Source organism: Kribbella sp. VKM Ac-2568 (assembly GCF_004345365.1).
GTDB classification, from domain to species: Bacteria; Actinomycetota; Actinomycetes; order Propionibacteriales; family Kribbellaceae; genus Kribbella; species Kribbella orskensis.
The window spans coordinates 1-57671 of sequence record NZ_SLVF01000005.1; the positions used below are offsets into that span (position 1 = coordinate 1).

The window sequence follows — 57671 nt, forward strand, 5'->3', positions numbered from 1 at the left end:
CCCGGTGCGGTGAGAATCGCACGCCGGGTTCGGCGGGCGGCCCGGCGAAACGGACCCGGAGCAATCCGGGCACCGCGCCCCGGGCCGACCCAACTGGCGCCACACCCGCCGCGGCGACAAGTTCGTCACCGTGATCGTCGATCTCACCGCCGTCCGTGATGGCACCGGTCCCGCCCGGCTGCTCGACATGGTCGAGGGCCGCTCCAAGCAAGCGTTCAAGTACTGGCTCGCCGACCGCGACGAGGCCTGGCGCGACGCCGTGGACGTGGTCGCGATGGACGGCTTCACCGGCTTCAAGACCGCCACCGCCGAAGAGCTCCCCGACGCGACAGCGGTCATGGCTCCCTTCCACGTCGTGCGCCTGGCCGGCGATGCGCTGGACCGGTGCCGCCGCCGGGTCCAGTTGGCGATCCACGGCCACCGCGGCATGAAGAACGACCGCCTCTACTCCGCGCGCAGGACCCTGCACACAGGTGCCGGGCTGCTCACCGACAAGCAGGCCGCTCGCTCACCGCGCTGTTCGCCGACGACGCGCATGTCGAAGTCGAGGCGACCTGGGGCATCTACCAGCGAATGATCACCGCCTACCGACACGAGGACCGGCGCCGTGGCCGCGAGCTGATGGTCAAGCTGATCGACACGATCAGCACCGGTGTCCCGAACGCACTGGTCGAGGTCACCACGCTCGGCCGCACGTTGAAGAAACGCGCAGCCGACGTGCTGGCCTACTTCGACCGTCCCGGCACCAGCAACGGCCCCACCGAGGCGATCAACGGCCGGCTCGAGCACCTGCGCGGTTCCGCACTCGGGTTCCGCAACCTCACGAACTACATCGCCAGATCGCTGCTCGAGACCGGAGGCTTCAGGCCGCAATTACACCCTCGACCGTGAAGAGCCGGCAAGACGCGCCCTCCTGACCTGGCAGCATCCGGGCCCGGGATCATTCTTCGATGAGCGACGAGGGGTTCTGAATGGAGAACATACTGTGGGATTCAATGGTTCTGAACGACCGGTGCTCTACGCTTTTTGTGGCTTACCTGGCGCCGGAAAAACTACTGTTGCAAAAGAATTAGAAGAGTCGACGGGTGCGGTCCGGCTCAATGTAGACGAGTGGGTTGCCGCACTCGGAGTCGACTTCTTTGACTTTGAGTTCCGCCGTAAACTTGAGGTTCGGCTCTATGAGCACGGCCTAACATTGCTGAAACTCGGGCACAGCATCATTTTGGAAGACGGTTTTTGGAGTCGAGATGAACGTGATAGACATCGAGAGGTTGCGCACAAGCTAGGTGCTGCTATACAAATGCATTACTTTGATGTGCCATTTGCTGAATTATGGCGGCGTCTTGAGATTCGTAATGCAGGTGGAACACCTGGCGCGGTACCTATAACAAAAGAGCTACTTACAAAATCCTGGTCCATATTTCAACGACCAGATGAGGCGGAACTGGCGCTCTTTGATAGTTTCATCGTACATACCTAGTGTCGCGTACCCCGCCCGCGAAGCCGAACCCGATCCCTTTCGGTCCGCGTAATCCGTACCATACGCTGCGCCTCCTCCGGTTCCAGCGAGCGCACGAAAACCTCAGGCTGCCGAGCCATCACCACCTCCGCCAGCAAGCCTCCACACCCACCGCCGAACCGGTCAACCCAGCACAGTTACGACCCCAACCTTCTGGACGAGGCACTAGCTCACGCTGGCCGGCGAGGCCTTGTAGGTATTGCAGCTGGCCGGGTTGCCGGTCACGAACGAGCGGCCCATGAAGCGCTTCTGGCTGGCCGGGCTGCCGTGAGTGCCCTTGCCCGGCGCGTCTCCGGCCGTGACGACCCACTTGTTCCATGCCCTGAGCAACGCCCCGTTGATCGGGTAGCTGCGCTTGTTCGCGGCCAGGAAGACCCCGGCGAAACAGTTCGCCTGCAGTTCGGTACGCCGTGACAGCAGCAGCTCGGCGGCGTAGCCGTTCGACTCGTACGACAGCCGCGTCTCCGCCTGCAGGATGCCGGTCAGGTTCTGCACGTGATGCCCGTACTCGTGGGCGATCGAGCGGGTGTACCACATCCGCGCGTAGGCCTTGGAGTCCGCGTCGGGGTACTGGTTGTACGACTTCACGAACACGTCGACCTTCATGTACATCATCTGGTTCGTCGGGCAGTAGAACGGCACGGAGACCGCTCCACCGCCGCAGGGCGTGCTCACGCTGGTGCCCGCCCAGTACGACATCGCCGGCGCCTTGAACCGGTACCCCGCCTTGGCCACAGGCGCTGCCCAGGCCCGGTCGAGGCAGGGCTTGATCCGCGCCCAGTAGGCCGCCGCGTTCCTGGCGTTGTTCGGCCGGACGCCGGCCTCCTTGCAGTTGACCGTGCGCTGGACCCCGGTCCTGTACAGCTTGTTGTTCGCGACGATCGACAAGGGCGACGGAGGCGGCGTGGCCGGCTTCGTCGTGGTCGTCGTCGGCTGCGGCTCGCTGGGCTCGTCGGTGGGCTGCGACGTCGGCTCCGAAGACGTCGGTCCGTTCGTCGGCACGTTGTAGGTGGGGTGGGTGTAGGGGGTGTCGTTCGCGTTCTTCCGGATCACGCCGAACATCCACAGGCCGACGACGGCCAGTACGCAGCAGCTCAGGATCGCGATCAGCGGCCCCTTGGAGCGCTTCTTCCGAGGCAGCTGCGGCTGCCAGCCCGGCTGGAACCCTCCCGGCCCTCCAGGCCCGGACGGCGGCGCGAACTGCGGCCCCCAACCGAACCCCTGCCCCTGCTGCGGCGCCTCCGACGGCAGCCCGTAGTGGTACTGCGGCCGCTGGTACGACGACGGCTGGTACTGCGGCTGCGGCGGCTGCTGCGCCTGGTACGGCGGCGCCGGCTGCTGCGGGGACGGCTGCTGCGGGGACTGGTACTGGGGGGACTGGTACTGGGGGGACTGGTACTGCGACGGACCCGGGTAGGGCGGCTGATTCGGCGGATACGGTCCGCTCGGCTGCTGACCGTATGGCGGCTGCGACAACCCGGTGACCTTTCACTGACCCTGGCGAACGACCTCCAGGGACGAACTGACCTACTGGCAAGAGCGACACAGTACCGGCCGCGTGGATCAGCCGCGCGGTAGTGTCGGCCAGGTGACGGACGCGACCACACCGAACAGCCCGATCGACCAGGTCTCCGACCGGTTCCTCGAGGACTACATCGAACTCGTGCCGACCTCGGCCACCTTCATGGGCATCCAGGGCCACGACCACCAGCTGCCGGACTACTCGCCCGCCGGCTTCGAGGCGCGGATCGAGCTGAACCGCCGGACCATCGCCGAGGCGACCGCGATCCAGCCGGGCAGCCCGCGCGAGGAGGTCGCCAAGGACGCCCTGCTGGAGCGGCTCGGGCTGGAGCTCGAGAGCTACGAGGCGGGCGTCCCGCAGCACCAGCTGAACGCGCTCACCTCAGTCCCGGCCGAGGTCCGTCAGGTGTTCGACCTGATGCCGACCGCGAGCGACGACGACTGGGAGACCATCGCGATCCGCCTGAACCAGGTCGGTACGACGCTGGACGGCTTCCGCGAATCCCTCCTCCAGCAGGCCGCGGCGGGACGCGTCTCCGCCGTACGGCAGGTGAACGATCTGGCGTCGCGCATCGCGAGCTGGACCGGCGCCGAAGGCGACGACTTCTTCGCCGGGCTCGCTGCCCAGGCTCCGGACAGCGCGGTGAAGTCCGAGGTCGAGGCCGCGGCGGCCGCCGCGCGCAAGGCGTACGACCAGTTCGGCCAGTGGCTGACCACCGACCTCGCCCTGCAGGCGCCGAGCCGGGACGCCTGCGGCCGCGAGGTGTACGAGCTGGCATCGCGGGACTTCCTCGGCGCGGCCGTCGACCTCGACGAGACCTACGCCTGGGGCTGGGAGGAGCTCGCCCGGATCGAGGGCGAGATGGAGAACATCGCCGCGTCCCTGAACGGCGGTGACCGCAGCATCGCGGCGGTCGCCGAACTGCTGGACAACGATCCGGCCCGCAAGATCCACGGCAAGGAGGCGTTCCGCGACTGGATGCAGCGGCTCGCCGACGCCGCGGTCGAGGAGCTGGCCGGCACCCATTTCGACATCCCGGACGAGATCAAGCGGATCGAGTGCATGATCGCGCCGACCTCCGACGGCTCGATCTACTACACCGGCCCGAGCGAGGACCTGACCACCCGGCCGGGCCGGATGTGGTGGGCCGTGCCGACCGGCGTCGAGGACTTCGCCACCTGGCGCGAGGTCACCACCGTGTACCACGAGGGCGTACCCGGGCATCACCTCCAGGTCGCCCAGACGATGCTCCGCACGGACCTGCTGAACCGCTGGCAGCGGATGGGCTGCTGGGTCTCCGGCCACGGCGAGGGCTGGGCCCTGTACGCCGAGCGGCTGATGGAGGACCTCGGGTACCTCGAGGAGCCCGGCGCCCGCCTCGGCATGCTCGACGCGCAGGCGTTCCGCTCGGCCCGGGTGATCGTCGACATCGGCATGCACCTGGAGCTGGAGATCCCCCGCGACAACCCGTTCGGCTTTCACCCGGGCGAGACGTGGAACGCGGAGCTGGGCTTCGAGTTCCTCCGCGCGCACTGCCGGATGGAGACGGAGTTCCTCAAGGCGGAGCTGAACCGGTACCTCGGCTGGCCCGGGCAGGCGCCGTCGTACAAGGTGGGCGAGCGGATCTGGCTGCAGGCGCGCGAGGAGGCCAAGCAGCGCAAGGGTTCCGCGTTCGACCTGCGGGCCTTCCACCGGGACGCGCTCAACCTGGGCTCGATCGGTCTGGACCCGCTCCGCCGCGCCCTCGCCAAGCTGTGAGCGGGCCTAGGTTCGTCCTCGCCTCCGCCTCCCCGGCGCGGCTGAAGACGCTGCGCGACGCCGGGGTCGAGCCCGAGGTGATCGTCTCCGGCGTCGACGAGGACAACGTCACCGCCGAGAGCCCGGGTGAGCTCGCTCGCGCGCTGGCGACGCTCAAGGCCCGCGCGGTCGTCTCGACGCTGACCGACCACGCGACCGTGCTCGGCTGCGACTCCGTGCTGGAGATCGACGGTGTCGCCTACGGCAAGCCCGGTACGCCGGAGGTCGCGCGCGAGCGGCTGCGGACCATGCGTGGCCGCTCGGGGATCCTGCACACCGGGCACTGCCTGTTCGACACCACGAGCCGGCAGGAGATCCGCGAGCTCGCCTCCACCACGGTCTACTTCGCCGACCTCACCGACGACGAGATCGACGCGTACGTGGAGACCGGCGAACCCCTCGTGGTGGCCGGCTCGTTCACCGTCGACGGCCTCGGCGGCCCTTTCGTGACAGGGATCGAGGGCGACTACCACAACGTCGTCGGCATCTCCCTGCCACTGGTCCGCCGGATGCTCGCCGAGGTCGGTATCCCCTGGCCCGCGTTGTGGAAGACCCCCTCGAAGTTCGAGTACGACGAAGCCGAAGCCTCGCGGTACGACGAGTCGCGGGGTGGCCCGGAGCGAGCCCGCGCCGCGGCTGAGGCGGTCGACGAACTGCTCCCCAAGGGCGGCCGGGTGCTCGAGCTCGCGGTCGGCACCGGCATCGTCGGCGCCGAACTAGTTGCCCTCGGCAATCTGGTGCACGGCGTCGACCTGTCCCCGGCGATGCTCCGGCACGCCCGGATCCGGCTTCCCGGCCATGTCGCCGTGGGTGATGCCAACCAGCTGCCGCTCGCCGATCGCCGCTGCGACGCGGTGGTCGCCATCTGGCTCCTGCACCTGCTCGAGGACAGCGACCCGGTGCTCGCCGAGGTCGCCCGCATCCTGCGCCCCGACGGCGTCTTCATCACCACCACGGACAAGTCCGAAGCCACCCGCTACGCCGCCGGCCGCGGCCCGAACGACCAACGCGCCCAGGACGCCCTGACCCTGCTGGTCGCCCGCGCCGCCACTCACGGTCTCGTCCTCGACGGCGCCACCACCTTCACCGGCCACAACCAAGCCCGCGGCGGCGGCACCACGCCCCTCTACCCCTTGATCAGATTCCGCCGCTCGGGCCGCTGACCTGGATCGACTCCGGGGCGGCCTGGTGCCAGGAGTCGAGGAGGATGTCGCGGAGTTCGTCGGCGTCCTCCAGGGCGGACAGGCGGGCGCGGACCCAGCTGGAGCCGGCCTCGTGGGGTGGGACCCAGAACTTCTGGGGTTCGGCGGCGATCAGTTCGTCGCGTTCGAGGCGCGGGCAGCGGACGGCGAACGAGGTCTGGTCGTCGGGCACGGTGACGAACATCCGCCCGGCGACGTCGAAGGTCGGGTGGTTCCAGCGCTGCTTCTCCTCGGTCTGCGGGAAGGACAACGCGATGCGGCGGACATCGTCGGCGTCGAGCACGGTCACTGCCTTTCGGAGAGCGGGTACTCCATGCTCCTATACCGGACGGCCATCCCATCACAACGGCGAGCGGCCCCCGCCAAGCACGCTCGGCGGGGGCCGCTCTTCGGTGCATTGATGGCCTGGGGGTCCGCCCCCCGATCAGCGACGCCGGCCCGGCAGTAGTAGCGCGAGGACCGCGCCGACGGCGACGGCAGCCGCTCCGACCCAGACCGCCGGGACCAGGCCGTCGACGTACTGGTCGGGGCTGGCGTACGAGCCGGCGGAGGCGAAGACCGAGGCCAGTACGGCGACGCCCATCGCGACCCCGACCTCGCGGATCGTGTTGTTCGTGCCCGAGGCGACCCCACGGTCCGCGTCGGAGAAGCTCGCCATCACGACGCTGGCGGACGGCGCGAAGGTGAGCCCCATTCCGACCCCCGCGAGCACGAACGGACCGACAAACGAGCTGTAGCCGACGTCGACCGTGGTGACGGCCGCGATCCAGGCGAGCGCGCCGGCGAGGAACACCTGACCGGTACCGATCAGCGTCCGCGCGCCGACCCGGTCCACGACCAGCCCGGCCAGCGGCGCGACCACCATCGGCGCCATCGTCCACGGCAGCGTCCGGATCCCCGACTGCAGCGGCGTGTAGCCCTGCACCACCTGGAAGAACTGCGCCAGCAGGAACACCGAGCCGAAGACGCCGAGCGAGAAGGTGAAGGCGATCGCGTTGGCGACGCTGAAGGCGCGCACCGAGAACAGCCGCAGCGGCAGCATCGGGGAGGGCGTGCGGTGCTCCCAGACCAGGAACGCGATCAGCAGCAGCCCGCCGCCGATCAGCGCGGTCAGGATCCGCCCCGAGGACCAGCCGTCATCGGCGCCGTGCACGACACCCCACACGATGGACAGCACACTCGCCGCGGACAGCACCAGGCCGACCGGGTCGAGCCGCTTGCTGCCACCGCGGGACTCCTTCAGCACCCGAGCGGCCAGCGGTACGGCGATCAGCCCGACCGGCACGTTCAGCCAGAAGATCCACTGCCAGTTGATGCCGTCGACCACCGCTCCACCGACCACCGGGCCGACCGCGACACCGAGCCCGGAGATCCCGCCCCAGATGCCGATCGCCGCGCTCCGCTGATGAGCCGGTACGGCGGCCGCCAGCAGGGTCAGCGACAAGGGCATCACGGCGGCGGCGCCGACGCCCTGGATCGCGCGGGCCCCGATCAGCATCCACGGCTCGGTGGCCAGCGCGCAGGCAGCCGAGGCGAGCGTGAACAGCGTGATCCCGAGCAGGAAGATCCGCCGCCGGCCCAGCCTGTCGCCGATCGCGGAGGCGGTCAGCAGCAGGGCCGCGAAGGACAGCGTGTACGCGTTGATGAACCACTGCAGGTCCGTCAGCGAGGCGCCGATCTCGGTCTTGATCACCGGCAGCGCGTTGGTCACCACCAGGTTGTCCAGCGTGACCATGAACGTCGGGATGCCCACGACGGCCAGCACGGTCCCCAGTGAGCGGCGGACGGCGGGCTCGCCGGCGGCCGGGTCCACCGGCACCAGGTCGTCGGGCTCGAGGGCGGTCGATGTCATCGGAATCTCCTTGTTGTTATCGACTGATAACTACGTCTCCTCACAAAGTATGCATCGACTGATAACATGTCAAGGGACTTCACGAGAGGACAACCATGACGAGGACCCGTCTGACCGCCGCCGAGCGCAGCGAGGAGGTCCTGCAGGCGGCCGTGCAGGCCTTCGGCGCCTCCGGCTACGCCGGTACCAAGACCGACGAGATCGCCCGCCTGGCCGGCGTCTCCCAGCCGTACGTGATCAGGCTGTTCGGCACCAAGCAGCAACTGTTCCTGGCCACCACCAACCGGGTCTGCGACCGGATCGAGGAGGCCTTCCGCAAGGCTGCCGAGCAGCAGGCGGACCTGGCCAGCCTCGGCGAGGCCTACCAGGAACTCCTCGACGAGCGGGACCTGCTGGTTGTCCTCCTGCACGGGTTCGCCGCCAGTGCCGACCCGGCGATCGGCGAGACCGTCCGGAAGAGGTTCGGCAACATCTTGCGACTGGTCCGCGACGTGACCGGCGCCTCACCCGAGGAGGTCCGCGAGTTCATGGCCACCGGCATGCTGCTCACCGTGATGGCCGCGATGCAGGTCACCGGCCCCGACCCGGTCCGCTGCGCCTGGGCGACCGACCTGCTCGCCACCCTGGGCGACGAATCCGGGCCTGCTGCCGACGCCGGCTGACCAGCCGGCCGCGTAGTAGGCCGGGCCTGCTCAGCGCTCGCTGAGCGACTGCCCCGACGCGAACCAGACCGCCGCCGTCGCACCGATCAGCGCGCCGACCGTCACCAGCAACGACCCCGGTACGTCGGCCCCACGCACCAGCGCGGCGGCGATCGCGACCACCGGCGCGAGCAGCGCCGCGATAGTTGCCGGCAGCACCCAACGCCGGAGCGCCCGCCGGCCGGCCCGACCGTACGACGGCAGCTGCCCGGCGAAGGCGGACGCCAGATGCACCACCAGCAAGGCGATCGCGGTCACTACCAGCGCCCAGGTGAGGTCAGCGGGTGCCCTGACCACCCAGCCGCCGGCGACCACGGCCAGGAACACCAACGCCGCCGCCGAGTCCGGCAACACCACGGCCACCAGCAGCATCGCGGTACCGACGATCGGGACCAGCGGCATCTGGTCCCACGACTGCAGGGCCGGCACGACCAGCGCGACCGCTCCGGCCACCGCGATCGCCGCCCGGGCGATCCACGACGCCTGACTGGCGCCCCGGAGCTCGGCCAGCCACCGGGTGATCCTCTCCGCGACCGTCATGAGCGGATCCTCGGGGCCGCGGATAACCTGGACGCGTCCCGCAGTACTTCGTCGAGGGTGCCCGCGCCACGCCAGCGGACGGTCGGTACGCCGAGGTCGCCGAGCCGGTCGAGTTCGCCGCGGCGCTCCAGCAGGCGGATCTGCCAGGCCAGCGGCCAGGCCTTCGCGTCGTGGTGTTCCAGGTCGATCAGGTCTCCCACGTCGGGCGGCAGGGTGTCGACCGCGATCACCGTGCAGCCCGAGTGCACCAGCGTGACGATGTAGCCGAGCATCGTCCGGCGCAGCAGCGGGCTGAGCACGATCACCAGGCTGTCGGCCCGGATCCGGTGTCGCCGGGCGAGCTGGGACTCGTCCTGCTGACGACCCTTGCGGTCGGCGTGCACCAGGACATCGAGGATCCTCCGCAGGTGCGCTCGCCCGCTGCCCGCCCGGACTCCGCGGACCGCTGTCCCGGTGTCGATCAGCCGGACCCGGTCACCGTGCCGCAGGTAGTGCTCGGCGACCGACGCGGCCGCCCGGACGGCGGTGTCGAGACTGCTCGACCGGCCGTCGATGCCTTCACTGATACCGACCTCGCCACCCGTGTCCAGCAGGATGACAACCTCGGTGTCCCGGTCGGACCAGGTCGAGGTGACGTGCAGTTCGCGGGTCCGCGCGGATACGGCCCAGTTGATCCGGCGCAACCGGTCGCCGGTGCGGAACGGCCTGACTCCGGCGAGCTCGGTCCCCTCACCCGGCCGCCTCGACCGGTGGAGCCCCACCAGCCCGGCCGGACGCGGTACGGAATCGACGGCCTCGAAGCCCTCACGCAGCGGCAAGGTGCTCACGGCAAGGGCGCCTCCGGACGTCACCGGCACGCGGTACGCGCCGAGGACCGAGGTCGCGATGACGTGCGGCTGAGCCAGTTGCCGCAGGCCCCAGCGTTCGGAGCGCAGGCCGACCTCGAGCGTGACGTGGCCGTCGGCGACGGGTTCAGCGATCGCGGCCTGCGGCGGGTCGTATCGGAACCACTGCGTGCGAGCGAGCGCCATCACGATCAGGTCGATGTCCGGGTCGAGCGTCCCGGACACAGCCACCCGGTACGTCGTGGCCTGTCCTTCGAAGAGGACGTCGGTGTCGAGCTCGGTGTGGACCTCGGGCTGCTCGGTCGGGCGGAAGTACCGTCCCCAGGCGGCGAGAAACGCCAGCGGGAGCCCGAACACGGCGGCATCGGGGCGACGCGCGAGTACGGCGATCAACAGCAGCACAGCGGCCAGGCTGACCGCCCGGACCTGCGCATGCGTCGGCCGCCAGCTCACCGCCGCCTCCTTCCTGCCTGTCTATGGACCGGTTTTCGGCTCACTGCCGGGCACCGACGACGGTCGGCGGAGCCGGGACCACTCCGAGCACCGCGCGTACGACGGTCGCCCCGGTCACCTCGTGCAGCCACAACTCGGGCCGCACGGTGATCCGGTGTGCGAGCGCGGGGATCGCGACCGCCTTGACGTCCTCCGGTACGACGTAGTCCCGGCCCTGGATCACGGCGTACGAACGAGCCGTCAGGAGCAACGCCAGCGAACCGCGAGGGGACGCGCCGACGAGCACCTGGGAGTCCCGACGCGTCGCGGCGGCGAGCTCCACGCAGTACCGGCCGACCGTGTCGTCGACGGTCACGGTCTCGATCGCCTTCTGCGCGGCGAGCAGCCCGGCCGCATCGGTGACAGGCTCGACGAACTGGTCCTCCGAGCGGCGGATCATCCGGCGCTGGAGCACCTCCCACTCTTCGGCGGCGGTCGGGTAGCCGAAGCCGATCCGCAGCATGAACCGGTCGAGCTGGGCCTCGGGCAACGGGTAGGTGCCCTCGTACTCCACCGGGTTCGCCGTCGCCAGCACGTGGAACGGCACCGGCAGCGGGAAGGTCTGGCCCTCGACCGTGACCTGGTGCTCCTGCATCGACTCCAGCAGCGCGGCCTGGGTCTTCGGCGGCGTCCGGTTGATCTCGTCCGCGAGCAGCAGCCCGGTGAAGATCGGGCCCGGCCGGAAGACGAACTCCGAGTCGCGCTGGTCGTAGACGAAGGCGCCGGTGACGTCCGACGGCAGCAGGTCCGGGGTGAACTGCACCCGGCGGAACTCCAGCCCGAGCGCCTGCGCGAACGACCGCGCGGCCAGCGTCTTCGCCAGCCCCGGGTAGTCCTCCAGCAGCACGTGGCCGCCGGCCAGGATGCCCGCGAGCACCAGCTCGAGTGCCTCGCCCTTGCCGACCACGGCCTGGCCGACGCGCTCGAGCACCTGCTTGCTCAGCGCCGACACCTCGGCGAGCCCCAGTTCCCGATCAGTCACGGTTCCTCACAGCTTCTCGATGGTCTGGACTGCCAACTCGATCTCCGCGAACGACGCAGTGCCTTCTTCCGTGCCGGTGATCAGGTTCCACAGCTGGTCGCCGGTCACCTCCCGGGCCCGCTCCGGCTCGAGCTCCGGGTCGATGCCGTGCCGGTGCACCAGCCGGTCCCGGGTGAGCTCCAGCAGCAACGGACGGACCCGGCGGACGAACGTCTGCGACCCCTCGCCGGCCCGGCGCTCCCGGGACGACTCCTGCACCCAGGTGGCCAGGAACTGGGTCCGGTTGTCGTTGCTCCGGCTGCGCAGCGCGGCCCACTTCTCGTCGTGTCGCGAGGGCCAGGACGTCTCCAGGAGCTGCGGGAAGATCAGCCGCAGCGCGACGGAGCCGAAGCCGAGCGCCAGGGCCATCGCGACGAACCACACCGGCCGCGGTTGGGTACCGGCCAGGCTGAACGCGGCGACCAGCAGCAGACCGCCGACCACGGAGATCAGCAGGTGCTGGAGCAGGACCTTGTTCATTCTTCCCACCTGTTCGGCTTCGGCCGGGTCGTGGTTCCCGCGGCGGCCTTGTCGACATCCTCCGCCTCCAGCTGTTCTGCTGCGCGGGCCCTCTGCGCAGCAGAACTCCTCGCGGCGGCCGCGACGGCGAGATCGTCCCGGAGCCGGAGGAGGGCGGCGCGTGCCTCGGCACGAGCTTCCTCGCTCGAGCCGTGAGTGGAGTACCGCGCCTCTCGGTACAGCTGGGCAAGTCGGAGCAGCTCGGGCTCGGAGATCCCGCCGACGCCGAGCACCCGGACGGTGAACTCGGCCGGCGTCTCGGACGGCTCCCGGGCCACTCCCGCGGAGGCCGCCGCGTCCTCGAGAGCCACCCAGCACGCGATCACCGCGTCGGTCGCAGTACCGGAGTCGACTGCGACCAGGCCCGACTCGACTGCTTCGGCCAGCCGCTCGGCCTTGATCCGCTCCCAGTCGGCGTCGTCGGGCTCGACCTCCGGCAACTGAACCTTCCGGACCACTCGATACAGCGCCCGCAGGATGAACAGCACGATGAGGGCGCCGAGCGCATAGACGAGCGTCTGCCAAAGGGCCTTGAGCCACTCCGGCATCTCGACCGGCTTGACCTCCCGCATGCTCGGCGGGGCGACAGGTGTCGGCGCACTCACCGAATCCGTCGGCGCCTCGGTCGGCAGTGGCCGGGGTGAGGACGAGAGCGTGCTCTCGCTGGCCGGCCGGACCGAGCCACCGGCCGAGGCCAGCACCACCAGCGCGACCGTGGCCACCCCGAGCATCAGCACAACAGCCGCGACGAGCGCGCTACGACGGCTCGGCTGCATTCGGGAAGCGTATACCGGGCTCAGATCAGAAGCCTGTGTCCAGCCACGGAACGCGATCCCCGAGGAACGCGCGGGACGTCGCCGCCACGGCTCCCTGCGTGCGCTCCTCGACCAGACCGGCCGCGTGCAGCAGTCCGAGGGACGGCTTGCCGAGGTAGACCGCGCCGAGCTCCCGTACGCCGAGGACCAGGTCCGGCTGGCGGTCGGTCTTCCCGCAGGTCGCACCACCGGGTCCACCGGCGAGCTGCCAGGAGCCGGCGTTCCACGGGAGGAAGTCGTCCTCGATGCCCAGGACGACGTCGATGTCGGTCGCGTAGGTCCGCGCCGCGAGCGCCCGACCGACATCAGCCGGGCGGACCCACACCCCGTCGGTGGTCCTCGCCCTGGCCGCCCTGGGGTCGAGCAGCAGCGACAGCAGCGGGTCGTCCGACGGCAGCCCTTCGTACGTCGTCTCGCGCAGCAGGTCCGGATCCAGCAGGAACTGCCAGAGCGCGACATGCGCCGCCAGGTCGTTCGAGTGCACCCGGGAGACGTCGATGAACCCCTTGTCGGTCCGCCGGCTCCGGTAGTACGCATAACCCGCGAGCTCACCGTCCCGCTCGGCCAGCACACACCGCAGCGGCGAAGCCCCCTGGGTGTCGGTGACCACGTTCTCGCCGATGACGTACTGCCGCCACGCCTCCGTGCTGTGCTGGATCATCCCCGGCCGGGTGAGCGCCTCGGCATTGTGGAACTCGGTGCAGCGCTCGAGCGACTCGGCCGGATCGGCGAACCGGACCCGCACGTCCTCGACACCGGCGACCTTGCGGAGCTCCCGGGACTTCCTCTCGATGGTGACGTGCTGATGATCGGAGGCCAGCCCGTAGCCGAACCGTCCGTAGATCACCGGCTCGCTGGCGGTCAACGCGGCGACCGGCTCGACGCCACTCTCGTACACCTCGGTGAGCTGCTTGCGCATCAGGTCGCGCAGGATCCCGCGCCGCCGATGCGTCGGACTGACGCCCACCAACGTCACCCCCGCGACCGGCACCTCCGCGCCCGGAGCCGTCATCCGCAAGGAGAAGGCCGACGTGTGCCCGACGAGCTCCTTCCCGTCGGTCGCGACGATGCTCCGCTCCTTCTCCCAGACGCCGCGCTCCAGCTCGAGCTGCACGTCACTCCAAGGCGCCGCGAACGACAGGTTCAGCAGCCCCAGCAACTCGGTCCACTCACCCTCGAACCGCCCGATCTCAATCGTCATACCCCCTCCCTACCAGACCCCCCGATCCCCCGCTCGCCTTTTCGGTCGGGTCAAGTCCCGGATCGGGTAGTCGGCGCCGTTGGTAAACGTCCTGCCACCACCGGGACCACTCGGCTGCGTCCGTGCCGTCATGGCCGGGCTCGCTGTCGACTTGTTGCCTGCAGCATCTTTCGCCTGGACGGTGAACGAGTGACTGGTGTCCGCGGTGAGCCGGCTGACGCGAACTCGCCCTCCGGCACTTCCAGCCGGTCCGGCGTCGTGGCCTCCCGCCTCACAGCCCCGTCCCCGCTCCAGCCTTGACTGTTAACTCATCCGTCGCCGCACAGCGCCGTGAGTGACGAGCCGATGCGACGTGCGGAGTACAGGAGAATTTCCCGGCATATTGAGGAAAACTGGAGGCAGGGCGGGAAATGTGGTGGACCCCCGACCCTGGACTGTTGAAAACCGTTTTCATATAGTGGGGGGATGGCCGCCCAGATGAAGACTCCGCTGACCCTGCTCGTCGGGCTCTCGACGACGCTTCGCGACCCTGTGCTCGACGCCATGCTGGACGCCGCCACGGTGGCAGTGGTGGTGGAGCAGGATGAGTTGCCAGGCCGCGGAGTGCTGTCCTGGCGGGTGTTCGACGGCTCCGGCGCGATCGATGCCGGTGAGTTTGCCGTGGGCGACGATTGCGGTGCCTGCCAGTTGATCGAGTCGCTGCTGCCGTTGCTCGAGGCACTGGTCGCGCGCGGGCACTGGCACCACGTAGTACTGGCTGCTCCGCCGGCGATGGAAGCGCGGCCCTTGGTGAACGCGTTGGTGGCGACGTTGCCCGAGGTGCGGACCGACACGGTCACCTGTGTGGTCGACGCGGTCCTGCTGGTCGAGCAACTGTCCGGCGACGAACTGCTCGACGAACGCGGCCTCGCGCTCGGACCACCCGACCGGCGCAACGTCGCCGAACTCACCGCACGGCAGATCGAGTACGCCGATGTCTGCGTGCTCGCGAACGCCCATCGCAGCGCGTCTCCCGAGCGTCTGCACAACCTCCTGACGCACCTGAACCCCCGTACTGCGGTCGTGGACGCCGACCCAGCCGGAGTACCGGCCGGGACTGTCGCGCGGACCGGGTTGTTCGACTTCGCGGCGGCGGAGGCGTGGGCGGGGGATCTCGCCGCAGAGGATCGCCTGCAGCCGAGCGGCGACGGGGTCACCACGGTGTTGTGGCGGTCGACGCGGCCGTTGCACCCCGCGCGGCTGAACGATGCGCTCGCGGACATCGTCCACGGTGTGGTTCGCAGCCGGGGTGTGGTGTGGCTCGCCAACCGGCCGACGCAGCGGGTGCGCTGGGAGTCGGCCGGCTTCAGCGCCTCCCTCGGCACACTCGGCGAGTGGTCCGACAGCGAACACCTCGCCGAGTGCACGGTCGTCGCCACCGGCGTGGGGCTCGACCCGGCCCGCCTGCAGGCGATCCTCGACGCCTGCCTGCTGACCGAGTCCGAGCTAGCCACCCTCGACTGGCAAGCCCTCGAAGACCCCTTCGCCGGCGTCTTCTAAACCGCCTACTCGCGGACGGTGGCGAGGTGGGCGGCGGCGACGCCTCGTAGGTGGTCGAGGTCGGAGGAGACGGTGGCGAACGTGTACCCCTCGGCCAGCCGTTGCCGCGCCACCTCACCGCTCTGCGTGTGGATGCCCGCGGCAACTCCGGCGTCGGCCGCGACCCGGGCGATCAGCGCGATCGCCTCGTCGAACCGCTCGGCCACGTCCGGATCCCCCGGGAACTTGCCACCCACCGCCAGGCACAGATCCGACGGCCCGACATAGATCCCGTCCAGCCCGGGCGTCGCGCAGATCTCGGCGACATTCTCCAGCCCGGCACGCGTCTCGATCATCGCGAGCACCACGGTGGCGGCGTTCGCCTCCGCCGGCGTCGGCCCGATCCGCAGTCCGGACCGCGTCGGCCCGTACGACCGGATCCCCGACGGTGGGTACCGCGCCGCCCGGACCGCCTGCGCCGCGTCCTCCGCGGTGTCGATCAGCGGGACGATCACCCCGGCCGCGCCGGCGTCGAGCGCCCGCCCGATCGGCGTCGCGTTGTTCGCCTCGACCCGCACCATCCCGACCGTCGCGCTGTCCGCCGCGTCGATCGCGATCAGCCCGTCGAGAATCCCGCGGGTGCTGAGCAGGCCGTGCTGCGCGTCGAGCACCACGTAGTCGTACCCGACGCCCGCGATCCGCTCCGTGGCTGCGGGCGCGTCCAGAATGACCCAGTAACCGACCGCGGGCCGGCGGGCCCTGAGATGGTCGGCGAAGTCCTGTGAGCTCATCGATCCTCTTTCAGCCGCGCCACGGACAGGTGAGCCGGGCGACAGCGGTTCAGCCGAGCAACGGGAGCCGGACCGCGGAGGGTCCCAGCATGTCCAGGTCGTCCTCGTCGAGCGGCACCCGCCCCGTTGCCTTCAGCACGTAGGTGGTCGTGTCCCACCCGATCACATCCCAGGCCTCCGGGCCGAACAGCCCGTCCAAGGTGCGGGCAGTCACCTGCAGTCCCTCCGGATCCGGCTCGGGCGCGTCGGGCAACTCCACGATCAGGTCGAGGTGGTGCACGGTCGCCTCGACCACGAGCGTGGCGGCGAAGTCGGTCGCTCGGAGCACGTGTCCCTGGGTCTCGATCCGGCGGCCCTTCTCGGCCAACGCCACCGCGCCCGCCCGCACCGCCGCCTCGGACACGCCGCGCCAGTGACCGACCAGCTTCTCGGACGGATGCCGGTACGCCGACGCCACCGTCCGCACGAAGCTCGTGTCCGGCGCGGGAACTCCCTCGTCCCGGTGCGGGAAGTCCCGCCAGTAGCTGACGAAATCCCGGTCCGTCTCAGCCACCGTGGGCGTGGCGAACCCCATCAGCGCCCGCTCGGCGTCGTACAGGAGATGGACGAGCAGCGGTCCGACCGCCATCCCGGTGCACCGCGTGTTCCGCGCGAAGTCCGCATCCGTCAGGCCCTGCGCGGCCTCGGTCAGCCGCCCGTACGTCCGCCCGAGCGTCGCCGCCAACCCCAACGGCAATGCCCCTAGCTCCGGTGCCCTCATCGACTCTCCCTCGGTCTTTTATGAACATAACTCCGGGCAGACCCATCCGTGCCATCATGCGGACCCATGAAGCCACCCTTCACCGTGCAGCCGGGTGCCGCGGGAATCCCGACCGACTGGGAGGCCGTCGAGTCCTGGCTCGGGCTCCGCCTCCCTACCGACTACCGCGCACTGGCGTCGGAGTACGGGCCGCTCGATGTCGGGGAGTACGTCTGGCTGCACGTTCCCTGCGTCCAGGCGGGGAGGTTCGACTACGGGGTCTGGCTGAAGGACACGCATCGCCGCTGCCGGAGTGCGGCGCGGAAGTTCCCGCCGTACGCGCCGCTGCTCTTCCACCCCGAGCCCGGCGGACTGCTGGCGTTCGGCGAGACGAGGTCGGCGGACTGCCTGTTCTGGGACACGAGTGCCTCGGACGAGCCGGATCGGTGGCCGGTCGTGGTCTACGTCCAGGACGAGGTCAATGCCGGCCAGAATCCGTGGCGGCATCTCGGACTGACTCTCACCGAACTGCTGGACTCCCTGTTCCGTACCGGCGTGCCGCTGACCGATGCGCGCACGCTCGGGCCACTCCCGCCGACGGCTCGGCGTACTGCGTTCCTGTCGACACCAACCGCCTGGGCACCGCCTCCCGCGGACCCGCCCGAGGACCCGGTACGCCGTACCGCGCTGACGGAGGGCACCGGTCTCGACGCGCTGCGGCGCCTCGTTCCTCCCCCGGCTCGCCCGTACGTCGGACTCGGCGACTGGGACGAGTTGTTCGATGCCTTGGGCACTCGGTTGCCCCGCGAGTATGTGGACCTGATGGAGATCTACGGCGGCGGCGCCTGGTCGTCGTGGCTCAACTTCATCACCCCCCTGCGAGTGGAGGCGACGCAGGGCTACAAGGGGTTGCCGGACTTTGTCGAACAGATCCTCGACGGGTATCGCAGCCTGCGCGCGGACCATCCGCAGTACCAGCCGCTGGCGGTCTGGCCGGAGGCCGGGGGGTTTCTGCCGTTCGCGGACTCGATCGACGGGGACGTGCTCGGCTGGCTCACGCTCGGCGAACCCGACGACTGGCCGCTCATCGTCTATCCCCGGCACGAGGAGCAAGGACCGCTGTTGCGCGGTCGTCTGGTCGAGACCCTGCTCGACTGGCTCCGCGGACGGCCGATCCCCGGCTTCGCGAATCTCGACGAGGACGAGGATCCGCTGGACCACTGCACGTTCGAGCAGTGGGACGCGACCAGCTTCCACTGACCGCCCGCTCCTCGCGACGCCGTACTGCGGCTTGGCGGCGGCCTAGACCGGCGGTACTCCGTGGCGGCGGTTGGAGAAGTGGCGGTCCTTGGTCTGGGCGGCGGCAAGCCGGGCGATCAGCTCGTCGCGGACGTGCTCCGGTTCGACGATCGCGTCGATCACCAGGTCGGCCGCGAGGCGGAGGATGTCGATGTCGGTCTCGTACTCCTCGCGGAGCTTGGAGACGTACTCGATCCGCTCGGTCCCGTCCGGGATCTCCTGGATCTTGTTGTAGTAGACCGCGTTGATCGCCGCCTCCGGACCCATCACCGCGATCTTCGCGGTCGGCAGCGCGATGCACGCGTCCGGCGAGAACCCCGGTCCGCACATCGCGTAGAGCCCAGCGCCGTAAGCCTTCCGGACGATCACCGACACCGTCGGCACGGTCGCCTCCGAGACCGCGGTGATCATCTTCGCGCCGTGCCGGATGATCCCGGCCCGCTCGACCTCCGAGCCGATCATGAAGCCCGGTACGTCGCACAGGTAGATCAGCGGCACGTTGAACGCGTCGCACAGCCAGATGAACCGGGCCGCCTTGTCCGCCGAGTCGACGAACAGCACGCCGCCCTTCACGGCCGGCTGATTCGCCACGATGCCGACCACCTGGCCCGCGAGCAGGCCGAACCCGGTGACGAGCTCCGGTGCGTACGCCGGCTTGATCTCGAAGAAGGTGTCGGCGTCCAGCACGGCGTCGATCACGTCGTGGATGTCGAACCCGATGCTCTCCTCGGCCGGGACCAGGTCCCGGGTGAAGTCCCGGCCGGCCGGCGACGCGTCGTACGAGGGTGGGCGGGACTGCCACGAGCCGGGCAGGTACGAGAAGTACTGCTTGGCGAGGTCGATCGCCTCGGCGTCGTCGGAGGCGAGCAGGTCGCCGCAGCCGGACACGCTGGTGTGCATCCGGGCGCCGCCCATCTCCTCCAGCGTCACCTTCTCGCCGACCACCATCTCGGCCATCCGGGGCGAGCCCAGGTACATCGAGGCGTTGCCGTCGACCATGATCACCAGGTCGCAGAAGGCCGGGATGTACGCGCCGCCCGCGGCCGACGGGCCGAACAGGCAGCAGATCTGCGGCACCTTGCCGGACAGCGCGACCTGGTTGTGGAAGATCCGCCCGGCACCGCGACGGCCGGGGAACAGGTCCACCTGGTCGGTGATCCGCGCGCCGGCGGAGTCGATCAGCCAGAAGATCGGCAGTTCGTCGCGGATCGCGACCTCGGTGATCCGGACGATCTTCTCGACCGTCCGCGCACCCCACGAACCGGCCTTGACGGTCGGGTCGTTCGCGACCAGCAGCGCGGGCCGGCCGTCGACCAGGGCGCGCCCGGTGACCACGCCGTCCGCGGGCAGGCCGGGGTTCAGCGCGTTGGCGAGCTGGGCGTCCTCGACGAAGCTGCCCGCGTCGACGAGCAGCGCGATCCGGTCCCGGACGTACAACTTGTTCTGCGAGGCGAGCTTGGCCGCCGCCTTCTCGGGCGGCCCCAGCGTCGCCTCACGCGCGACCTTGACCTCGGTCCAGTGATCCCTGCTCATGCAGTCATCCTGTCACTCGCCCGGTTGGTCACTCGACGGGAAGGCCGAGGCCGCGGGCGATGAGCATCCGCTGTACTTCGGACGTCCCCTCGCCGATCTCGAGGATCTTGGCGTCCCGGTAGAACCGCGTCACGGGGTACTCCTCCATGAAGCCGTAGCCGCCGAACACCTGAGTGGCGATCCGGGTCGCGGTGACCGCGGACTCGGTCGCGTAGAGCTTGGCGACGGCGGCGGCCTGCTTGAACTCCTTCATCGGAGCCCCCGCGTCCTTCAACGCGGCAGCCCGGTAGACGAGCAGCTCGGCCGCGTCGGCCATCACCTTCAGGTCGGAGATCTGGAAGGCGACCCCCTGCTTCTGGCCGATCGGTACGCCGAACGTCTTGCGCTCCCCGGCGTACTGGATCGACATCTCCAGGCACGCCTTGATGCAGCCGAGCGCGACCGCGCCGATGGCGACCCGCCCGTCGTCGAGGGTGGCGAGGAACTGGCCGAACCCCTTGCCGCGCTCGCCGAGCAGGTTCGCCTCCGGCACCCGGCAGCCGCTGAACGACAGCGGGTGGGTGTCCGAGGCGTGCCAGCCGAGCTTGTCGTACGCCGCCTCCGCCACGAAGCCCGGCGTACCGGTCGGGACGATGATCGTCGAGATCTCCGGCCGGCCGTCGGCCTTCTCGCCGGTCCGCGCGGTCACGGTGACCAGCGAGGTGATGGTCGAGCCGGAGTTGGTGATGAACTGCTTCGAGCCGTCGATCACCCACTCGCCGTTGTCGAGGACGGCCTTCGTCTTGGTCGCACCGGCGTCGGACCCGGACTCCGGCTCGGTCAGCCCGAACCCGGCCAGCCTGCGGCCCGCGACGAGATCGGGCAGCCACTGCTGCTTCTGCGCGTCGGTGCCGAAAGTGAGGATCGGGTTGATGCCGAGCCCAACCGCCGCCTCGAGCGTGATGCCCATCGACTGGTCGACCTTGGAGATCTCCTCGATCGCCACGCACAGGCTGGTGAAGTCCCCGCCGGACCCGCCGAACTCCTCCGGCGCGGTCAGCCCGAACAGCCCGAGCGCGCCCATCTTCTGGACCACCTCGACCGGGAAGTGGTGCTTGCGGTCCCACTCGGCGGCGTGCGGCGCGATCTCGGCCCGGGCGAAGTCGCCCACGCTGCGGGCGAACTCGCGGTGCTCTTCGGACAGCTCGTACGACATGACTCTCTCCCGGCCCTCGTGATTGACGCTTACGTAAACGTAAAGCACGATGGGGTACGTGCACAATGTCCCGGTGCCCCTGGATTCACACACGTGGTCGATCGCCGAGTTGGCCGCCGAGTACGACGTCACCCTGCGCACGATCCGGTTCTACGAGGACCGCGGACTGCTCACCCCCGAACGCCGTGGGACGGTCCGCGTGTACCACCCCCGCGACCGGGTCCGCCTCGGCCTGATCCTGCGCGGCAAACGCCTCGGCTTCTCCCTCGACGAGATCGCCACCATCGTCGACATGTACGACGCCGAACCCGGCGAGGAAGGCCAGCTCGTCTACCTCCTCGATCAGATCACCACCCGCCGCGCGGAGCTCGAGCAACGCCGCCAGGACATCGACGAAACCCTCGAAGAACTGGCCGAGGTGGAACGCCGCTGCGAAGCCGACCTCAACACCCTCCGCACCAGGTAGATCGCAGCACGTGGAGGCATAGGCGCGAGGGGACGCAGGGATTACCTTGATAGCGGCAACTGCCGCCGCACACGAGGTAAAGGGGAGAAACCCGTGAGCGAGACCGGTATGACAGCGTCTGCACCGACCGGCACCGAGGGGCCGCCGTCCTACTCGCTCGCGGCGGATGAGGTCGTCGCCGCGGCCCGGTCCGACGCCGTTTCAGGGCTTTCCGGGACCGAGGCGGCAAGCCGGCTCTCGTCGTACGGCCCGAACGAGATCGCGGCGGAGAAGCCGCCCTCGATCTGGGCCATCGCGGTTCAGCAGCTACGCGACCCGATGAACCTCATGTTGGTCGCCGTCGTGGTCGTGAGCCTGCTGATCGGGGAACTCTCGACCGGGATCATCGTCGCCCTGCTCATCCTGCTGAACGTCGGACTGGGCACCCGCCAGGAGCTGACGGCGCGGGCGAGCGTCGACGCCCTCGCCAAGATGCAGGTGCCGCAGGCGCGAGTGGTCCGCGACGGCGACCTGGCGCTGGTCGCGGCCACTCAGGTGGTTCCGGGTGACATCGTCCAGGTCGAGGCGGGCGACATCGTGCCCGCCGACGGCCGGATCGTCCGGTCCGCGACGCTGGAGGCGCAGGAGGCGGCGCTCACCGGGGAGAGCGCGCCGATCGCCAAGGACGCCGGCACGTTGACCTCCACCGATGTCGCGCTGGGCGACCAGACCAACATGCTGTTCCAGAACACCTCGGTGACCCGGGGCACCGGCACGATCCTGGTCACCGCGACCGGGATGCAGACGCAGATGGGCCAGATCGCGAAGATGCTCACCTCGGTGACCCGCACCCGGTCGCCGCTGCAGCGGGAGCTGGACTCACTGACGAAGATCCTGGGGATCGTTGCCTGGGGAGCGGTCGCGATCATCGTGGTGACCGGCCTGCTCCGCGGGGTACCGGGCAAGGACCTGCTGCTGCTCGGCACCGCGATGGCCATCTCGGCGCTCCCGACCGGCATGCCGGCGTTCGTCTCCGGTCTGCTCTCGCTCGGCGCGAAGCAGTTGGCCGCGGCGAAGGCCGTGGTGAAGAACCTCACCGATGTCGAGACTCTCGGCGCGACGAGCGCGATCAACACCGACAAGACCGGGACCCTGACGCTGAACCAGATGATGGTCTCGACGCTGTACGCGAGCGGGTCGTGGTTCACCGTCGACGGAGAGGGGTATCGCAAGAGCGGCGCGATCCGTTCGGTGGCCGGCACCCCCGTCCCGGACTTCACCCGCCTCGGCCTCGGCCTGGCCCTCGACAGTGACGCGGTCGTCGGTGACGACGGGTCGGTGATCGGCGACCCGACCGAGGCGGCGCTGGTGGTGCTGGCCGCGAAGCTCGGCATCGACGCGGAGGAGACCCGGCGGGCCTACCCGCGGCTGTCCGAGGTTCCGTTCGATTCCGAGTACAAGTTCATGGCGACGTTCCACCGAGTGAAGCTCGACGGTGTGGAGTACGTCATCGAGCTGGTCAAGGGTGCGCCTGACGTCGTCGTCGCGCGCTGCAGCCAGGCGGGGGGACCGCTCAGCGGCTCGCAGGTCCCGATCGCGGAGTCGCGGGCCGGCATCGACGAGGCCAACGTACGGATGGGGCAGAAGGGCCTGCGGGTCCTGGCGTTCGCGGCCCGCCTCATCACCGACGACGAACTGGCCACGATGACCGACGATCCGATGTCCTTGACCCAGGGGCTGTCGTTCGTCGGGATGGCCGGAATCATCGACCCGCTGCGCGCGGAGGCGAAGAGCGCGGTCGCGATCGCGCTCAAGGCCGGCATCGACGTACGCATGATCACCGGTGACCACGCGGTCACCGCTCAGGCGATCGGCGAGGACCTCGGCCTTGGTCCCGGAGCGGTCAACGGCACGGAACTGCGGGCGATGACCGACGGGCAGTTGAAGCAGCGGTTACCTGAGCTGCACGTGTTCGGCCGGGTCACCCCCCAGGACAAGCTGAGGCTCGCCCGGGCCATGCAGGAGCAGGGCATGATCGTCGCGATGACCGGCGACGCGGTCAACGACGCGGCCGCCCTCAAACAGGCGGACATCGGGGTGGCGATGGGGAGCGGCAGCGAGGTGACCAAGCAGGCCGCGCGGATGGTGCTCACCGATGACAACTTCGGCACGCTCGTGCACGCCGTGGAGATCGGCCGGCGCGTCTACGACAAGGTCGTCTCGTACGTGCGCTACCAGATGACGCAACTGCTGTCGCTGGTCTTCCTCTTCCTCGCCGCTTCGGTGGTCAACATCAACGACGGTGTCGCGATGACTCCGCAGATGGTGCTGTTCCTGCTGTTCTTCGCGACGGCGGTCGGTGTCGTCATCATCGCTGTCGATCCCGGTGATCCCGACGTCATGCACCGTCCACCGCGTGACCCCGCCGTCCCGATCACGAACCGGAGCGCCGTGGTCATGTGGATCGGCTATGCCCTCGTGCTGTTCATCGCCGCGCTGGCACCCCTGGTCGCGGGGCCGGACGAGCCGAGTACCACGCAAGGCAGCGTGTCGATGACCATGACCTTCGTGGTGATGGGTCTGGGGACCACGTTCAACGCGCTGGTCAACCGTCGCGACCCGACCAGCGGATTGACCCCACCGATCATCAAGGCGCTGGCGATCGGCCTCATCCCCGTCGTCCTGCTCTTCCTGGCGACCCAGCTCCCCTCGCTCCAGAAGGGGCTGCTCACCGTCCAGCTCAGTCCGCGCCAGTGGCTCACCTGTGCCGGCCTGGCCGCGCTTCTCCCGATCGTCGTCGAGGTGAGCAAGGCGATCAGGAGGCGCCGGCAGCCGAAGCCGGCGACGCTCGACCCGGAGTACGCCGTCGCGCCGGCTCGTGCCCGGAGTACGTCCCAGACCTAGATCCCGCAGGAGGCACGGGTCAGACGGCGTCCCCGGGGAGGTGGACCACGCGCACCCCGGCCGGAAGTGCGGCGCCACCGGCGAGCAGCGCGCCGTCCAGCCAGGCCTCGATCAGCTTCGCCAGCTCCTCGGGGTGGCTGAAGTTCACCGCGTGCGCCGCCTGTTCGACGATCGCGACCGCCAGATGCTCGGGAGCGAGCCGGACCACCTCGCCGACGCGGGACGGAGACGGCATGAGCGGGTCCCGGCCACCCAGGACGGCCAACGTCGGGACGGGAGTGTGCAGCAATCGCTCCAGTGACGGGAAGAGGGTCAGCTCGTGGAACAGGCGCAGGCCGTTGACCGGCCCGAACCTCAGGTAGTCCGGAAGCGCGACCGGGGCCATCCTCGGGCTCTCACGCATCACGTCCAACGCCAGCTGGCCCAGCCCGCGGGCCAGCGGCTGGTTCTGCCCGCCCCCAGCGGGAGAGACCAGGACAAGGCTGTGGACCCGCTCAGGGGCCTCGTGCGCCACCTCGAGCCCGATCGGACAGCCCATCGAGTTCCCGACCAGCACTGCCTGGTCGATGTCCAGAGCGTCCAGGATCGCCAGCAGGGCGCCGGCCAGAGCGCGGACGTCAAGGACGTGGTCGCACCGCTCGCTGCGGCCGTAGCCCGGCAGGTCCGGGACTACGTTGAGCCAGCGGCCGGCCAGGCTGCGTGCCGTGGGCATGAGGTACGTGCCAGAGATGGCGAAGCCGTGGATGTGGACGAGGGGCACACCGCTGCCACCCACACTGCGCCGGACGTGGACGGACCTGCCCTCGACGCGCACGTGCTCCGTAACCCATCCGTCGTCGGTAGCCATGGCGGATTCTCTCGCGGCCGGGACGGGTCCGCCAGGGTCCGGCCTCATCCGGGAGGGGTGATGCAGAACGCTCCCCCAGGCGTTCGACTGGTGGTCGCACGATCCTGTGAACGGCAGTGCCGGATCCAGCCGGTAGGGGGCAGCGGATGACATCTCGCGAGCAACGGATCGCCGATTTCATCCAGGCGTTCCGCGTCGAGCCGGGTTCGAAGGTCAGGCTGCCAAAGGACTTCGATCCAGCCTTCAAGGGCACGATCCGTTCCAAGAAGGAAGGCCGTCGGCTGCTGGCCGAGGGGACGGAACTGCTGGCCGAGTATCAGTCGCGGCTGTACGCACAGCACACCCACGGCGTGCTGGTGGTGCTGCAGGCGCTCGACGCCGGCGGCAAGGACGGCACCATCCGGCACGTGATGACCGGGGTCAATCCCCAGGGTGTGTCGGTGCACAGCTTCAAGGTCCCCTCCAGCGCGGAGCTGGATCACGACTATCTGTGGCGCTACGGGCTGCGCCTGCCCAGCCGCGGTGAGATCGGCATCTTCAATCGCTCGCACTACGAGGAGGTGCTCGTCGTCCGCGTGCACCCAGAGCTCCTCGACCGGCAGAACCTGCCCCGCAGCGCCCGCGGCCAGGGGATCTGGAAACAGCGTTTCCAGGAGATCAACGAGTGGGAGCGAACCCTCAGTCGCAACGGCATCAAGATCGTGAAGCTCTTCCTGAACCTGTCCAAGGAGGAGCAGCGGACCCGCTTCCTGCGGCGGATCGACCTCCCTGACCACAACTGGAAGTTCTCCTCGGCCGACCTCCGCGAGCGGGAGTACTGGGACGACTACCAGCGGGCGTTCTCGAAGGTGCTGTCCAACACCAGCACCGAGTGGGCCCCGTGGCACGTGATTCCCGCCGACCGCAAGTGGTACGCCCGCATCGCCTCGGCCGCGGTGATCGCCAACGCGATGATCGAGATCGATCCTCGCTACCCCACGATCGACAGCAACGCACGACAAGCGCTCCTGGAGGTCAAGAAGACCCTGGAGGCACAGTCGCCGGAGGGGGCGGCGCCCGATCCGTTCGAAGCCGGGTAGGCCGAGGTCGTCATCCAGAGGAGTTCGGGTCTGTGCCAAGAGCGTCGCGGAGGGCGGCTCGGGTGGTGATGCCCAGCTTGGGGAAGATCCGGTAGAGGTGGCCGCTCACGGTGCGGGGTGAGAGGTAGAGCTTCGCGGCGATCTCCTTGTTCGTCAGGCCTGAAGCGGCGAGGGTCGCGATCTGTAGTTCCTGGGCGGTCAGGTTGGAGATGTCCGGAGCTGACTGGGTCGAAGCGAGGCCGGCGGCTCGCAGTTCCCGTTCGGCTCGGGCGGTCCAGGGATCGGCGCCGAGGGTTCTGAACGCGGCGAGAGCCCCCTGGAGCTGGACCTTGGCTTCGGTGAGCGAGCGGGCGCGACGCAGGCGCTCTCCGTAGGCGAGGCGCACCCGGGCGACGTCGAAGGGCCATTGGTCGATCGTGGGGAGATTCAGCGCTTCCTCGAACAGTGCGGGAGCATCCTCGTCGGCGGCCGCGATGCCGGCGGAGCCCGCAGCCAGGATCGCCAGTCTGGGTGAGAGTTCCGACAGCCTCGCGTCCTGCATGGCGCGTACGTGGCGGTCGGCCTCGGCCCGTGGGTCGGTACGGACGGCGGCTTCAACGAGGTCCATGGTGATCCACAGACAGTGCGGAACGTGTGAGGCGAGGGTGCCGGCCGGGCTGACCGTGGTCGCGTGGTGGTACGCGCTCTCGAAGTCGCCGCGTCCGAGGTCGCCGAGGACGAGGGCGTGGTGGGCGAAGATCCTTGCCGTGCCGACGCCTCGCGGACCCGCCCAGCCGATCATCTGTTCGGCCAGCGCCCGGCTCGTCTCGAACCTGCCCATCACCGCGGCCAGCAGCGCCTGGTGATAGCGGAAGTACCAGCCGAAGAATCTGCCACCACCCTCCTCGGTGAGCGAGAGCCCTTCTGCGGCGAGTTCCGCGGCCTCGTCCCACCTGCCTCGGTGGAAGTCGTCGACGCAGATGTCCATGAGTGCCACCAGGTGCCTTCTGGCCGGGCCACCCTCGCGGCCTTGCAGAACCGCCCGCCACAACGGTTCGCGAAGCTCCGCCAGACGGTCGGCGTACCACGCGGCCTCCGCGATGCTCTGCACCTGATGAGAGTTGGTCCCGTCGCGAGCAGCCTGCAGCGCGGCCTGCAGACGAGGAAGCGCAGCGACGCCCGTGCGTGCCGGATCGGCGACCATGTCCAAGGTCAGCGTGAGAGACGGTGGGGGTTCGTGCGAGAGTCGCCCGAGCGCGGCGTACAGCGGCTGCCACAACTCGCTGCGACCGCCGAAGAAGCAGATCAGCAGCAGCGTCGCGAGCCCGTTGACGAGCTCGACGGGGTCGGCATCGCCACGGTCCTGGCTTCCCTCGATGGCGCTGACCATCATGCGGTGGGCGGTGTCGATATGCGCGTCACTGTTGAGCATCACCAGCGTGGCGGCGGACGCATAGTGCAGCGATGAGCTCGCCTGGCTGCTGGCTCGCCGGCTGCCTTCGAGCAGTTCCGCAGTACTCCGGACCTCGCCCATCGCCTCCGCGCCGATGTACGCCGCCGCGGCGAGCCGGCGACCGCGCTCGGCAGAGCTGGGGCTCAGATCGGAAGCGCGCGTGAGCAAGGCGACCGCGGACGTGTAGTCACCTCGCGCGACGACGGTGTGAGCTGCCTCCTCCAGGACCGCCGCGACCTGCTCGTCAGGTTCGACCGTGGCCTCGCCGAGGTGCCAGGCCCGGTGCTCGGGCTGGTTCACGAGGATTGTGGCCAACCTGCGGTGCGCCGAGCGGCGTTCTGCCGAGGTCGTCGCCTCGACAACCGCCGAGCGAATGAGCGGATGCCGGAACACCACCCGGTGCGAGTGCTCCTTCACCTGCACCAGCCGGTCACGCTCGGCCGGCGCCAGGTCGTCGATCCGGTACGCCCCGTCGTTCGCGGCTTCGAGTACGGCGAGGTCGCCCGTACCCTCCAGGGCAGCCGTGAGCAAGAGCTTCTTCGTCGCGTCGGGGAGTTTCGCCACGCGGGACACGAAATGCCTCTGCAAGTGCTGCCCGAGCGGCAGTACGGCGGGGAGCGGCTCGCCCGCGGTGCGCTGCGACTGGCTCAGGGTTCTCGGGAGCTCGAGCAGTGCGAGTGGGATGCCTTGCGCCGTGTCGAGAATCCGAGCCTTGACGGTCGCGTGGAGGTCTGGGAACCGAGCTGCGAGGAGTTGGCCCGCGGCTGTGTCATCCAAGGGCTTCAGCTCGTACTCCGGCAGTCCCGCGCGGTCGAAGAATCCCTGGTCCTCGCCGGTCCGGCTGGCCACCAGCAACCCCGCTCTGCTGCCTGCGAGCCTCCTGGCGACGAAGCTCAGGACGCCCGCGCTGGCCCGATCGATCCAGGGCATGTCGTCGACGATCAGCAACAGCGGCGAGCGGGCTGCCGCCCTGCGCAGGAGGACGGCGGCGGCATTGGACACCAGCAACTGGCCAGGAGGCGGGCCGTCTCCGAACCCGAGGGCCACTTGCAGCGCGTCGCGCTGTGCGGTGTTCAGCTGGTCGAACTCGTCGACGAGCGGGTACAACGCCTGGTTCAGCGCGGCATAGCTGAGCTGACCCTCGAGCTCGGTGCCCGCGACCCGCAGTACGGTCGCTCCCGACGCCCGGGTGTATTCATCAGCGGCGTCCAGAAGCGTCGACTTGCCGACACCAGGTTCTCCCGAAACCACCAGGATCCCGCCGGTCACAGCGGCCTCGCTCACGAAGGCGCGCAGGAACTCCAGCTCCGGCAGCCGTCCGACGAGCATCACGGGTGGGAAATCTCCTGGCGCGGCCGGAGGTACCTCGTAACGGCCACCCTCGGTCGGCGTCATGACTCACCTCCGTGATCCGTCAGCTCCAGTGTGCAAGGAGTGCCGACACCCGGTTGCAGGGAAGGCCGGCGACCCGTTCTGGATCGAGCCCGAGGTCCTGCACGCCGTCGGCCACGCCTTCCAGGACGGGACCACGATCGGCCTCGGGACCTGGACTCCAGACCAGGCGAAGAACCTGTTCGCCGGGCACACCGTCTACTCGATCGTCCTCGAGATCCCCGACACCGAACTGCTCGACCCGGCGCAGACGGCCCGGCCGATCGACGTCTGGGCCGTCGCCAGCCTGGCCACGGACGCGGGCGGCCGGCGCTCGATCAACCGGATCGGGCTGCCGATGATCCACCCGCTGTTCACCCAGTTCAACGAGAAACTCGGTGACGATCTCAACGGCGGCGGGCCCAGCGAGGACCTCGAGACCTACGGGAAGCTGCTGAGCTACGAGATCGCCGGCGTGGTTCGCGCGTACGGCACGGCTGAGGATCCGGACGCGTACGCGACGTCGGTCGTCCACCGGTTCCTGCCCAACGTCCTTCCGTACGTCGTGGGCACACCCGCCAGCTTCGGCTTCGACTCCTGGAACGGCCGGTCGCTCACCGACAACGCACCCAACGTCATGTTCTCGATCGCGGCCAACACGCCGGTCTCCCTCGGGATCGGCAAGGAATCCGTCACCTCGAAACCGCGGGCCTCCTTCCCGTACGTCCCGGCGGCGATCTGAGGCGCCGGCGGCACCGAAGTACGAGATGAATCCGACGAGACGGGCCACACCGGACGCGACTACCCGCGTCCGGTGTGGCCGGGGAGCGAGAACCAAGTGACCGGCAACTGGAGCAATGCCCGAAGAACCGCTGACCTGAGAACCGCTGACCGAAGCCCTGTGCGGCTGGTGATCCTGGCGATGGGAGCGTTCATCCTGCTGCTGCACGTGGCCGGATGGGGTGTGCTCGTGGGGCTGGTCGCGCCAGGGCACTACAGCCTCGGCGTCCAGGGCGGGTTCGGGATCGGCCTCGGGCTGACCGCGTACACGCTCGGCATGCGGCACGCGTTCGACGCCGACCACATCGCGGCGATCGACAACACGACCCGCAAACTGACCGCTGCCGGGCAGCGACCGGTATCCGTCGGGTTCTGGTTCTCCCTCGGCCACTCCAGCGTCGTCTTCGGCCTGTGCCTCCTGCTCGCCCTCGGCGTCCGTTCACTGGTCGGCCAGGTGGAGGACGGCTCCTCCACACTCCAATCGGCCACAGGTCTGATCGGCACGGCCGTGTCCGGCGGGTTCCTCGTCGCCATCGGCCTGATCAACTTCGTCGTACTCGCCCGCATCGCAGGGGTCTTCCGCCGGATGCGGCACAGCGAGCTCGACGAGACCGAACTCGAAGCCCAACTCGACCGCCGCGGCCTGCTCAACCGGCTGCTGCGCCCCTTGACCAAAGCCGTGCGCAAACCGCGCCACATGTACCCGATCGGGCTGCTGTTCGGCCTCGGGTTCGACACCGCCACCGAGGTCTCCCTGCTCGTGCTCGCCGGTGGAGCCGCGGCCTTCGCACTGCCCTGGTACGCCGTCCTCGTCCTGCCCATCCTCTTCGCCGCCGGCATGAGCCTGCTGGACACGATCGACGGCTGCTTCATGAGCTATGCCTACGGCTGGGCCGCGATCAAACCCGTCCGGAAAGTCTTCTACAACCTCGTCATCACAGCGCTGTCCGTCACCATCGCACTCGGCATCGGCACTATCGAGATCCTGTCCATCGTGACCGACCGGCTCGACATCAGGTCCGGACCACTGACCGCCATCAGCCGACTCGACCTGAACAGTGTCGGCCTCGTCATCACCGGCGTGTTCATCGTCACCTGGGCAGTCGCGCTGCTCGTCTGGCGCTACGGCCGAATCGAGGAACGCTGGACCATCCGCCCGACCGACCACGCCCGCTAGGCCAGTTGGCGAGGCAGGCGAAACCTGGAGCGGATCTTTCCAATAATGTACAACTATCTTGTATAGGAGACAATGCGCCACTACAGTTCAGGTGCATGACCACTCAGTTGACCAACGACGCCCATCGCCACATCGGTGTGATGCCGGCGTACCCGTTCTACGGCGGGGCACCTGTTAACCCGGACATGTCGGCACGTGCGACCCTGGCGGAGCTCATTGCCGACCTCGACCGTGAAGGCACTGAACGTGCGCTGGTCCTCCCCAACTACGGGGTACCGGACGCCAAGGTGTCATTCGGCTTCAACCAGTTGGTGCTGGAGGCCGCCGCGAAGGACGACCGGATCAGTTGCGGTCTGTGGGTATCACCGCGCCCCCAGGACGCCGAGATGACGGCAAAGGCCCTCGAGCTTGCGGGTGAGCCCGGCGTGAAGGCGCTCAAGACGAGCTTCCTGCTCGGCGGGAGCGTCGAGGATCCGGAGTGCCAGGCGCAACTCGACAACATGTTCGCAGTCGCCCGGGAGCACGACCTCGTCGTCCACTTCCACACCTCCCCAGGCGCGGCCTCGGACATCGACAAGGTCGGCCAGCTCGTCGACAAGTACGGCGACGACGCGAAGATCCACCTGGTCCACTTCGGCGGCGGCATCAGCGGGCACATCAAGCTGATCAGCTCCCGCTTCTTCGACTGGATCGAAGCCGGCAAGCAGGTGTACACCGACACCAGCTGGGCAGTCGGCTTCGCACCGCGCTGGCTGGCAAGCGAGATCGAGCGCCGGGGCATCGGCCACGACCGCGTCCTCTTCGCCAGCGACGAGCCGTGGGGTGACTACGCGGGCGAAGCTGCCCGTCTCGCGGCGGCGACAGGCGACGGCGAGCTGGGTCGATTGATGTTCGCCGACAACTTCACCACCCTCTACGGCAAGTAGCAGCCCCCGACACCCCAGCAGGATTCCACCGGCCAGCAGGCAGGGTCTTGCGCTGTGACCTGCGGCCAGCGCAAGATCCTTCGTCTTCACACACCGATGATCAGCGGTGGCCGCGGCCTTCCTGCGGCCGGTCCCCAGGCAAGATCGCGCTGTTTGGCTGAAGCACCAGGTCGCGCTGATACCAAGTGCCTGGCTTACCGCCGATGTGGGCTGGGTCTGCGGGCCCGACGGGGACGAACCCGGCTTTGGTCAGCACCTTTTGGGACGCGACATTCTGGTGGGTCGTGGCCGCTCGCAGTGTGCGCAGCCCGTGCTGGGCCGCCGCCAGTTGGCACAGTTCCCGGACGGTCGCGGTCGCCACGCCGCGGCCGGCGACGTGCTGCGCGACCCGGTAGCCGAGTTCCGCAGTGTGGTCCTCGATGTCGACCAGGTTGAACCTGCCGAGTACCGAGCTGTCCTCGGCGACGAGCACGTGGAAGGCGCAGATGCCCGCCTCCTGCTCGGCCAGCAAGGCGTTGTACCTGTCGGTGAACTGGGCGAAGTAGTCGTCGCCGCGGTCGGTGATCGAGGCAGCGAAGTAGGCGCGATTCGCCAACTCGAAGGCCAAGACCGCCGGGGCATGGCTGACATGCAGCCGCTTCAGCTCGGGCATTGCCCAACCTTACCCAGGTGGTACGCCGAAGCCACCTGGTTTCCACACTCGCGCGTTGCGCTTCTTCTCCGAGTACCTCCGTGAGACCGTTGGCGCACTCGCCGTACCACTGGAAAGCCTGGAGAGTAAGGGGGGTGCCGACCTTGGACACACCACCCTCGGATATCTTGTCGAACAGTTCCGTTCTCGGGCGGCTTCTCGAGGAGATCTCCTGGGAAGGGGCCAGAGTCCGCGGTTACCGCGAGGGAGGCCGTGGGCGGGAGACTAATCACCCCCGCGCCGCCGCCGTACGCTGTAAGGGGCCACGGTCGGCTTCCCGTCGAGGAGGCAATCGGCCTGTACCTCGAGCCAGTCTTGGCCCGCACCGCCCGCTTGGACATCCCCCTCGACCAAATGCTGGCTCGGATAGCCGAGACGGTTGCGTGGCTCACCTGGCACGAACTTCGGACAGCGGTGGTCAACGCTCAGATCGACCTGGCCGCCCTGCCGGTTGGCGTCGCCGGGACGGTACAGCGCCTCCGCGACGACCTGGTGAAGGCCATCGATTGGCACAGCTTGAGGTAACTTCCCGATGGCAGTCGCGACGCACGCGACGCCCGGGAGCACAAGAGCGGCAAACCCCTCAATGCCTTGCCGCAGGCGTCGAACTTGCGGTGGCGAGCGCCCAACCCCGGGGCGGGCGGGTCGAGCGGCCGCCGCAGGAGGCGCGATGTGGGTCGCAGTACAAGAGCTGTCGATTCGGGTGGAGGGCGTTCGTGTAGAGGGTGAGAGGCCGGCAACGAGGCCGGCTGCCAACCCTGGGAGTGTGTGATGGGCGAGATCGTGGTGGTCTGCAATGTGACGCTGGATGGTGTTATGCAGGCGCCGGGGCGGCCGGATGAGGACACCCGAGGTGGGTTCGAGTACGGCGGGTGGGCTGTTCCGTACAGCCAGGACGCTATGGGGCGGGTGATGGGCGACCCGGAGGCGGCGCCGGCGGCGTTGTTGCTCGGGCGTCGGACCTATGAGGATTTCGCTGACTTCTGGCCGAAGCAGAAGGACAACCCGTACACCGAGGCGCTCAACCGGCAGCAGAAGTACGTCGTCTCGAACACGCTGGCCGAGCCGCTCCCCTGGGCGAATTCCACTGTCGTCAAGGCGGCGGACATCCCTGCCCTCAAGGCATCACATAACCTGATCATCCTGGGCAGTGGCGCCCTGATCAGCTCGATCCAGGGGCAGATCGACGTGTACAAGATCCTCGTCCACCCACTGGTATTGGGCACCGGCAAACGTCTCTTCGACCCCGCTGCGCGCCAGGACCTCGAGCTCACCGACAGCGTGACCACAACCACCGGCGTCATCATCGCCACCTGCCGCCCCGCGCGATAGCCAAACCGGCCGGGCAGCTGGTCGACGACATGTACGAGTTCGTGCTGGTGCATGGCGCGTATACGGCACTCCGCCGCTGACTCCCCTAGACGGCCACCGCCGACAGGAGCCGCGTCGCGTCGTACCGGGCAAGAGCCAGGCCAGCCACGCGGGGGTCCGCGCCGAGAGGTGCGCTGACAGGTAGGTCGCCGGCGATGCGCCGCACGCGATCCGCGAAGAACCCAGGCGCCAGCATGTAGGTACCCACAGCAACCCGCCCGGTACTGCGGGCCGCGGGGCCGGCGAGGCCGGTAGTCCGGGCGAGGACGGGGGCGAGGCGTTCGCCGGCGCCGGAGACGTAGCCGACTTCGACCGGACGATCGATCAGGGCGGAGAGCATCGCAGCGGTGGCAGAGCAATCGAGAAGAGCCCGGCGGTCCGAGGACCCAGCGGCGGCGAGAACAACCTGATCGATCTCCTCAAGGCCGCCTGACCGGGGATCCAGGCTCTCCCGCAACCGATCGGCAAGAACCTCAGCCAACAAAGGATCAGGCCCCAGCGCCGCAGCAGCCTGCACCTGACCCGGACGGCGCGCAGCCTCGCCAAGGACGTCCACAGCAACGTGATAACCACTGCTCAACAACAACGGCACCACCACCGCCTGGTTGCTATCAGCAACCACCCGGTCCACGAGTGAAGGCAACGCCGGCACATCCACATCCACGAAGCCGAGTGAGATCGGCAGCTCCGGTCGCTGCGCCGCCATCAGCCGCACGAGCGCGTGGATCGTCCGGATCCCGCGAGGATCCGCGGTCCCGTGCGCGGCCGCGATCAGGTCGACGCCACCTACAGCGGCCGTCATGTGGGCACGCCTGCTGGTTCCACGGCCAGGCGATACCCCCGCCGCACAACGGTACGAACCAACTCGGGCCGCCCGACCGCAGTACGGAGCCGGTTGACGGTCACCTCCACCGCATGAACGTCTTCAGCACCAGGCAGAACAGCCAACAAAGCAGGTCGAGACACGACATCCCCACCGGCCGCCACCAACGCAGCCAGTACTGCGCGCGGACCCGGCCCCAGCGGCAACACGACCCCATCCAGCACCGCGGCGCCGCCACGAATCACCAACTGCCCGAAGGCCGTCTCGATCGAGCGAGCATTGTCGTCTGTCAGCCGATCCGTGACGATCCGGATCAACGCACCGAGCCGGAAGCGATCGGGCACCAGCGGCTCCAACCCCAACGCCACGAACGGCCCAGCGGTGATCGGCCCGACGCAGGCGTTCAACACCCGCCCGGTCCGCAACGCCGACACCAATGCGTCGTACTGACCCGTCAGCGCGGCCGCATCCAGCAGGGCCTGCGCACCCGGCGCGGAGGTGTGCACGACAGCATCGACTCCACCCGAACCGATCTGACCGATCACCCGCTCGACGGCGGCCGGATCCGGCGCCGGCCCCCAGCGATACACCTCGAGTCCGCGCACCGAAGCACCGACCGCGCGGAGTTCGTCCTGCAGCGCGGGATCCGACAAGCCGTGCAACTGAACGACGATCTTCCGACCGGCGACGCCTTGGTCGCGCAACCAGTCGACGACCTCGGCCGTCGTCTCGGTCCGGGCGGACCAGTGCTCGACCAACCCGGCCGCGCGGATCGCACCGCGTGCCTTCGGACCGCGTGCGAGCAGCCGCGACGACTCCAGCGTGGTCAGCAGGTCCGCCGCGAGGCCAGCTGTGTCCGCGGCCTCGACCCAACCGCGGAACCCGACCGCGGTGGTGACCACCACATCGTCCGGCGGGTTCGCGATCACCCGCCGGGTGGCCTCGATCAGCGGCTGGTCGTCGGCGGCCGGCACGATCTGCAGCGTCGGCGCGTGCAGCACCTTCGCGCCCCGGCGTTCGAACGACGCGATCAGGTCGTCCGCCCGCCGGTGCGCGGTGACGGCGATCGTGCAGCCGCTCAGCGGACCGGGCCTAGTCACCGACGATCACCTGGCCGTCGGCCACCCTCACCCGGTACGTCGGGATGCTGACCTCGGGGTCGTCCAGACAGACACCGGTGCGCAGGTCGTATACCTGCTTGAACATCGGCGACGCCACCGTCGGCACGTCACCGCGGCTGCCCACGATGCCGCGCGACATCACGTTCGCCCCGCTCACCGGGTCCTGGTTGCCCAGGGCATACACCTCGCCGTCGTAGGTGCGGAACACCGCGATCTGGCGATCCCCGATCAGCGCGGCGACACCTCGCTCCGGCAGCAGCGCGTCGTACGCGCAGACCGGTACGGCGGTGATCGCCGCCTCCGTCATCGGCGACAGGGTCATCGACGTACCTCCAATCGGGGGCCGGCGAGCAGCACCGGCTCCAGTTGACCGCGTTCGGCCGGGGTCGCCGGCCGAGGTTGGTTGCGTTCGACCACGTACCGCAGGTCGGCGTCGGGCTGGTCCGGCGCGTTCACGAACGACACGAACCGGGCCAGCTTGTCCGGGTCCTGCAAGGTGGCCTGCCACTCGTCGACGTAGGAGTCGACGTGCGCGGCCATCGCCGCGTCCAGGTCGGCCGCGATGCCGAGGCTGTCGTTCAGCACGACGTCGCGGACGTGGTCGAGACCTCCGTCGATCTCGTTGATCCAGACGGCCGTCCGCTGCAGCCGGTCACCGGTGCGGATGTAGTACATCAGGAACCGGTCGATTGCCTGCAGCAACTGCTCGTCGGTGAGGTCGGAGGCGAGCAGCTGCGCGTGCCGCGGCGTCATGCCGCCGTTGCCGCCGACATAGAGGTTCCACCCGTTCTCGGTGGCGATCACGCCGACGTCCTTGCCGCGGGCCTCGGCGCACTCCCGAGCACAGCCGGAGACGCCGAGCTTGAGCTTGTGCGGCGACCGCAGCCCGCGGTACCGCAGCTCCAGCGCGATCGCCATCCCGACGGAGTCCTGTACGCCGTACCGGCACCAGGTGGAGCCGACGCAGGACTTCACCGTGCGCAGCGCCTTGCCATAGGCATGGCCGGACTCGAACCCGGCGTCCACCAGCCGCTGCCAGATCGCCGGCAACTGTTCGATCCGGGCGCCGAACAGGTCGACCCGCTGCCCGCCGGTGATCTTGGTGTAGAGGCCGAAGTCGCGGGCCACCTGGCCGATCGCGATCAGGCCCTCCGGCGTCACCTCGCCACCCGGGATCCGCGGCACGACGGAGTACGTGCCGTCCTTCTGGATGTTCGCCATCACGTGGTCGTTGGTGTCCTGCAGCGTCGCGCGCTCTCCGTCGAGCACGTGGCCGGCCGGGTCCAGACTGGACAGGATCGAGGCGACCACGGGCTTGCAGATGTCGCAACCGCGGCCAGTTCCGTGCCGGTCGACGATCTCGCTGAAGGTGCGCAGCCCGGTCACCCGCACCACGTCGAACAGCTCCGCCCGGGACAGCGCGAAGTGCTCGCACAACGCCTTGCTGACCTCGACACCGGCCGCCGCCAGTTCGGCGTTGAGCAGGTTCTTCACGATCGGCAGGCACGATCCACAGCTCGTGCCGGCCTTGGTCTTGCCGCACAGCGACTTCAGATCGCCGCATCCTTCGTCGCGCACCGCGCAGCGGATGGCCCCGGCCGCGACGTTGTTGCACGAGCAGACCGGCGCGTCGTCCGGCAGTTCCAGTTGCGCGGGCTGCGATCCCTCCGGCAGCAGGAAGGACGCGGGGTCTGCGCCGAGCTCACGACCCACCATCGGTCGCAAGGCCGAGTACGCCGACGCGTCGCCGACGAGGATTCCACCCAGCAACGTGCGGGCGTCGTCGGACAGCACCAGCTTCTTGTAGACCCCCGCCACCGGGTCGGCGTACACGATGTCGAGCGCGCCCTCCGTGGCTCCGAAGGCGTCACCGAAGCTGGCCACGTCGACACCGAGCAACTTGAGCTTGGTCGACGAGTCGGCACCGGGGAAGGTCGCCTCGCCACCGAGGAGGCGGTCGGCCACGATCTCGGCCATCGCGTAGCCAGGGGCGACCAGTCCCCAGACGCGTCCCTCGATGCAGGCGACCTCGCCGATCGCCCAGACACCCGGCACCGAAGTACGGCAGGTGTCGTCGACGACCACACCACCGCGTTCGCCGATCTCGAGGCCGGCGGCTCGGCCGAGTTCGTCGCGCGGCCGGACTCCGGTGGCGAAGACGACGACGTCCGCGGGCAGATCCGGGCCATCGGCAACAGCCATCGCCCGGGCGGCTCCCTGCGAGGTCGTCTTCACCCGGGTGACCTGAGTCGCGGTCAGCACGTCCACGTCGAGGCCGCGGATGAGCCGGGCGAGCGCGCTGCCGCCGCCCTCGTCCACCTGCAGCGGCATCAACCGCGGCGCGAACTCGACCACCTTCGTCGCCGCACCCAACGCACGCAGGGCGCCGGCCGCCTCCAGCCCGAGCAGGCCGCCACCGACGACAACGCCGCGAACCTCCTTGCCCTCGGACCGCAACCTCTCGACGTACACCCGGAGGGCGGCGACATCGTCGATGGTCCGGTAGACGAAGCAGCCGTTGACGTCGCTGTTCTTGACCGGCGGAACGAAGGCGCTCGAGCCTGTCGCGAGGACCAGTTCGTCGTAGCCGATCACGTCGCCGCGAGTGGTCTGCACCGTGCGCGCCTCGGCGTCGAGAGAAGCGACCGTGACGCCCTTGCGTAGGGTCACCGCCGGGTCGTCCCAGAGCTCCGGCTCACCCAGCGAGAGGTCGTGCGGGTCCCGGCCGGAGAAGTAGCTGGTCAGGGCGACCCGGTCGTAGGGCAGCCGCGGCTCCTCGGCCAGCACGGTGATGCGCCACTCGATCCCGGTGTCGCGGGACCGTAGCGCCTCGACCAGCCGGTGCGCGACCATACCGCCGCCCACGATCACCAAATGCCGGGCCTTCTTCAACTCTGTCATGGTTGCCCTCCTGGTCGGCACGGGTTCGGTCTCGCCGCGCCGGAGCCGGTCGAGAAGGTCACCGACAGCGCCTGTGCAGCTGCCGCAACCGGTGGTCGCTCTGGTTGTCGCCGCGATGCCGGCCACGCTGTCGGCACCCGCTTGCCACGCCGCCTCGATCGCGGCCCTGGTCACGCCGTTGCACCGGCAGACCGTCAATGCCTTGCGCTTCGGCGGTTCAGGTGCCGCCAGCAACGAATCCGCCCGCACCGGCGTCTGCCGATCGGCCAGCAGGACGAGTTCGGCGGCCACCTCCGGCGCACTGATCGCCACGGCCGCCCGCACCACGCCGTCCCGCAGTACCGCCCGGACGTAGCGCTCGCCGTCTTCCAGCCGGACGGCCTCGCCCTCTTCATCCCGACCGCCGAGAATCAGTACGTCGAGCCCGCCCGCGGTGATCCGGACGACATCGTCCAGCCCATCGTCGGTGGGCTCGTCAACCAGCAGCTCTCCGAAGACAGCCCGGCCGCTCACCGTCACGGAACGGAATCGACCGTTCTTGAGCTCGGTCCCTTCCACCGTGGCGTTGAGCAGTACCTCGATGCCGAGCTCGCGAACAGCTCGGGTGATCCGCCGACCCGCTGTGGGTCGAATCGCCTTGTCCAGCAGGGTTTCACCGGCATGCACCACCGTCACCGCGACCCCGCTCTCCCGCAGAGTGGCGGCCGCCCGGACGGCTCGCACCCCGCCGCCGAGCACCACGGCGCGCCGTACCTGCTGGCCGGTTGTCTGCGCGGCATCCGCCGTCGGCTGCGCGGACCCGCGGGCCGCTACGAACCCACCGCCCGGCGACGACTCGGCGGTCTGCACGGCCAGCCGGCTGCGGGTGGTGAAGTCGGGCGAGGTCTCAGCGGTCAGCTCCACCGCGCAGACCTTGAACTCCGGCATGCGCGAGACCGGATCGAGCGCGTCGTTGGTCAGCTCGTTCACGCTGCCCTCACCGCCGAAGTGGAACGGCACGAACACCGTGTCCGGCCGTACGTCGGAGGTCACCCGCGCCGGCAGCACCATCGAACCCCGAGTGGTCCGCAACCGGACCGGCCGCCCGTCCACGATCCCCAACTGCGCGGCGACCCGCGGATGTATCTCGGCGAACACCTCCGGCTCCGCCTCGGCCAGTTCGGCGACCCGCCTGGTCTGCGCTCCGCTCTGGTAGTGCTGCAGCAACCGCCCGGTCACCAGGTAGTACGGCGCGTCCGGCCGCAGGTCGTCGGCGACCGCCCGGTGATCCACGATGACGACCCGCGCCCGGCCGTCCGGAGTACCGAAGCGGTCCGCGAAGAGCCGCGGCGTACCAGGGTGCTCGTCGGACGGACAGGGCCAGAAGACGGCCTCGCCGGCATCCAGCCGGTCCCAGCTGATCCCCGAGTAGTCGGCGATCCCACCCGCACTCGCGACCCGCAACTCGTCATACACAGCGGCCGGATCCGTCGAGAACGGCACCTCGGGACGCAGCCGTTCGGCCAGCCCGGCGAACACTGCAAGATCGCTCCGCACTTCGCCAGGAGCCGGTACTGCGACCCGCCGGCGCAGCACGCGTCCTTCCAGGGAGGTCATCGTGCCCTCCTCCTCGGCCCACTGCGTGACCGGGAAGACGACATCGGCGAGCAGGGCGGTCTCGCTCGGGACAACGTCCGCCACCACCAGCAGGTCCAGCGCCGCGAGTCGCTCGCGGACCGAGGCCAGCTTCGGTGCCGAGACCACCAGGTTGCTGCCGTGGACGAGCAACGCACGAGGCCCGTCCGGCGTACCGAGGGCGTCGATCAACTCGACCGCGCTGCGGCCGGGACCGGGCAGTTCGTCGGGGTCGACACCCCAGACGCCCCCGACGTAGGCGCGCGCCTCGGGGTCGGCGATGCTCCGGTAGCCGGGGAGTTGGTCTGCCTTCTGGCCGTGCTCGCGGCCGCCCTGGCCGTTGCCCTGCCCGGTGATGCAGCCATAACCGCTACCGAGCCGCCCTGGCAGCCCAAGCGCCAGGGCGAGGTTGATGCAGGCCGTGACGGTGTCCGTGCCCTTAATGTGCTGCTCGGCACCCCGGCCGGTCAGGATGAACGCCCCTGCCCCGCGATGGACCGGAGCAGCCGCCGCCAACACCCGCGCAGCCTTCCTGATCGTCACAGCCGGTACGCCGGTGACTCGCTCGGCTCGCTCCGGCCACCAGGCGGTGGTGGAGCGGAACAGCCCGTCCGGGTCATCCGTCCGCTCTGCCAGGTACGCGCTGTCTGCCAGGCCCTCCTGCAGGATCACGTGAGTCAGCGAGAGCACCAGAGCCAGGTCACTCCCGGGAGTCGCCTGCAGGTGGATCCCGGCGCCGTCCTCGCTCAGCCCGGCGGTCGCAGTACGGCGTGGGTCGACCACCAGTAGCCCGCCCGCGTCCCGGGCGCCGGCCAGATGCGCGACGGCGGGCGGCATCGTCTCGGCGAGGTTACTGCCGACCAACAGGATCGCGCCGGCGCCGCCGAGATCCGCCAGCGGGAAGGGCAGGCCGCGATCGATGCCGAAGGCCCGGTTCGTCGCGGCCGCCGCGGACGACATGCAGAAGCGGCCGTTGTAGTCCACGTTCGAGGTCCGCAGGGTGACTCGGGCGAACTTGCCGAGTGCATAGGCCTTCTCGTTCGTCAGCCCGCCACCGCCGAAGACTGCGACCGAGTCGTTGCCGTGCTCGACCTGCAGCGAGCGGAGCCGGTCTGCGACGAAGTCCAGCGCGTGCTCCCAGGTCGTCTCGACCAGACTTCCGGAGTCGTCCCGGACCAGCGGCTTCGTCAGCCGGTCCGGAACCGTGAGCACCTCGGGAGCGGTCCAGCCCTTGCGGCACAGCCCGCCCCGGTTGGTCGGGAACTCCCGCGGCTTCACGGTGACGGCGCCCCGCCCAGCCTCTCGCCCAGTGTCCGGCCCTGCACCCGGCCGGTCGGCCGGGTGCAGAGTCGTCGCGCACTGCAGAGCGCAGTACGGGCAGTGGGTGTCGACTCCCGTCACACGCGCTCATGGCTGAGCGGGCCACCCCGACGCAGGTAGCAGAAGTAGGTCAGCCCCAGACAGACCACGTAGAAGGCGCAGAAGCAGTAGAGCGCCGGGACGAGCGAGCCGTAGTGGCCGCTCGACATCGCGAAGCCCCGCGGCACCAGGAACCCGCCGTACGCACCGATCGCCGAGGCGATCCCGATGCAGGCAGCGGCCTCCCGGCGGGCCCGGACCAGGTCGGGCCCGCCGTCGAGGTCCCGGGTGGTCTGCCGGAACACCGCGGGGATCATCCGGTACGTCGAACCGTTGCCGGCGCCGCTGGCCACGAACAGCACCAGGAAGCTGAGCAGGAACCCGGTGAAGCTCTCGGCCTTCAGCGCCACGATCGCCGAGAGGATCCCGATGCCCATCACCACGAACGCGCAGACCGTCACCCAGGCGCCGCCGACCGCGTCGGACAGCTTGCCGCCGAACGGCCGGGACACGGACCCCACCAGCGCGCCGAGGAAGGCGATGTGGGCCACCGTGATCTCGGGGAACGTCGTCTTGATCAGCAGCGGGAAGGCCGCCGAGAAGCCGATGAACGACCCGAAGGTGCCGATGTAGAGGAACGAGATCACCCAGGTGTGGGGCCGCTTCGCCGCTGCCACGGAGGCACGGAAGGACGAGGTCGCCGCGGTCAGGTTGTCCATCACTCGCCACGCCAGGACCGCCGCCAGCAGGATCAGCGGAATCCACATCAGCCCGGCCCGGTTGAGCGACAGCCCCGCGCCCGCCACGATCACGATCGGCACCAGCAACTGGACCACCGCCACGCCCAGGTTGCCGCCGGCCGCGTTGAGGCCCAGCGCGAAGCCCTTGTCCCGCTCGGGGAAGAAGAAGGAGATGTTGGTCATGCTGCTGGCGAAGTTTCCGCCGCCCGCACCCGCGGTGGCCGCGACCAGCGCCATCAGCCAGAACGGCGTGTCCGGCCGGCTGACGAAGTACGCGAGTCCGAGTGACGGGATCAGCAGCAGCAACGCGGACACCATCGTCCAGTTGCGCCCACCGAACTTCGGCACGGCGAAGGTGTACGGCAGCCGCAGCGTGGCTCCCACCAGGCTCGGCAGCGCCACCAGCCAGAACATCTGGTCCGTGCTGTAGCCGAACCCGGCGGCCGGCAGGGAGACGACCACGATGCTCCACAGTTGCCAGACCGAGAAGCCGAGGAACTCGGCAAAGATCGACGGCCACAGGTTGCGGCGCGCCACCCGGCGCCCCTTCGCCGCCCAGAACCCGGCGTCCTCGGGGTCCCAGACGTCGATCCAGCGCCCGCGCCGTGGCGCCTCGACCGTACCCACCGCGCCGGCCTGGTCGCGCGGAGTAACGACCTCCGGTCGTGCCTCGAGCGTCATCGTTCGTCTCCGATCATCCGACCTCACTGATTAGGCCAGGACGCTATGACCGGGGTGTTTCCGAGTGGTCATCTCGTTGTTACGCCGTCGAAACGGCTCCCGCACACCTCCCGTGGGCCGGTGAGAGAAGTCGGTACTGTTCCTGTCTACGAACACCGACGAGGGGGTCCTGGTGGAGCAGCAGGAGACCGCGCCGCGGCACAGGAACCGGCGCTGGGCCTGGCGGGCGGGGATCGCCGCCGTGCTGATCACGTGGCTCGTGCTGGGCTCGCTCGGCGGCCCGACGGTCGGCCGGCTGAGCGAGGTCCAGGAGAACGACAACGCCAACTTCCTGCCCAAACAGGCCGAGTCCACCCTGGTCGCCAACGAGTCGGCCAAGTTCATCGACTCCAAGGCCCTGCCGTACTTCGTCCTGATCGTGCGGGACAGCGGGATCACCCCGGCCGATCTGCAGAAGGCGAACGAATTCGCCGCCACCGTGCCGACGCTCGACCTCGGTAACGGCAAGACCATCGGGGACTACCTCGCGGCACCGGTCGGGAAGGTGATCCCGTCGGAGGACAAGAAGGCGCTACTGATCACCGTCGAGCTGGACGGAGACCGGGCCGACGAGGTGGTCAAGGAAGGCGAGACCGTACTGTTCGCGGTCGCCGACCAGATGCGCCAGGAGATCAAACAGACGCTGACCCCGACCGGCCTGCAGGTCTATGTGACCGGACCCGGCGGCGTCTTCGCGGACTTCGTCGTGGCCTTCGGGGGGATCGACGGCATTCTGCTCGGCGTCGCACTGGCCGTCGTGTTCGTGATCCTGCTCATCGTCTACCGCAGTCCGGTGCTGCCGATCGCCGTCCTGCTGACCGCCGTCTTCGGCCTGGCGCTGGCCGCCCTGGTGGTCTATCCGCTGGCCAAGAACGACGTGATCGAGCTCAACGGCCAGAGTCAGGGCATCCTCTTCATCCTGGTCGTCGGCGCCGCGACGGACTACTCCCTGCTCCTCGTCTCGCGGTACAAGGAAGAACTGCACGACTTCGAGAGCAAGTACGACGCGATGCAGGTCGCCTGGCGGGCCTCGATCGAGCCGATCGCCGCGAGCGCCGCCACCGTCATCCTCGGCCTGCTCTGCTTGTTGCTCTCCCAGCTCGGCAGCACCAAGGGCCTCGGCCCGGTCGGCGCCATCGGCATCGCCGGCGCGCTGGTGTCGTCGATGACCTTCCTGCCGGCTGTCTTGCTGGCCTTCGGCCGGCGGATCTTCTGGCCGGCCATCCCGCGCCTCGACCACCTGCACGCCAAGGACCAGGTGGGTGGCCGCAAGCTGTGGGGCCGCGTCTCCGGTCTGGTCGGCCGCAGCCCGCGCAAGGTCTGGGCGATCACCGCGCTGGCGCTGCTCGCCTGCGGCGCGTTCCTGCCGACGTTCAAGGCGGAAGGTATCTCGCAGGAGGAGCTCTTCCTCAACGAGGTCGAGTCGGTCACCGGCCAGGAGGTGCTGGCTCAGCACTTCGACGCGGGCGCCGGCACTCCCGTGCAGATCCTCACCCCGGTGGACCAGGCCGATCAGGTGGTTCAGACCGCTTTGAAGGTGGACGGTGTCGCGGCGGCCTCGGCCTCACCCGCGCCCGGTGTCCCGCCGAAGGTGGTCGAGGGCAAGGTCCTGGTGCAGGCGACGCTGAAGGTCGCGGCCGACTCCCCCGAGGCGACCAAGGTGGTCGAGCACCTGCGCACCGAGCTGGACACTGTCAGCCCGGACATCCTGGTCGGCGGCAACACCGCGATCAACCTCGACGTACTGGACGCGAGCAAGCGGGATCTCCGGGTCATCATCCCGACCATCCTGACGGTCATCTTCTTCGTGCTGATGCTGCTGCTCCGCTCGGTCGTCGCGGCCGTGCTGCTGGTGATCTGCAACGTGCTGTCGTTCGGCGCCACCGTCGGGGTCAGCGCGCTGGCGTTCAACCACATCTTCGACTTCCCGGGGGCCGATCCATCGATCCCGCTCTACGCGTTCGTCTTCCTGGTTGCCCTGGGCATCGATTACTCCATCTTCCTGATGACCCGGGTGCGGGAGGAGTCGATCGAGCAGGGCACCAAGCGCGGCGTGCTGATCGGACTCGCCGTCACCGGTGGCGTGATCACCTCGGCCGGCGTGGTCCTGGCCGCCACATTCTCGGCGCTCGCGGTGCTGCCGATCCTGTTCCTGGTGCAGATCGCCTTCATGGTGGCCTTCGGCGTGCTGCTCGACACGACCGTGGTTCGGTCGCTGCTGGTGCCGGCCCTCGCCTACGACATCGGCCGCAGGGTCTGGTGGCCGAGCAAGCTCTCCCGAGCGAAGGAGTGAGATGGAGACCTTCGAGGCAGTGATCCAGGACGCCAACGGCGGCGGCGCGTACGTCGAGGTGCCGGCCGAGGTGCTCGACGCGCTCGGTGGCGGCGGGCGGATCCCGGTCCAGGCGAGCTTCGACGGGATCGCCTACCGCGGCTCGATCGCGTCGATGGGCGGCTGCATGGCGCTCGGCGTGCTCAAACAGATCCGCTCGGACCTCGGCAAAGGCCCCGGCGACTCGGTAGCCGTAACAGTCACCCGAGACGACGCCGAGCGAACAGTCGAGGTACCGGACGACCTAGCCGCCGCGCTCGCTGCGGCAGGTGCACGCGAAGCCTTCGACAAACTCAGCTTCAGCCACCGCCGCGAACACGTAAACGCGATCAACGAGGCCAAGAAACCCGAGACCCGCGCCCGCCGCATCACCAAAGCCATCGAGATGCTCAAGCCCAGCTAGCGCCTCGGCAGGAAATGTTGAGGTCCTTGAGGGCGGCGACTGCCCCGGCGGCACCCGCCCAAGACAACGCGATCGGCTCCAAGACCGGCTGACCCGATGACCTCCCCGCCGTTGCCGCTGGTGCTCGATGGAACTGTGCGGCACCTGGCGTGGCGCGAGGACAGTCACGGTCGCCGCAGCCGTGCAGTCCGATCCACTGATCCTTGCTATTGGTCGGTGAGTGGGCGGGTTCCGGTGTGGTCCGCGAGTGGGTGGGTTCCGGTGTGGTCGACGCGGAATTTGAAGCCGTGCTTGGTTGTCCATTCCAGCGCGCCGTCGTCCAGGCGGTGGACTCGCCAGCCGCCGCGGGTCTTGACCCGGTGGCTGTAGCGCCGTAGCGGGGTGAGGTTGTCGGTACCGGTCTGCCCCGGCGGCCCGGTCGCGTTGAAGTCGAACGGCGCGATGTGGTCGAGATCGACGCTGTCGGTGGTCTCGGCGGCGCCGAACACGAACTGCTCGACCGGATAAGTGAGCTTGACCCGCTCCCGGATCCGGCGAGGGATCTCGTAGGCATCAACGCTGACCTTGTCGTTCAGATCGATGACCGGCTTGACGACGATCTGGTCATGGCCGAGCAACTCCTCCAGCCGGGCCGCGAAGACGGGACCGAAGCGCTCGACCCGCGCGACCCCACCGCCGGCCAGCAGCGTCTGGTCGGTGAGGTGCACGTAGAGCGTCGTCCGGGCAGGCCTGCGCCCGGTGACACCGCCACCCCGGTCGCTGTAGGCGCCTTGTTTGATCGCCGCCAACTTCCTCGCGACCTCCTGGCGCGCAGCACCGCCCATCCCTGCACCGGCACCTGCCGGTTCAGGGGTCTCCGCGCAGGGGTCGTCCGCCGCCCCTGGCTCAGGTAGACCAGCCGAACAGAACAAGCGGTCGTAGACCGGGTCATCGGGGTCCGGCGGATCCCGATCAGCCTCGTCGCTCTCGCCAGGCTCATCAACAACAAACCATCCCGTCGCCCCATCCTCCCCACCACCCGCACCATCACCGGTCTCGTCGGCCAACAGGACAGGGAGGTCGGCGGGTTGCCACTGCGCGGTGTGGTCGGTGGTATCTGGAGCGGGGTTCGCCGCGACACCCGTGCCGGCCTCGTCTGGTGCTGTTTTTGCTGAAGCAGGCGCGGTGGTCCCGACCGCTCCGGCATTGGGGGCGGTGGTCGCGACCGCTTCGGCATTGGGGGCGGTGGTGGTTGGGGTGAGGTGGTGGGCGACGGTGAGGAGTTCGTTGGTGAGCGCTGGGTCGGCGATGATGCCGATCGCCTTGGCCTTGCGTCGCGGCAGGCTGTCGGTGTCGCCGAGTTGGGCCAGGGCGTCGGCGATCTGGCGGATGGTCGCCGTGAAGTGGATGACGTCGCCGGTGGCCGCACGAACATACAAAGTGGTGGTGCCGTGGTCGTCGGTGCGCCCCGCCCAGACGCCGCGCTCCTTGGCCCTGGCCTCGCCAGCAGCGCGGGCCGCGTCCGGGTCGGCCTGCTGGACAGCCGCTCTGACGATCTTCTCCAGCCGCACCGGCGTGACGGTGTCGATCATCCCCGCGACCCGACGGTCCACGATCGCGGCGGCCTCCACCGACAGCGCCAGACAGGCAGTGGCAATAGTGCGGGCCTTCCAGGGCTCGCCGTGACCACTCCTGACCTGAGCCCAGATGCGCGGCAGCCGGTGCCGCAAAGCGAGGGACTGGCCGATGAAGACGGCAGCCGAACCCGCCGAGCGGCCGATCATCGCCCCGAACTCGGCGGCCGCGAACTCGGCGACGGCCGGACAGCCCGCACCGCCGTACGCGACACCGCGTTCACCACCGGCCAACGACACCCGGCCGGGGACCGTCGCGGGGTCGGGATGCAGGTCGGCGAAGTGCTGCGCGAGCTCGACGAGTCGAACCTCGGCATGCGTACGCAGCTCATGCACCTCGGCGGCCCAGACCAGCGTCTCGGTCGCATCCAGGTCAGCCACATCCTCGTCGAACATGCATTCGACACTACCCTGAGTGATGCATCGCTTGCAAGTTGGCCGACCCCCGATTCGCCTTATCCACAAGGAGAAAGTCCAGACGGTCGAGCGCCGTGAAGCCACGTAAGTTACAGGGTGAAGTCATGGACAAGGTCGCGCTTGGGGACAGCCGCAGCTCTTCCCGGGGCTGCCGAGACGCGGCGCGTGACAGCAACGGGACGGAGGGATGGAAGTGGTTGAGGAAAGTGCTCACTGGACGAGCGATTCGGGGGTGCAGGATGGTGTTCACCGACGTGGAAACACCGCCCCGAGACCGCCGGCAAGCTGTTCTACCGGTTCCGGGACCTCACGGTCACAACGCCAACGCCTGTTGATAAGGCACCAGTCCAGCCGGTCAGGTTCGTTTGGCGGCCAGGGCTGCGAGTTCGGTGCGGTTGGCGACGCCGAGCTTGGTGTAAATGTGGGCAAGGTGCGTCTTCACCGTGCCCCGGCTCATGAACAACCGGGCCCCGATCTCCGGGTTGTTCAGGCCTTCCACCGCGGCTGCGACCACGTCTCGTTCAGTCGGGGTCAGACTCGCCCAGCCGGTCGAGGGACGGCCGCGCGCACCACGTGTACGGCGTGCGTAGGCGACGGCTTCGTCCAGGTCCAGTTGGGCGATCCGCTCGGCATCCTTGGGGCGGTTCGTCTGCTCGGCCAGGAGAGCCAGAGCGTCGAGGCTGTCCTGCCAGTAGAGGCGCAGGCCGTGGTCCACGCGCAAGGTGAGGGACTCGTGCAGGCGGTCGGCCGCCTTGTCGGGGTCCTCGTCGAGAACCAGATAACCCTGCTGCTCCAAGGCATCCGCCAGGATCCGCGGCAGCTTGTAGCGGCGGGCCAGCACAACCGCACGATCCAGCGCTTCAGCAGCTTCGTCGAGCCGACCGGCCTGGCGCAGCGCAGTGCCGAGCGCAGGCAACGTGACCGCCGGGATGTAGGTGTCGGCGATAGGCCCCTCAGTCGGCACGTCGCGGCGCAGCCAGTCGATCGCCTTCTCGTACTCGCCGTTCCAGCGGTACAGATCGCCCATCACCTTGCCGAGGCTGGGAACCCAGGTGCCGGCGTTCTCGATCAGCCGCAGGAACGGATGCATCAACTCCAGCGCCGCGTCCAGTTCACCGGACCGGCCCAGGAGTTGCGCAACCTGCCCACGCGCCATGCCGACCCGGTGGAGATCCCCGAGCGGCTCCGCGATCGCCAGCGCCTTCCGGGCGGTCTCGACAGCCAGCGGCAACTCTCCGGTCGACGCCAGGCTGTCGGACAGCAGCGTCACCATGGCGGTCGCGATCCCGCGCTCACCCCGCGCGATCAGGCCCTCCGACACGGTCTCCAGCAACGGACGAGCCGCGTCGTGCCGATCCCAAAGGACCAGCAGCAGACATTCCACGCCGAGGTTCGCATCCCGGGCCACCTCATCGCCGATGGACTCCGCCAGCGCCCGGCCTTCCTCGCAGCGATCCCAGGCGGCCTGGAAGTCGAGGTAGTAATTGCGCACCGCAACCATCGCGAGACACCGGGCTCGCAGACTGTCATCACCCAGCTCGGTAGTGAGCTCCAGCCCCCGCTGGGCAGCGTCGTACCCGAAGGGCGCGGCCGTGTCGGCGACCGTCGCATACCCGTAGAGCAAGCGGGCCTGGAGCAACGACCTGTCGTCAGGACTGCTCTCGATCGCCCGACGCAGATACCTGATGCCCTCCTGCCCGGTCCCCTGCAGGTTCCACAACCAAGGAAGCGCCGCCGCCAGCCGACGTCCCTTGTCCGTCTCCAAACCGGACCGGCCATGATCGAGGGCGGCGCGGAAGTTCTCGCGCTCAGGCTCGATCACCGCCCGCCAGGCGTCGCGGTTCTTGTCCAACTCCGGCGTGGCCTCCTCGGCCACGTGCAGGAAGTAGTCGAGATGCCGATCGCGGAGACCATCGAGCTCATCCGCCAACCGCGTCGCGGCGTACTCGCGGATCGTCTCGAGCAACCGGTACCGCGCGTCCGCCGCCACCACGAGCGATTTGTCCACCAGCCGCCCGATAACTTCTCGTACTCCGGGGAGTCCGCAGACAGCGGAGGCGGCATCGAGCGTGAACCCGCCGGCGAACACAGCCAGCCTGCGGAACACCTCGCGCTCGTCGGAATCGAGGAGGTCGTAGCTCCAGTCGATCGACGAGGCCAGCGTCTGTTGCCGCACGGCCGCACCTCGCGTACTGCGGACCAGCAGGCCGAACCGGTCGTCCAGGCCAGCCTCGATCTGCTGCGGGGTAAGCGTGCGGAGCCAGGCGGTTGCCAGTTCCAATGCCAGCGGGATGCCGTCCAGTCGCGCACAGATCGTCCTGATCGCCTGCTCGGCTTCCTCGTCAGGGATGAAGCCCGGTCCGGCTCGCTCGACGAACAGGGAGACAGCCTCGCTCGCAGACAGCGAGGGAACTCGCCAGACCACCTCACCGGCAACGTCCAGCGGCTCCCGGCTCGTGGTCAGCACGGTGATCTCCGGACAGGCAACCTGCACGGTGACCACGAACTCGGCCACGCTGTCGAGCAGGTGTTCGCAGTTGTCGAAGCAGAGCAGGGCTTTCCGGTTGCTCAGCTGACTCGCGATCAACGGCCCGCTACGCCCGGAGGATTCGGCCAGCACCCCGACAGCCGAGGCCACGACTTCAGGTACCTGCCCACCATCGGTGACCGGTGCAAGATCGATCCACCACACTCCGTCCGGCCACCGATCCGCCAGCTCGGCGGCAGTCTGCGCCGCCAACCGAGTCTTCCCGCTGCCTCCAGGACCAGTCAGCGTCACCAGACGATTCCCCATCACCTGCGCCCGCAGCGCCCCGAGCTCCGCGTGTCGCCCGACAAAACTCGTGAACATCACCGGCAGGTTGTTCGGCACGCCGTCCAGCGAACGCAACGCCTCAGCCGCCTGGCCCTGTACGGCGAAGACCCGCTCCGCCGCGCCCAGGTCCCTCAACCGATGAAGCCCCAGATCCACGAACAACCCGCCCACGGAACCCGCGTCCGCGGTACCGGCTGTAGCTGGAGCGATTTCGGCGGTGAGCGCGGAGAGGAGGAGCTGGCCCGGGTTGGCGATCTCGTTCAGGCGTTGGGCGTGGCGGACGACGTGGCGCTCAGTGATCCCTGTGGACACGGCGATCCGGACCAACTGCCCGGCTGGTAGACCTGCGGCGGCATCGCGGAAATGCCGCGTCGCGGCAACGGCTTCGGCCGGATCCTCGAACACAACCACCGGCCGCGCCGCATCCCCCAGTACGAAGCGGCCGCCGGCGACGGCGAGTGACTCACCGACCAGTTGCTCCAGCCGCTCCAGCGCCGGCGCGATCGGCGGCCCGCTGTCCGGCGCGTACGACACCGCCACAGCAGTCACAGTCGCCCCACCCATGGACCCGAGTCTGCCAGCCCGCCCGGCCACCACGCGCGACTTGTGTCGGGTCGCCCGTGAGGTGGGAGTTGGTTATGGTCCGAAAGGCGGGGGGTCGAGGAAGTGAGGAGCCCATGGCAGAAACCACAACCAGAGACCAAGCCGATCGGTTCAACCTGCCGACCAAGAACCTGCCCGCGCCTCAGGTGCGGGACCTACCCGAGCCACCGACCAAGACCTGGAAGATCGTCGGACCCGGCATGGTCGGCGCCGGCGTCGGGCTGGCCTCGGGCGAGTTCATCCTCTGGCCGTACATCTCGTCCCAGGTGGGACTGGTGTTCCTCTGGGGCGCCGTCGTCGGGGTCTTCATCCAGTGGTTCCTGAACATGGAGATCGAGCGATACACGCTGGCCACTGGTGAGACAGCGTTGACCGGCTTCAACCGGTTCGGGAAGCACTGGGGCCTGTTCTTCGCGATCATGACGTACTTCGCGAACCTCTGGCCCGGCTGGGCGACCTCGTCCGCGGCGATGCTGACCTACCTGTTCGGCGCGGGTGATCCGCGCTGGATCGCGATCGGCATCCTGGTCGTGATCGGGTTGATCCTGACCCTGGCGCCGGTCGTCTACGTGATGCTCGAGCGGCTGATCTTCGTCAAGATCGCGGCCGTCGCGCTGCTGGTGGTTCTGGCGCTGATCTTCGCGATCCGCGGCAAGACCTACGGCGCGCTCGGCGACGCCGTCACCCACCCGGAGTTCCCGGTCGAGACGCTGGGCTTCGCGCTGATGATGGGTGCGATCGCGTACGCCGGAGCCGGCGGCGGGCAGAACCTCTGCCAGAGCAACTGGATCCGCGACAAGGGGTTCGGCATGGGCGCGCACGTGCCCCGGCTGACCTCTCCCGTCACCGGTGAGCCGGAGGCGGACCCGACCGCGAACGGCTACACCTTCCCGCCCGACGAGCAGAACCTGGCCCGCTGGCGGCGCTGGTGGAAGTTCGCCAACGTCGAGCAGTTGATGACGTTCGTGCTGATCACCGTGGTGACGATCGTGTTCACCTCGATGCTGGCGCATGCCACCTTGTTCGGGAATCCCGCGGTGGAGAACAAGATCAGCTTCCTGAAGATCGAGGGCACCACGCTGCAGACCCTGGTGGGCGACTGGTTCGGCTACCTGTTCTGGGCCATCGGCGCGTTCGCCCTGTTCGCGGCCGCGGCGGGCATCGTCGACTACACGTCCCGGCTGGCCTCGGACATGATCAAGGCCCGCTACCTGCGCACGTCCACGATCTCCGAGTCCAAGCTGTACTTCGGCCTGGTCTGGGGGCTCGTTGCCTTCGGCATCATCGTGCTGCTGGCCGGACTGGACCAGCCGCTCGTCCTGCTGGTCATCTCGGCCTGCACCGCGGGCACCATGATGTTCGTCTACTCGGGTCTGCTGTGGTGGATGAACTCCCGTGCGCTGCCGCGGGCGATCCGGATCACCAAGGTCCGCGCGGCGGTCATGCTGTTCTCCTTCCTGGCCTTCGGCTTCCTGGCCGTCTTCACCATCATCGACCAGGTCAAGAAGCTCTGAGAACGAGAACCTCCGAGACCGGGGTCTGCCGAGCACAGCGTCAACGTGCCCGGCGGACCCCGGTCTGGTCCTGGCGGTCGCCGATCAGTGGTCGTAAGGCTGGGGGGCGCCGTTGACGGTGGTGAAGAGGGAGTAGAGGGAGGTGGTGGCGGTGAGGAAGAGGCGGTTCCGCTTGGCGCCGCCGAAGCAGAGGTTGGAGACGGTCTCCGGGACCAGCAGCTTGCCGAGCAGGCCGCCGTCCGGGTGGTAGATGTGCACGCCGTCGCCGGCCGCACCCCAGATCCGGCCCTCGGAGTCCAGCCGGATCCCGTCGAAGGCGCCGTTGCCGCACTCCGCGAACAGCTTGCCGCCGCTCAGCCCTGACTCCGTCACGGTGAAGACGCGGATGGTCGCTTCCTCGGTGTCGGTGATGTAGAGCAGGCTGCCGTCGTTCGAGAACGCGAGCCCGTTCGGCCGGTTGAAGTCGTCCGCCACCTTGCTGAGCACACCGTCCGGGGTGATCCGGTAGACGTGGCACCCCTCGGTCTCGATCTCGCCCTTGTGACCCTCGTAGTCGCTGTCGATCCCGTACGCCGGGTCCGTGAACCACACCGTCCCGTCGGCCTGGACGACGACGTCGTTCGGGCTGTTCAGCCGGTGACCCTCGAAGTTGTCCGCGAGCACGCTGACCTGGCCGTTGTGCTCGGTCCGGGTGACCCGGCGGTTGCCGTGCTCGCAGCTGACCAGGCGGCCCTGGTGGTCCAGCGTGTGCCCGTTCGTGTTGCCGGCCGGCTCCCGGAAGGCCGAGACCTGGTACGACGTCTCGTCCCAGCGCAGGATCCGGTCGTTCGGGATGTCACTCCAGAGCAGGTACCGCCCCGCGGGCGAGTACACCGGCCCCTCGAGCCAGCGGCCCCCCGTCCACAACCGCTCGAACTGAGCGTCTCCGCGGATCCCGCTGAACCTGTCGTCCAGCTTCTGGAACTCGGCGGGCACGGTTCCGGCCAACGGCTCGAGCAGGGTCATGCGGGCTCCTCACGATCGATCGCGCGCGGGTGACTGCGTTGTCACCCGTGATCGTACGGCTGTGGAGCCCCGTCCGTCGTGAGTAGCCAGGAGTAGACGGAGGTCGTCGCGGTGACGAACAGGCGGTTCCGCTTGGGTCCGCCGAAGCACAGGTTCGACACCACGTCCGGGAAGAGCAGTTTGCCGATCAAGGTGCCGTCGGGATCGAAGCAGTGCACGCCTTCATGGGTCGCCGCCCAGATCCGCCCGGCGGCGTCCAGCCGGATCCCGTCGAACATCCCGGCCTCGCAGAGCGCGAACACGTCACCTCCGGCGAGTTGCCCGTCATCCTTCACGTCGAACCGGCGGATGTGCCGCGCCGGGGTGTCGACGACGTACAACCGCGTCTCGTCGAGGGAGAAGGCGAGGCCGTTGGGGCGGATGAAGTCGTCGGCCACGACGGTCAGTTCGCCGTCCGTGGAGAGCCGGTAGACGTGGCAGCCCGCGATCTCCTGCTCGGCCGCGTGGCCCTCGTAGTTCGAGGTGATGCCGTACGGCGGGTCCGTGAACCAGATCGAGCCGTCCCGCCGGACCACCACGTCGTTCGGGCTGTTCAGCCGCTTCCCATCCAGGTGTGAGGCCAGCACGGTGATCGAGCCGTCCACCTCGGTCCGGGTGACCCGGCGGTTGCCCTGCTCGCAACTGATCAGCCGGCCCGACGCGTCGAGGGTGTTGCCGTTCGTGTACCCGGCGGGCTGGCGGAAGGCCGAGACCGCGCCCGACACCTCGTCCCAGCGGAGCATCCGGTCGTTCGGGATATCGCTGAAGAGGAGGCACCGCCAGGCCGGCGAGTAGACCGGTCCCTCGAGCCAGCGACCGCCGTCGTACAGGCGCTCTACGTACTCGTCGCCGCGGGCGACGGCGCCGAACCGCTCGTCCAGCGTGACCAGGTCGGCCCGGAGCCGGGAGGGTCGTTCAGCCAGCGTGATAGTCATGATTTTCCTCGCAAATCCGAATGTGATCCTGCTATTGTTCTACGACACAGGATCAAATTCAGCAAGAGGTGCCGATGACTGTAGATCAGACCGACCGCGAGCTGCTTGCGCGCTTGCAGGAGGACGCGACCCAGTCGTACGCCGCGCTCGGCCAGGCCGTCGGGTTGTCCGCCGGGGCGGCCCACGAGCGGGTCAGGAAGCTCAAGGCGGCCGGGGTGATCCGCCGGACCACGGCCGAGGTGGATCCAGCCGCACTCGGCGCCGGGGTACTGGCCTATGTCCTGCTCGACGCGGAGAGCTGGATGGGCGACGAGGCGACCGCCGACGCACTGCGGGCGATCCCGGCCGTCGAGGAGGCCCACATCATCGCCGGCCCGGCCTCGGTCCTGGTCAAGGTCCGCACCATCAGCACGGAACAACTTCAGGCGACTCTGCGCGCCCTCCATCAGGTGGACGGCGTGACCAGTACTCAGACAGTCGTCGTGCTTGAGTCCTTCTTCGAACGGCCACCCGCGGTGATGTGATCAACACCCTGTCACTCCTGAAGCCCGCTTGACCCTAGACTCAGGCGTTGCCGAAGGGAGTTCAGCTGTGTCTGACAGCAAGCGCATCAGCAAGGTCCTGGTCGCGAACCGGGGTGAGATCGCCGTCCGGGTGGTCCGCGCCGCCGCCGACGCGGGTCTGGGCAGTGTCGCGGTGTACGCGGAACAGGATCGCGACGCCCTGTTCGTCCGGCTGGCCGACGAGGCGTACTCGCTGGACGGCGCGACCCCGGCGGACTCCTACCTGAACATCGCCAAGATCCTGGAGGTCGCGGCCCGCTCCGGCGCGGACGCGGTCCACCCCGGCTACGGCTTCCTGGCCGAGAACGCCGAGTTCGCCCAGGCCGTGATCGACGCCGGGCTGATCTGGATCGGCCCGCCGCCGAGCGCCATCGACTCCCTCGGCGACAAGGTGAAGGCGCGCCACATCGCCGAGAAGGTCGGCGCCCCGCAGGTCCCCGGTACGCCGAACCCGGTGGCCGACGCCGCCGAGGTGGTCGCCTTCGCCACGGAGTACGGGCTGCCGATCGCGATCAAGGCGGCGTACGGCGGCGGTGGTCGCGGCATGAAGGTCGCGCGCACGATGGAAGAGGTGCCGGAACTGTTCGAGTCCGCGACTCGCGAGGCGATCAGCGCCTTCGGCCGCGGCGAGTGCTTCGTCGAGCGCTACCTGGACAAGCCGCGGCACGTCGAGACGCAGTGCCTGGCCGATGCCCACGGCAACGTCGTGGTGATCTCCACCCGGGACTGCTCGCTGCAGCGCCGCTACCAGAAGCTGGTCGAGGAGGCGCCCGCGCCGTTCATCTCGCCCGAGCAGCTCGAGACGCTCTACACGTCGTCCAAGGCGATCCTGCGCGAGGCCGGGTACGTCGGCGCCGGCACCTGCGAGTTCCTGATCGGCCAGGACGGCCTGATCTCCTTCCTCGAGGTGAACACCCGGCTGCAGGTCGAGCACCCGGTCAGCGAAGAGGTCACCGGCATCGACCTGGTCCGGGAGATGTTCCGGATCGCCGACGGCGAGGAGCTCGGCTACGACGACCCAGAGATCTCCGGGCACTCGATCGAGTTCCGGATCAACGCCGAGGACCCGGGCCGAGGCTTCCTGCCCGCACCGGGCACGCTGACCAAGTGGCACGCGCCGTCCGGCCCGGGCATCCGGCTCGACGGCGGCTACGACCAGGGCGAGACCGTGCCGGGCTCGTTCGACTCGCTGGTGGCCAAGCTGATCGTGTCCGGCCGCGACCGCACCCAGGCGCTCGAGCGGTCCCGCCGCGCGCTGAAGGAGTTCGTGGTCGAGGGGATGCCGAGCGCCATACCGTTCCACGCTGCCGTGGTGTCCGACCCCGCCTTCGTCGGCGAGGACGGCTTCAAGGTGCACACCCGCTGGATCGAGACCGAGTTCGACAACCAGATCCCGCCGTACGACGGCGTGCCGGAGCCCGGCGAGGATCCTGGCGAGCGGGAGAAGGTCACCGTCGAGGTGGGCGGGAAGCGGCTCGAGGTCGTCCTGCCCGCCGGACTCGGCGCGTCCGCGGTCGCCACCGGCAACGGCGCGAAGAAGAAGCCGGGCCGGCGCGCGAGCGGCGGTGGGAAGGGCGCGGCCACCTCGGGCGACTCGCTGACCTCGCCGATGCAGGGCACCATCGTCAAGATCGCCGTCGAGGAAGGCGCGACCGTTGCCGAGGGCGACCTCATCGTCGTCCTCGAGGCGATGAAGATGGAACAGCCGCTGAACGCCCACAAGGCCGGCACGGTGACCGGACTGTCCGCCGAGGTAGGCGCCACCGTCGCCGCCGGCGCGGCCATCTGCGAGATCAAGGACTGATTTACAGGGGTTTCTCAGGGTTAGGTTGTAGCTTTCCTCGAGGATTGCCGCGCGGTGAGGAGAACTCTGGATGTCCAAGAAGACCCATCAGCATCAGTTGGCCCAGCGGAAGGCCCAACGGATGGCCGAGCGGGAGGCCGAGCGCGCCCGCCAGCGGAAGATGCTGACGATCACCATCACGGCGATCGTTGCGGTGGTCGTGGTGATCGCCGGTGTCTTCGTGATC

At 69.0% G+C, this 57671-nt stretch carries 44 protein-coding genes and 1 pseudogene (1 of these 45 running past the window's edge); 20 read left to right on the forward strand and 25 right to left on the reverse strand.

All coding sequences use genetic code 11. From position 1 onward, the window contains the following. Positions 1-94: 94 nt before the first annotated feature. Together EV648_RS14560 and EV648_RS14565 are read left to right on the forward strand one after the other, a co-directional pair. Positions 95-891: pseudogene (locus EV648_RS14560) on the forward strand (ISL3 family transposase); the annotation flags it as partial. A 94-nt stretch (positions 892-985) separates the two neighbouring features. Beyond that, complete coding sequence (locus EV648_RS14565; protein ID WP_199234619.1) at positions 986-1480, forward strand: AAA family ATPase; 495 nt, start codon at positions 986-988, stop codon at positions 1478-1480. Between the two features lie 204 nt (positions 1481-1684). Here the strand turns inward: EV648_RS14565 and EV648_RS14575 are convergent, their stop codons facing one another. Then, complete coding sequence (locus tag EV648_RS14575; RefSeq protein ID WP_132290684.1) at positions 1685-2995, reverse strand: neutral zinc metallopeptidase; 1311 nt, start codon at positions 2993-2995, stop codon at positions 1685-1687. Between the two features lie 112 nt (positions 2996-3107). On the opposite strand from EV648_RS14575, the gene EV648_RS14580 reads away from it, so the two are divergent. Together EV648_RS14580 and EV648_RS45195 are read left to right on the forward strand one after the other, a co-directional pair. Beyond that, positions 3108-4799: a DUF885 domain-containing protein gene (locus EV648_RS14580; RefSeq protein WP_241995182.1), complete on the forward strand. Its 1692-nt coding sequence runs from the start codon at positions 3108-3110 to the stop codon at positions 4797-4799. After that, positions 4796-6001, forward strand: a complete 1206-nt coding sequence (locus tag EV648_RS45195; RefSeq protein ID WP_132290687.1) for a Maf family nucleotide pyrophosphatase — start codon at positions 4796-4798, stop codon at positions 5999-6001. Before EV648_RS14580 ends, EV648_RS45195 begins: the two co-directional genes overlap by 4 nt. Here the strand turns inward: EV648_RS45195 and EV648_RS14590 are convergent. After that, positions 5976-6323: an MmcQ/YjbR family DNA-binding protein gene (locus EV648_RS14590; protein WP_132290690.1), complete on the reverse strand. Its 348-nt coding sequence runs from the start codon at positions 6321-6323 to the stop codon at positions 5976-5978. The two genes, EV648_RS45195 and EV648_RS14590, sit on opposite strands and share 26 nt — an antisense overlap. A 141-nt stretch (positions 6324-6464) precedes the next feature. Further along, positions 6465-7892, reverse strand: a complete 1428-nt coding sequence (locus tag EV648_RS14595; RefSeq protein WP_132290693.1) for an MFS transporter — start codon at positions 7890-7892, stop codon at positions 6465-6467. A 95-nt stretch (positions 7893-7987) separates the two neighbouring features. Between EV648_RS14595 and EV648_RS14600 the strand changes: the two genes are divergently transcribed. Continuing rightward, positions 7988-8554 carry a TetR/AcrR family transcriptional regulator gene (locus EV648_RS14600; RefSeq protein ID WP_132290696.1) on the forward strand — a complete coding sequence of 189 codons (567 nt, stop codon included), beginning with the start codon at positions 7988-7990 and terminating at the stop codon, positions 8552-8554. A 30-nt stretch (positions 8555-8584) separates the two neighbouring features. On the opposite strand, the gene EV648_RS14605 is transcribed toward EV648_RS14600, so the two are convergent. The 6 genes from EV648_RS14605 to EV648_RS14630 are packed head-to-tail and all read right to left on the reverse strand — an operon-like array spanning position 8585 to position 14026. Further along, a complete protein-coding gene (locus EV648_RS14605; RefSeq protein WP_132290699.1) occupies positions 8585-9133 on the reverse strand; it encodes a hypothetical protein in 549 nt (182 codons plus the stop codon). Beyond that, a complete protein-coding gene (locus EV648_RS14610; RefSeq protein WP_132290702.1) occupies positions 9130-10431 on the reverse strand; it encodes a DUF58 domain-containing protein in 1302 nt (433 codons plus the stop codon). Before EV648_RS14610 ends, EV648_RS14605 begins: the two co-directional genes overlap by 4 nt. A 40-nt stretch (positions 10432-10471) precedes the next feature. After that, on the reverse strand, positions 10472-11452 hold the full coding sequence (locus EV648_RS14615; RefSeq protein ID WP_132290705.1) for a MoxR family ATPase: 981 nt from the start codon (positions 11450-11452) through the stop codon (positions 10472-10474). A 6-nt stretch (positions 11453-11458) separates the two neighbouring features. After that, entirely contained in the window at positions 11459-11971 is a 513-nt protein-coding gene (locus EV648_RS14620; protein WP_132290708.1) for a hypothetical protein, read from the reverse strand. Further along, on the reverse strand, positions 11968-12786 hold the full coding sequence (locus EV648_RS14625; protein WP_132290711.1) for a DUF4129 domain-containing protein: 819 nt from the start codon (positions 12784-12786) through the stop codon (positions 11968-11970). Before EV648_RS14625 ends, EV648_RS14620 begins: the two co-directional genes overlap by 4 nt. Positions 12787-12811: 25 nt before the next feature. Then, entirely contained in the window at positions 12812-14026 is a 1215-nt protein-coding gene (locus EV648_RS14630; protein ID WP_132290714.1) for a GNAT family N-acetyltransferase, read from the reverse strand. 465 nt (positions 14027-14491) lie between these two features. On the opposite strand from EV648_RS14630, the gene EV648_RS14635 reads away from it, so the two are divergent. After that, positions 14492-15565 carry a GTP-binding protein gene (locus EV648_RS14635; protein WP_132290717.1) on the forward strand — a complete coding sequence of 358 codons (1074 nt, stop codon included), beginning with the start codon at positions 14492-14494 and terminating at the stop codon, positions 15563-15565. A gap of 5 nt (positions 15566-15570) precedes the next feature. Here the strand turns inward: EV648_RS14635 and EV648_RS14640 are convergent, their stop codons facing one another. Then, positions 15571-16335, reverse strand: coding sequence for an HpcH/HpaI aldolase/citrate lyase family protein (locus EV648_RS14640; protein ID WP_132290720.1), 765 nt, complete (start codon positions 16333-16335; stop codon positions 15571-15573). 49 nt (positions 16336-16384) lie between these two features. Beyond that, positions 16385-17095, reverse strand: a complete 711-nt coding sequence (locus EV648_RS14645; RefSeq protein WP_132290724.1) for a maleylpyruvate isomerase N-terminal domain-containing protein — start codon at positions 17093-17095, stop codon at positions 16385-16387. A 66-nt stretch (positions 17096-17161) separates the two neighbouring features. Here EV648_RS14645 and EV648_RS14650 point away from each other — a divergent pair, with 66 nt between their 5' ends. Continuing rightward, complete coding sequence (locus EV648_RS14650; RefSeq protein WP_132290727.1) at positions 17162-18334, forward strand: SMI1/KNR4 family protein; 1173 nt, start codon at positions 17162-17164, stop codon at positions 18332-18334. A gap of 42 nt (positions 18335-18376) precedes the next feature. On the opposite strand, the gene EV648_RS14655 is transcribed toward EV648_RS14650, so the two are convergent. Both EV648_RS14655 and EV648_RS14660 read right to left on the reverse strand, forming a co-directional pair. Beyond that, positions 18377-19906, reverse strand: a complete 1530-nt coding sequence (locus EV648_RS14655) for an acyl-CoA carboxylase subunit beta (protein WP_132290730.1) — start codon at positions 19904-19906, stop codon at positions 18377-18379. A gap of 28 nt (positions 19907-19934) precedes the next feature. After that, entirely contained in the window at positions 19935-21101 is a 1167-nt protein-coding gene (locus EV648_RS14660) for an acyl-CoA dehydrogenase family protein (protein WP_132290733.1), read from the reverse strand. A gap of 73 nt (positions 21102-21174) precedes the next feature. On the opposite strand from EV648_RS14660, the gene EV648_RS14665 reads away from it, so the two are divergent. Then, positions 21175-21567, forward strand: coding sequence for a MerR family DNA-binding transcriptional regulator (locus EV648_RS14665; protein ID WP_241995183.1), 393 nt, complete (start codon positions 21175-21177; stop codon positions 21565-21567). Positions 21568-21660: 93 nt separating this feature from the next. Continuing rightward, positions 21661-24450, forward strand: a complete 2790-nt coding sequence (locus tag EV648_RS14670) for a cation-translocating P-type ATPase (RefSeq protein WP_206751943.1) — start codon at positions 21661-21663, stop codon at positions 24448-24450. Between the two features lie 19 nt (positions 24451-24469). Here EV648_RS14670 and EV648_RS14675 read toward each other — a convergent pair whose 3' ends face one another. Then, the gene (locus tag EV648_RS14675; RefSeq protein WP_132290739.1) at positions 24470-25297 is read right to left on the reverse strand and encodes an alpha/beta fold hydrolase; all 828 of its coding nucleotides are present in this window, start codon (positions 25295-25297) and stop codon (positions 24470-24472) included. Between the two features lie 146 nt (positions 25298-25443). Between EV648_RS14675 and EV648_RS14680 the strand changes: the two genes are divergently transcribed. Beyond that, a complete protein-coding gene (locus tag EV648_RS14680) occupies positions 25444-26376 on the forward strand; it encodes a polyphosphate kinase 2 family protein (protein WP_132186961.1) in 933 nt (310 codons plus the stop codon). 10 nt (positions 26377-26386) lie between these two features. On the opposite strand, the gene EV648_RS14685 is transcribed toward EV648_RS14680, so the two are convergent. Then, the gene (locus EV648_RS14685; protein WP_199234621.1) at positions 26387-29203 is read right to left on the reverse strand and encodes an AAA family ATPase; all 2817 of its coding nucleotides are present in this window, start codon (positions 29201-29203) and stop codon (positions 26387-26389) included. On the opposite strand from EV648_RS14685, the gene EV648_RS14690 reads away from it, so the two are divergent. The 3 genes from EV648_RS14690 (at position 29202) to EV648_RS14700 (ending at position 32062) form a co-directional block, all read left to right on the forward strand. Beyond that, positions 29202-29921 carry a DUF4331 family protein gene (locus tag EV648_RS14690; protein ID WP_132290742.1) on the forward strand — a complete coding sequence of 240 codons (720 nt, stop codon included), beginning with the start codon at positions 29202-29204 and terminating at the stop codon, positions 29919-29921. The genes EV648_RS14685 and EV648_RS14690 overlap by 2 nt on opposite strands. A 159-nt stretch (positions 29922-30080) precedes the next feature. Continuing rightward, positions 30081-31136: a HoxN/HupN/NixA family nickel/cobalt transporter gene (locus EV648_RS14695; protein ID WP_241995184.1), complete on the forward strand. Its 1056-nt coding sequence runs from the start codon at positions 30081-30083 to the stop codon at positions 31134-31136. Between the two features lie 95 nt (positions 31137-31231). Beyond that, complete coding sequence (locus tag EV648_RS14700) at positions 31232-32062, forward strand: amidohydrolase family protein (protein WP_132186957.1); 831 nt, start codon at positions 31232-31234, stop codon at positions 32060-32062. A gap of 100 nt (positions 32063-32162) precedes the next feature. Here EV648_RS14700 and EV648_RS14705 read toward each other — a convergent pair whose 3' ends face one another. Then, complete coding sequence (locus tag EV648_RS14705) at positions 32163-32714, reverse strand: GNAT family N-acetyltransferase (protein ID WP_132290745.1); 552 nt, start codon at positions 32712-32714, stop codon at positions 32163-32165. Positions 32715-33524: 810 nt separating this feature from the next. Between EV648_RS14705 and EV648_RS14710 the strand changes: the two genes are divergently transcribed. Continuing rightward, entirely contained in the window at positions 33525-34085 is a 561-nt protein-coding gene (locus EV648_RS14710; protein WP_132290748.1) for a dihydrofolate reductase family protein, read from the forward strand. Positions 34086-34170: 85 nt separating this feature from the next. Here the strand turns inward: EV648_RS14710 and EV648_RS14715 are convergent, their stop codons facing one another. Genes EV648_RS14715 through EV648_RS14745 form a run of 5 tightly spaced genes read right to left on the reverse strand, consistent with a single transcriptional unit; the run spans position 34171 to position 43363 of the window. Continuing rightward, the gene (locus EV648_RS14715; RefSeq protein WP_132290751.1) at positions 34171-34926 is read right to left on the reverse strand and encodes a sirohydrochlorin chelatase; all 756 of its coding nucleotides are present in this window, start codon (positions 34924-34926) and stop codon (positions 34171-34173) included. Next, positions 34923-36047: a uroporphyrinogen-III synthase gene (locus EV648_RS14720; RefSeq protein WP_241995185.1), complete on the reverse strand. Its 1125-nt coding sequence runs from the start codon at positions 36045-36047 to the stop codon at positions 34923-34925. Before EV648_RS14720 ends, EV648_RS14715 begins: the two co-directional genes overlap by 4 nt. Then, positions 36040-36390: a nitrite reductase small subunit NirD gene (nirD, locus tag EV648_RS14725; protein WP_132290754.1), complete on the reverse strand. Its 351-nt coding sequence runs from the start codon at positions 36388-36390 to the stop codon at positions 36040-36042. The genes EV648_RS14720 and nirD overlap by 8 nt, the downstream gene beginning before the upstream one ends. Beyond that, positions 36387-41984, reverse strand: a complete 5598-nt coding sequence (gene nirB, locus EV648_RS44070; RefSeq protein ID WP_241995186.1) for a nitrite reductase large subunit NirB — start codon at positions 41982-41984, stop codon at positions 36387-36389. Before nirB ends, nirD begins: the two co-directional genes overlap by 4 nt. Continuing rightward, the gene (locus EV648_RS14745; RefSeq protein ID WP_132290757.1) at positions 41981-43363 is read right to left on the reverse strand and encodes an MFS transporter; all 1383 of its coding nucleotides are present in this window, start codon (positions 43361-43363) and stop codon (positions 41981-41983) included. The genes nirB and EV648_RS14745 overlap by 4 nt, the downstream gene beginning before the upstream one ends. A gap of 172 nt (positions 43364-43535) precedes the next feature. On the opposite strand from EV648_RS14745, the gene EV648_RS14750 reads away from it, so the two are divergent. Next, positions 43536-45695, forward strand: a complete 2160-nt coding sequence (locus EV648_RS14750; RefSeq protein WP_241995187.1) for an efflux RND transporter permease subunit — start codon at positions 43536-43538, stop codon at positions 45693-45695. Position 45696: 1 nt separating this feature from the next. Then, entirely contained in the window at positions 45697-46137 is a 441-nt protein-coding gene (locus tag EV648_RS14755; RefSeq protein ID WP_132290763.1) for a YdeI/OmpD-associated family protein, read from the forward strand. 206 nt (positions 46138-46343) lie between these two features. Here EV648_RS14755 and EV648_RS14760 read toward each other — a convergent pair whose 3' ends face one another. Both EV648_RS14760 and EV648_RS14765 read right to left on the reverse strand, forming a co-directional pair. Beyond that, positions 46344-48146, reverse strand: coding sequence for a DUF222 domain-containing protein (locus EV648_RS14760; RefSeq protein ID WP_132290765.1), 1803 nt, complete (start codon positions 48144-48146; stop codon positions 46344-46346). A 376-nt stretch (positions 48147-48522) separates the two neighbouring features. Continuing rightward, positions 48523-51546 (reverse strand): LuxR C-terminal-related transcriptional regulator, encoded by a 3024-nt coding sequence (locus tag EV648_RS14765; RefSeq protein ID WP_132290768.1) that lies wholly within the window; start codon positions 51544-51546, stop codon positions 48523-48525. Between the two features lie 113 nt (positions 51547-51659). On the opposite strand from EV648_RS14765, the gene EV648_RS14770 reads away from it, so the two are divergent. Next, positions 51660-53099 (forward strand): Nramp family divalent metal transporter, encoded by a 1440-nt coding sequence (locus tag EV648_RS14770; RefSeq protein ID WP_132290771.1) that lies wholly within the window; start codon positions 51660-51662, stop codon positions 53097-53099. A gap of 84 nt (positions 53100-53183) precedes the next feature. On the opposite strand, the gene EV648_RS14775 is transcribed toward EV648_RS14770, so the two are convergent. Then, complete coding sequence (locus tag EV648_RS14775) at positions 53184-54104, reverse strand: SMP-30/gluconolactonase/LRE family protein (protein ID WP_132290774.1); 921 nt, start codon at positions 54102-54104, stop codon at positions 53184-53186. Between the two features lie 41 nt (positions 54105-54145). After that, positions 54146-55078 (reverse strand): SMP-30/gluconolactonase/LRE family protein, encoded by a 933-nt coding sequence (locus EV648_RS14780; protein ID WP_132290777.1) that lies wholly within the window; start codon positions 55076-55078, stop codon positions 54146-54148. A 74-nt stretch (positions 55079-55152) separates the two neighbouring features. On the opposite strand from EV648_RS14780, the gene EV648_RS14785 reads away from it, so the two are divergent. The 3 genes from EV648_RS14785 to EV648_RS14795 form a co-directional block, all read left to right on the forward strand. After that, positions 55153-55602 carry an Lrp/AsnC family transcriptional regulator gene (locus tag EV648_RS14785; RefSeq protein ID WP_132290780.1) on the forward strand — a complete coding sequence of 150 codons (450 nt, stop codon included), beginning with the start codon at positions 55153-55155 and terminating at the stop codon, positions 55600-55602. A 67-nt stretch (positions 55603-55669) separates the two neighbouring features. Further along, complete coding sequence (locus EV648_RS14790) at positions 55670-57445, forward strand: biotin carboxylase N-terminal domain-containing protein (RefSeq protein WP_132290783.1); 1776 nt, start codon at positions 55670-55672, stop codon at positions 57443-57445. 70 nt (positions 57446-57515) lie between these two features. Next, positions 57516-57671, forward strand: partial view of a peptidylprolyl isomerase gene (locus EV648_RS14795; protein WP_132290786.1) — the 5' portion only. It continues 726 nt past the right edge of the window; only the first 156 of its 882 coding nucleotides appear in the window; the start codon lies at positions 57516-57518; the stop codon falls past the right edge of the window.

Excerpts from the sequence above, each read along its gene's own strand:
- EV648_RS14595 (WP_132290693.1), bottom strand. The coding sequence starts at position 7,892 with ATGACATCGACCGCCCTCGAGCCCGACGACCTGGTGCCGGTGGACCCG.
- EV648_RS14600 (WP_132290696.1), top strand. The coding sequence starts at position 7,988 with ATGACGAGGACCCGTCTGACCGCCGCCGAGCGCAGCGAGGAGGTCCTG.
- EV648_RS14605 (WP_132290699.1), bottom strand. The coding sequence starts at position 9,133 with ATGACGGTCGCGGAGAGGATCACCCGGTGGCTGGCCGAGCTCCGGGGC.
- EV648_RS14620 (WP_132290708.1), bottom strand. The coding sequence starts at position 11,971 with ATGAACAAGGTCCTGCTCCAGCACCTGCTGATCTCCGTGGTCGGCGGT.
- EV648_RS14625 (WP_132290711.1), bottom strand. The coding sequence starts at position 12,786 with ATGCAGCCGAGCCGTCGTAGCGCGCTCGTCGCGGCTGTTGTGCTGATG.
- EV648_RS14630 (WP_132290714.1), bottom strand. The coding sequence starts at position 14,026 with ATGACGATTGAGATCGGGCGGTTCGAGGGTGAGTGGACCGAGTTGCTG.
- EV648_RS14635 (WP_132290717.1), top strand. The coding sequence starts at position 14,492 with ATGGCCGCCCAGATGAAGACTCCGCTGACCCTGCTCGTCGGGCTCTCG.
- EV648_RS14640 (WP_132290720.1), bottom strand. The coding sequence starts at position 16,335 with ATGAGCTCACAGGACTTCGCCGACCATCTCAGGGCCCGCCGGCCCGCG.
- EV648_RS14645 (WP_132290724.1), bottom strand. The coding sequence starts at position 17,095 with ATGAGGGCACCGGAGCTAGGGGCATTGCCGTTGGGGTTGGCGGCGACG.
- EV648_RS14650 (WP_132290727.1), top strand. The coding sequence starts at position 17,162 with ATGAAGCCACCCTTCACCGTGCAGCCGGGTGCCGCGGGAATCCCGACC.
- EV648_RS14655 (WP_132290730.1), bottom strand. The coding sequence starts at position 19,906 with ATGAGCAGGGATCACTGGACCGAGGTCAAGGTCGCGCGTGAGGCGACG.
- EV648_RS14660 (WP_132290733.1), bottom strand. The coding sequence starts at position 21,101 with ATGTCGTACGAGCTGTCCGAAGAGCACCGCGAGTTCGCCCGCAGCGTG.
- EV648_RS14675 (WP_132290739.1), bottom strand. The coding sequence starts at position 25,297 with ATGGCTACCGACGACGGATGGGTTACGGAGCACGTGCGCGTCGAGGGC.
- EV648_RS14680 (WP_132186961.1), top strand. The coding sequence starts at position 25,444 with ATGACATCTCGCGAGCAACGGATCGCCGATTTCATCCAGGCGTTCCGC.
- EV648_RS14690 (WP_132290742.1), top strand. The coding sequence starts at position 29,202 with ATGACTCACCTCCGTGATCCGTCAGCTCCAGTGTGCAAGGAGTGCCGA.
- EV648_RS14685 (WP_199234621.1), bottom strand. The coding sequence starts at position 29,203 with ATGACGCCGACCGAGGGTGGCCGTTACGAGGTACCTCCGGCCGCGCCA.
- EV648_RS14700 (WP_132186957.1), top strand. The coding sequence starts at position 31,232 with ATGACCACTCAGTTGACCAACGACGCCCATCGCCACATCGGTGTGATG.
- EV648_RS14705 (WP_132290745.1), bottom strand. The coding sequence starts at position 32,714 with ATGCCCGAGCTGAAGCGGCTGCATGTCAGCCATGCCCCGGCGGTCTTG.
- EV648_RS14710 (WP_132290748.1), top strand. The coding sequence starts at position 33,525 with ATGGGCGAGATCGTGGTGGTCTGCAATGTGACGCTGGATGGTGTTATG.
- EV648_RS14715 (WP_132290751.1), bottom strand. The coding sequence starts at position 34,926 with ATGACGGCCGCTGTAGGTGGCGTCGACCTGATCGCGGCCGCGCACGGG.
- nirD (WP_132290754.1), bottom strand. The coding sequence starts at position 36,390 with ATGACCCTGTCGCCGATGACGGAGGCGGCGATCACCGCCGTACCGGTC.
- EV648_RS14745 (WP_132290757.1), bottom strand. The coding sequence starts at position 43,363 with ATGACGCTCGAGGCACGACCGGAGGTCGTTACTCCGCGCGACCAGGCC.
- EV648_RS14755 (WP_132290763.1), top strand. The coding sequence starts at position 45,697 with ATGGAGACCTTCGAGGCAGTGATCCAGGACGCCAACGGCGGCGGCGCG.
- EV648_RS14760 (WP_132290765.1), bottom strand. The coding sequence starts at position 48,146 with ATGTTCGACGAGGATGTGGCTGACCTGGATGCGACCGAGACGCTGGTC.
- EV648_RS14765 (WP_132290768.1), bottom strand. The coding sequence starts at position 51,546 with ATGGGTGGGGCGACTGTGACTGCTGTGGCGGTGTCGTACGCGCCGGAC.
- EV648_RS14770 (WP_132290771.1), top strand. The coding sequence starts at position 51,660 with ATGGCAGAAACCACAACCAGAGACCAAGCCGATCGGTTCAACCTGCCG.
- EV648_RS14775 (WP_132290774.1), bottom strand. The coding sequence starts at position 54,104 with ATGACCCTGCTCGAGCCGTTGGCCGGAACCGTGCCCGCCGAGTTCCAG.
- EV648_RS14780 (WP_132290777.1), bottom strand. The coding sequence starts at position 55,078 with ATGACTATCACGCTGGCTGAACGACCCTCCCGGCTCCGGGCCGACCTG.
- EV648_RS14785 (WP_132290780.1), top strand. The coding sequence starts at position 55,153 with ATGACTGTAGATCAGACCGACCGCGAGCTGCTTGCGCGCTTGCAGGAG.